At 44.2% G+C, this 57,671-nt stretch carries 45 protein-coding genes and 7 tRNA genes (1 of these 52 running past the window's edge); 46 read left to right on the top strand and 6 right to left on the bottom strand.

The features are described from left to right. The 5 genes from BW716_RS03225 to BW716_RS03205 all read left to right on the top strand — a co-directional run. On the top strand, window positions 1–624 hold the 3' portion of the coding sequence (locus BW716_RS03225; protein ID WP_083720916.1) for a stage II sporulation protein M. The gene continues 360 nt to the left of window position 1, outside the view; 624 of the gene's 984 nt are visible here — the last part of the coding sequence; its start codon lies beyond the left edge, outside the window; it ends in the stop codon at window positions 622–624. Continuing rightward, window positions 621–1,445 carry a DUF4129 domain-containing protein gene (locus tag BW716_RS03220; protein WP_083720914.1) on the top strand — a complete coding sequence of 275 codons (825 nt, stop codon included), beginning with the start codon at window positions 621–623 and terminating at the stop codon, window positions 1,443–1,445. Before BW716_RS03225 ends, BW716_RS03220 begins: the two co-directional genes overlap by 4 nt. A 71-nt stretch (window positions 1,446–1,516) precedes the next feature. Beyond that, the gene (locus tag BW716_RS03215; protein ID WP_083720912.1) at window positions 1,517–2,665 is read left to right on the top strand and encodes a DUF4350 domain-containing protein; all 1,149 of its coding nucleotides are present in this window, start codon (window positions 1,517–1,519) and stop codon (window positions 2,663–2,665) included. Next, on the top strand, window positions 2,665–3,645 hold the full coding sequence (locus BW716_RS03210) for a MoxR family ATPase (RefSeq protein ID WP_083720910.1): 981 nt from the start codon (window positions 2,665–2,667) through the stop codon (window positions 3,643–3,645). Before BW716_RS03215 ends, BW716_RS03210 begins: the two co-directional genes overlap by 1 nt. Before the next feature lies 1 nt (window position 3,646). Beyond that, on the top strand, window positions 3,647–4,984 hold the full coding sequence (locus BW716_RS03205; RefSeq protein ID WP_083720908.1) for a DUF58 domain-containing protein: 1,338 nt from the start codon (window positions 3,647–3,649) through the stop codon (window positions 4,982–4,984). Here the strand turns inward: BW716_RS03205 and BW716_RS03200 are convergent. The 3 genes from BW716_RS03200 to BW716_RS03190 form a co-directional block, all read right to left on the bottom strand. After that, window positions 4,973–5,608, bottom strand: coding sequence for a hypothetical protein (locus tag BW716_RS03200; protein WP_083720906.1), 636 nt, complete (start codon window positions 5,606–5,608; stop codon window positions 4,973–4,975). The two genes, BW716_RS03205 and BW716_RS03200, sit on opposite strands and share 12 nt — an antisense overlap. Window positions 5,609–5,877: 269 nt before the next feature. Further along, window positions 5,878–6,876, bottom strand: coding sequence for a nitronate monooxygenase family protein (locus BW716_RS03195; protein WP_083720903.1), 999 nt, complete (start codon window positions 6,874–6,876; stop codon window positions 5,878–5,880). A 17-nt stretch (window positions 6,877–6,893) separates the two neighbouring features. After that, a complete protein-coding gene (locus tag BW716_RS03190) occupies window positions 6,894–7,481 on the bottom strand; it encodes a riboflavin synthase (protein WP_083720901.1) in 588 nt (195 codons plus the stop codon). A 128-nt stretch (window positions 7,482–7,609) separates the two neighbouring features. On the opposite strand from BW716_RS03190, the gene rpsU reads away from it, so the two are divergent. The 17 genes from rpsU (at window position 7,610) to BW716_RS03105 (ending at window position 20,727) form a co-directional block, all read left to right on the top strand. Further along, on the top strand, window positions 7,610–7,807 hold the full coding sequence (rpsU, locus tag BW716_RS03185; protein ID WP_083720899.1) for a 30S ribosomal protein S21: 198 nt from the start codon (window positions 7,610–7,612) through the stop codon (window positions 7,805–7,807). A gap of 80 nt (window positions 7,808–7,887) precedes the next feature. After that, on the top strand, window positions 7,888–8,832 hold the full coding sequence (locus tag BW716_RS03180; protein ID WP_235643449.1) for a tyrosine-type recombinase/integrase: 945 nt from the start codon (window positions 7,888–7,890) through the stop codon (window positions 8,830–8,832). Between the two features lie 290 nt (window positions 8,833–9,122). Next, complete coding sequence (gene raiA / locus BW716_RS03175) at window positions 9,123–9,422, top strand: ribosome-associated translation inhibitor RaiA (protein WP_083721260.1); 300 nt, start codon at window positions 9,123–9,125, stop codon at window positions 9,420–9,422. Window positions 9,423–9,696: 274 nt separating this feature from the next. Further along, window positions 9,697–9,770, top strand: a tRNA-Thr gene (locus BW716_RS03170). A gap of 84 nt (window positions 9,771–9,854) precedes the next feature. Next, a tRNA-Tyr gene (locus BW716_RS03165) sits at window positions 9,855–9,936 on the top strand. A 123-nt stretch (window positions 9,937–10,059) separates the two neighbouring features. Continuing rightward, window positions 10,060–10,132: transfer RNA gene (locus BW716_RS03160), tRNA-Gly, on the top strand. A gap of 183 nt (window positions 10,133–10,315) precedes the next feature. Continuing rightward, window positions 10,316–10,387 (top strand) — tRNA-Thr (locus BW716_RS03155). A gap of 37 nt (window positions 10,388–10,424) precedes the next feature. After that, window positions 10,425–10,501, top strand: a tRNA-Tyr gene (locus BW716_RS03150). Window positions 10,502–10,570: 69 nt separating this feature from the next. Then, the gene (gene tuf / locus BW716_RS03145) at window positions 10,571–11,758 is read left to right on the top strand and encodes an elongation factor Tu (protein WP_083720894.1); all 1,188 of its coding nucleotides are present in this window, start codon (window positions 10,571–10,573) and stop codon (window positions 11,756–11,758) included. Window positions 11,759–11,873: 115 nt separating this feature from the next. Further along, window positions 11,874–11,944, top strand: a tRNA-Trp gene (locus tag BW716_RS03140). 96 nt (window positions 11,945–12,040) lie between these two features. Further along, window positions 12,041–12,232 (top strand): preprotein translocase subunit SecE, encoded by a 192-nt coding sequence (secE, locus tag BW716_RS03135; protein WP_083720891.1) that lies wholly within the window; start codon window positions 12,041–12,043, stop codon window positions 12,230–12,232. A gap of 2 nt (window positions 12,233–12,234) precedes the next feature. Further along, window positions 12,235–12,825, top strand: a complete 591-nt coding sequence (gene nusG / locus BW716_RS03130) for a transcription termination/antitermination protein NusG (RefSeq protein WP_083720888.1) — start codon at window positions 12,235–12,237, stop codon at window positions 12,823–12,825. A gap of 275 nt (window positions 12,826–13,100) precedes the next feature. Next, window positions 13,101–13,781 (top strand): response regulator transcription factor, encoded by a 681-nt coding sequence (locus tag BW716_RS03125; RefSeq protein ID WP_083720885.1) that lies wholly within the window; start codon window positions 13,101–13,103, stop codon window positions 13,779–13,781. A gap of 8 nt (window positions 13,782–13,789) precedes the next feature. Next, window positions 13,790–15,151 carry a HAMP domain-containing sensor histidine kinase gene (locus BW716_RS03120; RefSeq protein WP_083720882.1) on the top strand — a complete coding sequence of 454 codons (1,362 nt, stop codon included), beginning with the start codon at window positions 13,790–13,792 and terminating at the stop codon, window positions 15,149–15,151. A gap of 90 nt (window positions 15,152–15,241) precedes the next feature. Further along, window positions 15,242–16,522, top strand: a complete 1,281-nt coding sequence (locus tag BW716_RS03115) for a TolC family protein (RefSeq protein WP_179090980.1) — start codon at window positions 15,242–15,244, stop codon at window positions 16,520–16,522. Window positions 16,523–16,532: 10 nt separating this feature from the next. Continuing rightward, window positions 16,533–17,630, top strand: a complete 1,098-nt coding sequence (locus BW716_RS03110) for an efflux RND transporter periplasmic adaptor subunit (protein WP_083720878.1) — start codon at window positions 16,533–16,535, stop codon at window positions 17,628–17,630. A 1-nt stretch (window position 17,631) separates the two neighbouring features. Then, window positions 17,632–20,727 (top strand): efflux RND transporter permease subunit, encoded by a 3,096-nt coding sequence (locus tag BW716_RS03105; protein ID WP_083720876.1) that lies wholly within the window; start codon window positions 17,632–17,634, stop codon window positions 20,725–20,727. A gap of 15 nt (window positions 20,728–20,742) precedes the next feature. On the opposite strand, the gene BW716_RS03100 is transcribed toward BW716_RS03105, so the two are convergent. Further along, window positions 20,743–21,309 carry a DUF1579 domain-containing protein gene (locus BW716_RS03100; RefSeq protein WP_083720874.1) on the bottom strand — a complete coding sequence of 189 codons (567 nt, stop codon included), beginning with the start codon at window positions 21,307–21,309 and terminating at the stop codon, window positions 20,743–20,745. 374 nt (window positions 21,310–21,683) lie between these two features. On the opposite strand from BW716_RS03100, the gene rplK reads away from it, so the two are divergent. From rplK to BW716_RS03030, 14 genes are all read left to right on the top strand, one after another. Further along, window positions 21,684–22,127: a 50S ribosomal protein L11 gene (rplK, locus tag BW716_RS03095; protein WP_072360740.1), complete on the top strand. Its 444-nt coding sequence runs from the start codon at window positions 21,684–21,686 to the stop codon at window positions 22,125–22,127. Window positions 22,128–22,173: 46 nt separating this feature from the next. After that, complete coding sequence (gene rplA, locus BW716_RS03090; RefSeq protein ID WP_083720872.1) at window positions 22,174–22,863, top strand: 50S ribosomal protein L1; 690 nt, start codon at window positions 22,174–22,176, stop codon at window positions 22,861–22,863. A 40-nt stretch (window positions 22,864–22,903) separates the two neighbouring features. After that, complete coding sequence (rplJ, locus tag BW716_RS03085; protein WP_083720870.1) at window positions 22,904–23,434, top strand: 50S ribosomal protein L10; 531 nt, start codon at window positions 22,904–22,906, stop codon at window positions 23,432–23,434. Window positions 23,435–23,534: 100 nt separating this feature from the next. After that, entirely contained in the window at window positions 23,535–23,906 is a 372-nt protein-coding gene (gene rplL, locus BW716_RS03080; protein ID WP_083720868.1) for a 50S ribosomal protein L7/L12, read from the top strand. A 250-nt stretch (window positions 23,907–24,156) separates the two neighbouring features. Further along, window positions 24,157–27,966, top strand: a complete 3,810-nt coding sequence (gene rpoB, locus BW716_RS03075) for a DNA-directed RNA polymerase subunit beta (protein ID WP_083720866.1) — start codon at window positions 24,157–24,159, stop codon at window positions 27,964–27,966. Between the two features lie 128 nt (window positions 27,967–28,094). Further along, window positions 28,095–32,390: a DNA-directed RNA polymerase subunit beta' gene (gene rpoC / locus BW716_RS03070; RefSeq protein ID WP_083720864.1), complete on the top strand. Its 4,296-nt coding sequence runs from the start codon at window positions 28,095–28,097 to the stop codon at window positions 32,388–32,390. 97 nt (window positions 32,391–32,487) lie between these two features. Next, on the top strand, window positions 32,488–33,168 hold the full coding sequence (locus tag BW716_RS03065) for a DUF4397 domain-containing protein (RefSeq protein ID WP_179090979.1): 681 nt from the start codon (window positions 32,488–32,490) through the stop codon (window positions 33,166–33,168). 115 nt (window positions 33,169–33,283) lie between these two features. After that, window positions 33,284–33,895, top strand: a complete 612-nt coding sequence (locus BW716_RS03060) for an OmpH family outer membrane protein (protein WP_179090978.1) — start codon at window positions 33,284–33,286, stop codon at window positions 33,893–33,895. A 177-nt stretch (window positions 33,896–34,072) separates the two neighbouring features. Next, window positions 34,073–35,506 (top strand): APC family permease, encoded by a 1,434-nt coding sequence (locus tag BW716_RS03055; protein ID WP_083720858.1) that lies wholly within the window; start codon window positions 34,073–34,075, stop codon window positions 35,504–35,506. Between the two features lie 692 nt (window positions 35,507–36,198). Further along, on the top strand, window positions 36,199–37,131 hold the full coding sequence (locus tag BW716_RS03050; RefSeq protein WP_083720855.1) for a FecR family protein: 933 nt from the start codon (window positions 36,199–36,201) through the stop codon (window positions 37,129–37,131). 144 nt (window positions 37,132–37,275) lie between these two features. Further along, window positions 37,276–40,467 carry a TonB-dependent receptor gene (locus BW716_RS03045; protein WP_083720853.1) on the top strand — a complete coding sequence of 1,064 codons (3,192 nt, stop codon included), beginning with the start codon at window positions 37,276–37,278 and terminating at the stop codon, window positions 40,465–40,467. 68 nt (window positions 40,468–40,535) lie between these two features. After that, on the top strand, window positions 40,536–41,939 hold the full coding sequence (locus BW716_RS03040; protein ID WP_083720851.1) for a hypothetical protein: 1,404 nt from the start codon (window positions 40,536–40,538) through the stop codon (window positions 41,937–41,939). A 68-nt stretch (window positions 41,940–42,007) separates the two neighbouring features. After that, window positions 42,008–42,778 (top strand): DUF4397 domain-containing protein, encoded by a 771-nt coding sequence (locus BW716_RS03035; RefSeq protein ID WP_083720849.1) that lies wholly within the window; start codon window positions 42,008–42,010, stop codon window positions 42,776–42,778. A 49-nt stretch (window positions 42,779–42,827) separates the two neighbouring features. After that, a complete protein-coding gene (locus BW716_RS03030; protein ID WP_083720847.1) occupies window positions 42,828–43,481 on the top strand; it encodes a hypothetical protein in 654 nt (217 codons plus the stop codon). Between the two features lie 109 nt (window positions 43,482–43,590). Here BW716_RS03030 and BW716_RS03025 read toward each other — a convergent pair whose 3' ends face one another. Together BW716_RS03025 and BW716_RS03020 are read right to left on the bottom strand one after the other, a co-directional pair. Next, window positions 43,591–44,937 carry a S41 family peptidase gene (locus tag BW716_RS03025; protein ID WP_083720845.1) on the bottom strand — a complete coding sequence of 449 codons (1,347 nt, stop codon included), beginning with the start codon at window positions 44,935–44,937 and terminating at the stop codon, window positions 43,591–43,593. Between the two features lie 23 nt (window positions 44,938–44,960). Next, window positions 44,961–45,482, bottom strand: a complete 522-nt coding sequence (locus tag BW716_RS03020) for an RNA polymerase sigma-70 factor (protein ID WP_083720843.1) — start codon at window positions 45,480–45,482, stop codon at window positions 44,961–44,963. Between the two features lie 125 nt (window positions 45,483–45,607). On the opposite strand from BW716_RS03020, the gene BW716_RS03015 reads away from it, so the two are divergent. The 10 genes from BW716_RS03015 to BW716_RS02970 all read left to right on the top strand — a co-directional run. Next, window positions 45,608–46,216 carry a DUF4254 domain-containing protein gene (locus BW716_RS03015; RefSeq protein WP_083720841.1) on the top strand — a complete coding sequence of 203 codons (609 nt, stop codon included), beginning with the start codon at window positions 45,608–45,610 and terminating at the stop codon, window positions 46,214–46,216. Window positions 46,217–46,219: 3 nt separating this feature from the next. Then, on the top strand, window positions 46,220–47,224 hold the full coding sequence (locus BW716_RS03010; protein ID WP_083720838.1) for a glycosyltransferase family 9 protein: 1,005 nt from the start codon (window positions 46,220–46,222) through the stop codon (window positions 47,222–47,224). Window positions 47,225–47,308: 84 nt separating this feature from the next. Further along, a tRNA-Gln gene (locus tag BW716_RS03005) sits at window positions 47,309–47,379 on the top strand. A gap of 178 nt (window positions 47,380–47,557) precedes the next feature. After that, window positions 47,558–47,962 carry a hypothetical protein gene (locus tag BW716_RS03000; protein WP_179090977.1) on the top strand — a complete coding sequence of 135 codons (405 nt, stop codon included), beginning with the start codon at window positions 47,558–47,560 and terminating at the stop codon, window positions 47,960–47,962. Next, the gene (locus BW716_RS02995) at window positions 47,922–48,722 is read left to right on the top strand and encodes a hypothetical protein (RefSeq protein ID WP_083720833.1); all 801 of its coding nucleotides are present in this window, start codon (window positions 47,922–47,924) and stop codon (window positions 48,720–48,722) included. Before BW716_RS03000 ends, BW716_RS02995 begins: the two co-directional genes overlap by 41 nt. A gap of 9 nt (window positions 48,723–48,731) precedes the next feature. After that, window positions 48,732–49,331, top strand: coding sequence for a hypothetical protein (locus BW716_RS02990; protein WP_143708705.1), 600 nt, complete (start codon window positions 48,732–48,734; stop codon window positions 49,329–49,331). Between the two features lie 856 nt (window positions 49,332–50,187). Then, window positions 50,188–53,193 carry a TonB-dependent receptor gene (locus tag BW716_RS02985; RefSeq protein WP_220388706.1) on the top strand — a complete coding sequence of 1,002 codons (3,006 nt, stop codon included), beginning with the start codon at window positions 50,188–50,190 and terminating at the stop codon, window positions 53,191–53,193. Between the two features lie 19 nt (window positions 53,194–53,212). Further along, the gene (locus BW716_RS02980) at window positions 53,213–54,718 is read left to right on the top strand and encodes a RagB/SusD family nutrient uptake outer membrane protein (RefSeq protein WP_083720827.1); all 1,506 of its coding nucleotides are present in this window, start codon (window positions 53,213–53,215) and stop codon (window positions 54,716–54,718) included. After that, entirely contained in the window at window positions 54,718–56,304 is a 1,587-nt protein-coding gene (locus BW716_RS02975; RefSeq protein WP_083720825.1) for a glucoamylase family protein, read from the top strand. Before BW716_RS02980 ends, BW716_RS02975 begins: the two co-directional genes overlap by 1 nt. 1 nt (window position 56,305) lies before the next feature. Continuing rightward, a partial coding sequence (locus tag BW716_RS02970) for a glucoamylase family protein (RefSeq protein WP_143708704.1) occupies window positions 56,306–57,671 on the top strand: 1,366 nt, incomplete at its 3' end.

The raw sequence follows: 57,671 nt of genomic DNA, 5'->3' as shown, positions 1-57,671 counted from the left end.
GTAAGAGGAGTGCTGGGCGATGAGTATGTGAGCATGACGGAACGGAATATCAGTAACGGGGACCCATTTGGTGTGTACGGTAATGGAAATGAGCTGGTTATGTTCATGACGATTGCCTACAACAATATCAGGGTGGCGATCATGTGTTTTATGGGAGGGATATTTATGGGTATTGGCACCTTATACATCCTCATGTCCAATGGGGTGATGCTGGGAGCTTTTCAATATTTATTTTTTGCCAAAGGGCTGGGGTTGAAGTCGGTGCTGGTGATCTGGATTCACGGTACGCTTGAAATTTCTTCCATCGTTATCACAGGGGCCGCAGGTCTTGTGATGGTAAGTGGCCTGATCTTTCCGGGTACGCGCAAGCGACTGGATGCCCTGAAAAAAACAGCCAGAGATGCGGTCAAGATGATGATCAGCCTGATCCCGGTATTCCTCACCGCTGCATTCCTGGAAGGGTTTGTGACCCGGCATACCAAAATGCCCATGTTTGCAAGTGTAAGTATCCTGTCCCTGTCCCTGATATTTATAGTAGGTTATTTTGTGGTATACCCGATTTATGTATACCGCAGGGGATTCAGACTGGATGAAGCCGGCAAAGTTATAAAACCTGTGAAATGAGGGAAGGATTGAAAGCATTATTACTCGCATTATTACTATTGCCCGGTAGCCTGTTTGCACAGGATACCAGCGTAAGTATTATGGAAGAAGCTCCGGTACCACAGGTAACGGCAGATATCGATACCGTGGTGGCCCTGAATACAGCCCCATACCTGTATGACGAAGCAATACCTATGGATGCAGATACCATAGACGACTATGACGAAGCATCTGCCTTGCTGATCCGGAAATTGCCAACCGAGGTAAAAGATAAATTCAGCAAAGACAAAGAACTGGTATATCACCAGAAACCTCCCAAAAAACCATCCAACTTCAATTTCAAATGGCTGGAGGCTATTTTCATTGGGATTGCATACCTCTTCAAAGCTTTCTGGTGGCTCATCGTCATCGCCATTCTGGCCACAATGGGGTTGGCTATTTTCGTTTACCTCCGCAGAAACGGTTATGTGTTTAAGTGGAGTAAAACGGAAAATAATAAGGAGGATATACAGCTGGTAGAAGAGGATCACGATGCGAGTGGATACGAAAGTCATATTCAGCAGGCTATTGCAGAAGGGAAGCTCAGACTGGCAGTGCGCCTCATGTACCTGCAGACAATACGGGTACTGGCCGATAAAGAAATTATTGTGTACAGTAAGGAGAAAACAAATTCGGCTTACCTGCGTAGCTTGTCGCAAACCCAGTGGCATAAACCTTTTGCACGACTGACTGTGGATTACGAATATATATGGTACGGTGAAGTGCCTGTGAATGGGGAACAATTCAGCACTATTCAGGGGCAGTTCAAACAATTTATGAACGAATTAGGCTATATCCGGTGAAAAGAACAATAGGCATAATCATCGCTTCTGTATTCTTGCTATTGTTCGTGGTAGCAATAATAGCTTCCAATATGCAGTCGTTATCACGGGATGAAGACCTGCACCTGGAAAAGCAGACATTTTCTTATAAGGATAAAAATCCGGGGGGCTGCTATGTCATGTTCGAATCTCTGCCATCCTTTTATGATGGCGAACATCCCAATGTGGTTTCCAAGCCATTTGCTGCCACCGCTAAGAAGGACATTAGTCTCAGAACTGGTGAAGGTATTCTTTACTACCTGGTGGCAAACAGGCTGTTTACCACGGCAGAAGATGTGGATTCCATGATTGAGTTTGTGAACAGGGGCAATCAGCTTTTTGTTGCAGCCAATGATCTGGACAGCACCTTTATAAGCAGGTTATATACCAAAGTGTCGAACAACACTAATTTCTTTGCAAAACCAGGTGCCGAAGAGCACTATGTGAACCATGCACTGACACCTGATACTGTATATACCCGGGATTCAATTGCAGGGGGGCGCTACTTTACCCTGCTGGATACGGCCAGAACAACGATATTGGGTACTGACAGTAATTTCAGGGCCAACTTTGTAAGGATCAATGTCGGAAAAGGACAGGTCTTTTTGCTGCTGCAACCTTCTATCCTGACCAACTACTTCCTGATGTATAAACACAATCTTGGTTCACTGGAAAAACTGGCAGCTTACACCTATGGTTATTACACCGTGTATTGGGATGAATTCTATAAATATCACCAGTATCCACAGGAAGGAGAATTTAGTCAGTGGAGTGTGCTGATGCGCTATCCTGCCCTGCGCTGGGCGTTGTGGCTGCTGGTATTGCTCCTGCTGCTGTATGCCCTTTTTGAAAGTAAAAGAAGACAGCGGATTATTCCTGACAAAGTTGTGCTGACAAATAACTCACTGGAATTCGTAGAAGCGCTGGGGCAGTTATACTATCAACAGCATGACAACGTGAACCTGGCGAGAAAGATCATCATGCAATGGCTGGAATTTATCCGCACAAAATATTATCTGAATACAAATACCATCGACGACGAGTTCATACGTCGTTTATCACATAAAGCAGGTATGCCACTGGCAGATGTAGAAGCGATCATTGACAGCATTCACTTTATACAGCTGGCAGATAAAATCACAGATACATACCTGAAGGAGTTTTATAGTAAAATACAGGCGTTTTATTTAAATACTAAATAATGGAGGAAACTACATTTCATCCCCGTACAGATTTTTATGCATTGCACCAGGGTGTAGCTGCTATACGGGAACAGATAGGAAAAGTAATTGTCGGTCAGCATGAAATGGTGGAACTGCTCATCACCGGTTTGCTGACACAGGGACATGTGCTGATTGAAGGTGTACCCGGAGTAGCAAAGACGCTGACCGCAAAACTGCTGGCCAGAACTATCGATGCAGATTTTTCCAGGTTACAGTTCACACCTGATATTATGCCTGCCGATGTGATAGGTACCTCCATATTCAATCCTGAAACGAGGAACTTTGAATATAAACGTGGACCGGTTTTCAGCAACCTGGTACTGATTGATGAAATCAACCGTGCCCCTGCCAAGACACAGGCGGCCCTGTTCGAGGTGATGGAAGAGAAACAGATCACCAACGATGGCATCACGCATCCATTGCCTGCGCCATTCATGGTGGTCGCTACCCAGAACCCCATTGAACAGGAAGGAACTTATCGACTGCCTGAAGCACAGCTGGACCGTTTTCTCTTTAAGATCGAAGTGAAATATCCTTCACTGAACGAGGAGATCACCATGCTGCAGGCTATGCACCAGTTCAATGGTCTGACAGACCTGACGAAGATGGTGGATAAAGTGGTGACTGCCAGCCAGATCATCGAATTCCAGGCACTGGTAAGGCAAGTACATATTGAAGATAAACTGCTGCACTACATTGCAGCACTGATCCAGGAAACCCGTGTGAATGCTTCCCTGTACCTGGGTGCATCTCCCCGTGCTTCTATCGCGGTGATGAATTGTGCAAAAGCAACTGCGGCCGTTAACAACCGTGATTTCGTAACGCCGGATGATATTGTGAACATGCTGCCACATGTATTGCGTCACCGTATTATGCTGACACCTGAGCGTGAAATGGAAGGCATCACAACCGATGAAGTGATCGCCCAGATCATCAAAGCTGTAGAAGTACCGAGGTAATATGAAGAAAACATATCTGGCATTATTCTTTACCACCCGCCTGTATACGATCATAGGTGCACTGGCACTGTTCTTTATACTGGCTTATTTTTTCCCGGTGTTATACCCGGTGGCTTTGTTCCTTGCAGCAGGGCTGGGGTTGTTGTTGCTGGTCGATCTGTTCTTCCTGTTTACCGCAGGTCCTGACCCATTTCCTGTATCCAGGGTTATGGGGCAGCGCTTTAGTAATGGAGACGACAATACCATTCGTCTGCATGTAAAAAATAACTTTCGTTTTCCTGTGTTTGTCACTATACTGGATGAATTACCTTTTCAGTTTCAGCTGAGAGATTTCAGGCAGAAAACAATGTTGAAACCCGGAGAATCGAAAGTGGTGGAATACTTGCTGCGTCCGGTGGAGAGAGGAGAATACCAGTTTGGCGATACGAATTCATTTGTAAAAAGTCCGATCGGGCTGGTGCAAAGACGTATTATAAAAGCCGGTGCGGAAACGGTGAAAGTATATCCTTCATTTTTGCAGTTGCGCAATTTTGAGTTGTATACATTCGATGATCGTGTGGGAGAGATGGGGGTACATAAAAAGAAGATGATTGGCCAGAGTATGGAATTTGATCATATCAAAGAATATGTGCGTGGCGATGATGTGAGAAGAGTGAACTGGAAAGCCACCGCCCGCAGAGGTGGATTGATGGTGAATAATTATGTGGAAGAGAAGTCGCAGCAGATCTATTGTGTGATTGATAAAGGCAGGGCGATGAAGATGCCTTTTGAAGGGATGACATTGCTGGATTACGCCATCAATTCTTCGCTGGTGTTCAGCAATATCGCATTGCAGAAAGGGGATAAGGCCGGACTGGTCACGTTGAAGGAGCAGGATGTAGATGTATTGCCGGCGAGTAGTAAGAAAGTACAACTGAATAAAATTCTGGATACCCTGTATGCACAGGAAACGCAATGGCAGGAGAGTGATTATGAAAAGATGGTGGTAACACTGCGTAGTCATTTCAACCAACGCTCCCTGCTGGTGTTGTTTACAAATTTTGAGTCATTGTCCGCCTTGCATAGACAGATGCCTTATCTGCGCCGGTTGTCAAAATATCATTTGTTGCTGGTGGTATTTTTTGAGAATACAGAATTAAAGAAAATCACCCAGGAAACGCCTACAGCCGTAGAAGACATTTACAGGCAGGTGATTGCGCAGAAGTTTGCTTATGAGAAGAAGCAAATGGTGCGTGAGCTGGCGCAGTTCGGGATCCTTTCCCTGTTGACTACGCCGCAGCAGTTGAGTTTGCACCTGATCAACAAATATCTGGAGCTGAAATCACGCTCACTCATTTAATTTTTTTACAGGAATAGTGGTGAGGGCCTTGAGGCGCTCATCATTTTTGTATGTGGCTGTAGCATTTACAGCTTGTATCTCCGTTTCATTGTTGTTAATGAGCAGGTCCTGCCCCAATAATTTCCCATTACTTACTTCGAAAGAGACGGCGCTGGTATCCAAAGGGAATATTCTACCAGAGCTATAGATCCCTTCTACATTCAGATAATAATGGAACCCCCTTTTCAGGCTATCGGCATAATGGTGAAACCGGATGCTGTCCAGTTTGGGGAGTACGATATCGGCAGTCATAGACTGGGGGATATCGGCGCTGGTAATGGTCAGCTGGATGGTGTAATCCCGGCTGATGAGGGATTTTCTGTCCAGTAATAAGTAGCCATTTTGAAAGGTACCGCTGTTGGGGACTACTTTGATGCGGTTCCAGTTGTAATTACCGCGGAGGAAACCGGGGGTGGTTCTTATTTCGCCGTTGGCGAAAGCGATATAGAGGCCAATGGGGATTTTGTTATAGAGTTCGGGGAGGGAGGAGGAGTCGTAGACGGCTTTGATGGATTTAACTTCCTTTTGCTGACCGGTGGCCAACAGGGTGAGAAGGGTGGATAAAATGGTGAGGAATGATTTCATAGGGGAAAGGTATAAAAAATCGTTCCAAATAGGGTGTAGCTATAGTGCTATAAGGGTGCTAAAAGGGCACTAAAAGGGCACTTCATTATCCCCGGGATATTGAGGTGCCCTTTTGGTGACGAATTGGTGTCGAAGAAGCGTCGAACAAACGTCGAAGACTTGTCGAACAAGCATCGAGGAAACATCGAACAAGTGTCGAAGAAGCATCGAACAAGCGACCTGCTCAAGGTGGAGCTGAGGTGGACTTGTGTATGATATTGAATTGATTTTTAGATGGTTGCGCTGATATCCTTTCCAGCGTCCAGGGCAAGCTTTGTTTCCTTCATCAGGTTGTGAACAATTTCTTCAATAGAGCTGATTTCTTTTACGAGTTCTACGCTCTGTCCGGCAGACCATAATTGTTGATAATTCCCGGGTTTTACGGCCTGTTCCAGTTTTTTCATCCCCCTGAGTTGTACGAGCATTTTGAAGTATTTGCGGGTACGGGCGTTGTTATTGAGGAGTTTTTCGAACCAGTTTTGTGTATAACCGATTTTCCGGGCGGTGGGGGTGTTAATGATATTGCAGGGGGTACCGGAGAGGCGTTCAGTAAGTACGATGTCGTCCATGCCGTATTGGAGAATGGCGTTTTTGTATTCGGCGCTCACGGAGGCTTCGTGGCTGGCAATAAACCGGGTACCGATAGATACGCCGTCGGCACCGAGCAGGAGGGCGCTGGCTATCTGGCTGCCATGGGCAATGCCACCAGCGGCAACGAGTATTTTGCCTGGAAAGTGTTCCTGCAGGGAGGGTATCAGTACATGCATAGGGTAGGGTCCTGCATGGCCACCGGCGCCTGCGGTAACGGCGATAAAGCCATCGCAGCCTGCCTGTGCTGCTTTTTCCGCATGGGCAAGATTCGTCACATCACAGAGCACTGTGGCGCCATAGCTGTGGGCGGCGGCAATGACTTCTTTGGGACTACCGAGGGAGGTGATATAGAGGGGGACTTTGGATTCGGCACAGACCTGGAGGTGTTTGGAATAGAGCGGGTTGGTCTTTTGCACGATGAGGTTCACGCCATAGGTGCCTTGTGGCGCCTGGGTGCGGTGAGCGTTCAGTCTGTCGAGCACGTCTTTTAGTTCACCTTCGCGGCGGTAATTGAGGGAGGGGAAGGTACCGGCAATACCGTTGTCCATAGCAGATCTGACCATAGCTTCATTACTTACCAGAAACATGGGGGCCATGATCACCGGGTACCGGATGGCCAGCGTTGAGGTTAATTTCATGCGTGTGTATTTATATGCTAATTGGCTGTTTTCTGCCGTGCGACGTACTTACCCAGGATATCGAATTCCAGGTTGATGATACTGCCGGCATGAACAGCGGATATATTAGTATGTTCGTAGGTATATGGAATGACAGCGATGGTGAATTCAGTGTTGGTAACATTGAAAACAGTCAGGCTGATACCATTGAGGCAGATGGAGCCTTTTTCCACGATAAGACCAGCGAACTGGGCCGGGAAGCGGAAGCGGTATTCCCAGCTACCATTTTGCGGGGTGCAGGAGAGGCATTCGCCGGTGGCGTCTACATGGCCCTGTACGATGTGCCCGTCAATGCGGCCATTGAAGAGCATGGCTCTTTCCAGATTTACTTTCTGACCTGGGGTAAGCAGGCCGATATTGCTTTTCTGGAGGGTTTCGGCAACGGCTACGATCTGGTAGATATCTTTGTCAATGTGGGTAACTGTTAGGCAAACCCCATTGTGGGCGATGCTTTGGTCTACTTTCAATTCGGGCGTGAGGGAGGAGTGGATGGAGATGACCATATTGCTGCCTTCCTTTTTTGTAGCTATAACTTCGCCTAGTGATTCTATTATTCCTGTAAACATGGAACGAAATTATGGAAAAAAGCGGAGGTGAAAGCTGACGAAAGGCACCCATAAAATTCAAACAATAGTTTGTTTTTTTAGAATTAAATGGTTTATCTTTGCCTTCCTGAAAAAAAGAGGTATTTATTATGTTAATTATCGATTCTAAAGATTGCGAAAATATTGACAAGGCGCTCAAGAAGTACAAAAAGAAATTTGAGAAAGCGCGTATACTGTTACAACTGAGAACTCGTCAATCTTTCACAAAACCTTCTGTTAAGCGTCGTACCCAGGTGTTGAAAGCTGTTTACAAACAGCAGTTGGCTACTGGTAAATTTGACGTTTAATATCTAATTACGGATAATTCCAACGCAAAATATGTGATGATTGTAAGGTTTTCAATAACTTTACAATCATCAATTTTTTTGTGTTGAGCGACGTATTACCCCCAGTAGTAAACCGTTTCCTGGCTTATATTCAGCTTGAAAAGCGCTATTCCGCGCACACCTATGCTGCTTACCAGCAGGATCTTATCCAGTTTTTTACTTTTTTGCAATCCCAATATGGCGATGTGTCACTTTCTGACATATCGCATTCTTATGTCCGTACCTGGCTGGTTACTTTAATTGACCAGGGTATGATTGCGAAGACTATAACCCGCAAGGTTTCTTCACTTAAGTCATTTTTCAAATATGCATTGCAGCAGGGGGAAATTACCCAGACCCCTATGACGAAGGTATCGGTGCCTAAATTAGGTAGCCGCGTGCCGCATTTTATTGACGAAAAGGGGATGCAGGCTATTGAAGACAATCGAAGTATGAGGAAGGGGAGGGAGGACAAACCTATCTTTTCGGATGATTTGAAGGGAAAGACCCATAGGATGATATTTGAGTTGTTGTATCATACAGGGATACGGTTGTCGGAGTTGATAGGGTTGCAGGTCAGGCATGTTGATATATCCCGGTTGACGATTAAAGTGCTTGGAAAGGGGAATAAGGAGCGGATTATACCGATTAGCCCGTTATTGGGTCAGCAAATAGGGGAGTATAAGGATCTAAAGAAGAAGGAGCTGGCGGAATTTGATATGGAAGTGTTACTAGTAAATCCGGAATCTGGTCGTAAATTATATCCAAAGTATGTCTATAATGTGGTGCGGCATTATCTCTCTGCCCACCAGATCACCACGATCAGTCAGAAAAGTCCGCATACGCTGCGGCACACGTTTGCAACACATTTAATGAACAATGGGGCGGATCTGAACGCAGTGAAGGAGTTGTTGGGCCATGCAAGCCTGGCTTCGACGCAGGTGTATACGCATAATACTATTGAGAAGTTGAAGGAGGCGTATAAGAAGGCGCATCCGAAGGGGTAGTATAGGTTGAAGACTAGTATTTAAAAAAAGCGAATAAGCCTATCTCACCTCTTTTGCCGCAGGCAAATGCAATTCCCCGATATGGGAATATTGGTTACTTATATATTAACAAAATATTACTAAATGGTTATGATAATAACCACTTAATTCGCTAAATTAGTAATGAGTTCTTTATATGTTGTTTTCATTAGTCGTTACACTCTCATGCCATTAAAAATAATTGATTGACGGCCTATGACGTAATGTTACGAGCATGTACAAGATTGTTAAAACTAAAAAAATTTAGTGCTATGAACGTTCAAATTCAAACTGTGCATTTTGATGCGGATTCCAAATTGATTGATCATGTGAGCAAAAAAGTCGCAAAGCTCAATACTTATTATGACAGGATCATCAGTGTGGAAGTTTTTCTTAAATTGGATGGAATAGCCCATCAAATTAAGGATAAAGTAGCCGAGATAAAAGTGCACATCCCGCGCCAGGACTTATTTGTAAAGCACGAAAGCAAATCCTTCGAAGAATCTTTTGACCTCGCATTTGACTCCGTCGTTAACCAGATTAAGCGTACTAAGGAGAAAAAATTTCAGTAAAACCTTAAAAATATTTTGGAATTAATAATCTGTTTACTACCTTTGCCATCCCGATCGAAAAAAGGGATTGGGCAAAGGTAGTAAAGTTCTTTACTGTAGGGCATTTTAGCCAATACGATCAGGTACGGAAAAAAAGTACTAAGTGCTGAAAAAAAAGATTTTGAGAATAACAAAATACTATTATTTTTGCACCCTCTTAAGACAGCAACTAAGGAGCATACAACGCAACTAAGAAGCACTTAAGAAAAGTACTCAAGATATAAATACTTGGTATGCCAGCATAGCTCAGTTGGCCAGAGCTACTGATTTGTAATCAGTGGGTCGGGGGTTCGAATCCCTCTGCTGGCTCCGGAGGAAATCCGAAGCAAACAAAATAAAGTAAGTCCCGCAACGGATGAAGAGGTTTGTGGAAGTTTTTCAGGAGTAAAGAATGGGCAGGTTCCAGAGCGGCCAAATGGGGCGGACTGTAAATCCGCTGACTACGTCTTCACAGGTTCGAATCCTGTCCTGCCCACAAAGTGCAAATGTTCCGCCTTTGCCCAATAGCAATGGCGGAACAATTTTGTTAAGAGGAGAAGCTGAAGTGTGAGAGCGCCATAGCAATTAAAGAGTTCTTTCTGATATTATTTTAACAAATGCGGGAGTAGCTCAGTTGGTAGAGCGACAGCCTTCCAAGCTGTAGGTCGCGGGTTCGAACCTCGTCTCCCGCTCATAGTTAATTACGAATTTGCTTCGTGATGGCCTTGAGCGGTAAGTTTTGCAGAAGTATTACACTGTATCCGTTCAGGTAAAAAATCTCCAAAGCTTTATGAATATTGTTCTTCGTTCAAACTGGTTTTTTCAGAACCAGCAGGTTTGATGGGCAATAAAAGTTCTTTAAAATTAATTAGTATGCTGTTGTAGCTCAGGGGTAGAGCACTTCCTTGGTAAGGAAGAGGTCGTGAGTTCAATTCTCATCAACAGCTCAAACGGATTCATTCGATAGTCCGGAATCCAACATTTCGTTGTAGCTCAGTGGAAGAGCGGTTTCCGGTAAAATGTGCCGGTAATGGTCATGAGTTCAATTCTCATCAACGGTACAAGTTTGTAAAACCGTTTTAACAAAACACAATCAATACAATCTTTACAAACCATCTAAAAAAAATACAATGGCAAAAGAAACCTTTAAGCGGGATAAACCCCACGTAAACATTGGTACCATCGGCCACGTTGACCACGGTAAAACTACCTTAACTGCTGCCATTACAAATATTTTGGCAAGCAAGGGTCTGGCTGAGAAGAAAGGATATGATGAAATTGATGCCGCACCTGAAGAAAAGGAAAGAGGTATTACCATCAACACTGCACACGTAGAATACCAGACTGCAAGTCGTCACTATGCGCACGTTGACTGTCCAGGTCACGCTGACTATGTGAAGAACATGATCACTGGTGCTGCGCAGATGGACGGTGCTATCCTGGTGGTTGCTGCTACAGATGGTCCAATGCCACAAACTAAAGAACACATCCTGCTCGCTCGTCAGGTAGGTGTACCTCGTATCGTTGTTTTCATGAACAAAGTTGACCTGGTAGACGATCCTGAACTGCTGGAACTGGTAGAACTGGAAATCCGCGAGCTGCTGAGCAAATATAACTACGATGGTGACAACACTCCAATCATCAAGGGTTCTGCTACAGGCGCTCTGGCTGGTGAAGAGAAATGGGTTGCTGCTGTAGAAGAGCTGATGAACTCTGTAGATGAATTCATTCCGCTGCCTCCTCGCCCAGTTGATCTGCCTTTCCTGATGTCTGTAGAAGACGTTTTCTCTATCACAGGTCGTGGTACCGTTGCAACCGGTCGTATTGAACGTGGTCGTATCAAGGTGGGTGAACCAGTTGAAATCGTTGGTCTGATCGAAAAACCTCTTACTTCTACCTGTACAGGTGTTGAAATGTTTAAGAAATTACTCGACGAAGGTGAAGCTGGTGACAACGCTGGTCTGCTGCTGCGTGGTATTGAAAAGAAAGATATCCGTCGTGGTATGGTTATCACTAAACCAGGTACTATCACTCCGCACACCGATTTCAAATGTGAAGTATACGTACTGAGCAAAGAAGAAGGTGGCCGTCACACTCCATTCTTCCAGAAATACCGTCCTCAGTTCTACTTCCGTACTACGGATGTAACTGGTGAGGTTGAACTGCCAGCTGGTGTTGAAATGGTTATGCCAGGTGATAACATCGGTCTCGTGGTTAAGCTGATCGCTCCAATCGCTATGGAAAAAGGTCTGAAATTCGCTATCCGCGAAGGTGGACGTACCGTAGGTGCTGGTCAGGTTACTGAAATCATCAAGTAATCACTTTTTTCAGCATAAAAGCCATTAGCAATTCGCAAATTGCTAGCCGGTTAATCAGATTTTTTAGTAAATTCGATTTCGGTGTGACATAAGCAAACTGCTAATGGCTTTATACACGGGCATAGTTCAATGGTAGAATAGAGGTCTCCAAAACCTTTGATCAGGGTTCGAATCCTTGTGCCCGTGCAGTGTAAAATTGGTGAAAAGTGAAAGGTGAATTGTGAATTTCATTCGCCATTCACTTTTCACCTTTCATGTTTTCAAACGGTTAATTTTAAACCAATGAACAAGCTCAGAAACTATTTCCGGGAATCCTATCATGAACTGGTGCATAAAGTATCCTGGCCTAGCTGGCAGGAACTACAGTCCTCTACAATGGTTGTTCTAATTGCTACCGTGGTAATTACCCTTGTTGTATGGGGAATGGATGCCCTTTCTAACCTGGTGTTAACACAGTATTATAAAATGTTCTAATGATGACAGAAGCATCCAATAACCCTGCAGAAGAAACAAATGTTCCGACCCAGGATACCAAATGGTATGTACTTAGAGTGGTGAGTGGAAAAGAAAAGAAGGTTAAAGAATACCTGGATATTGAGGTGCGCCGTTCCGATTGGGGAAATGTGATCACTCAGATCTTCTTGCCTGTTGAGAAAGTGTATAAAGTACAGGCTGGTAAGAAAGTGATGCGCGAAAAGAACTTTTATCCCGGATATGTGATGATCGAAGCTATAGATGGTAAAATGAGTGACGAAGTCATCCAATCCATCCGCAACGTTTCCGGTGTAATCCACTTCCTTGGTAAAGAAAAGCCGATCGCTCTGCGTAAAGCTGAAGTAAATAAAATGTTAGGTAAGGTCGATGAACTGTCTGATAACGGACTGACCATGAGCGAACCGTTCATCGTTGGAGAAACTATCAAGATTATCGACGGACCATTCAATGACTTTAATGGTGTTATTGAAGAGGTGATCGAAGATAAGAAGAAGTTGAAGGTGACAGTAAAGATCTTTGGTCGAGCTACACCAGTGGAGTTGAACTTTATGCAGGTAGAGAAAATAAGCTAAAGATTTTAGGTTTTTTAATAGGAGCCGTTCCGAAAGGGGCGGCTTTTTTTTGTTTAAAACTGGCCTGCGACAGTAAGGATGATAAGAGGGCTTTTTCTCCTGCCGGGGCAATCCTTTTACCCAGATTTCCCTGCGGTAGCAAAGGATTCGTATTTCAGGCATCAGCCTAAAAAGGAGAAAATTTCCATGTTGCCGCAGGCCATTTAAAGGATCTTTTAATCCTTTTATAATCCGAATTCCCTTTCCCTGCTATTCATAATCGGTACCTTTGCCATGTGAAGATACTACTGATAGAAGATGAGCCCAAAGTCGCCGCTTTCATCAAAAAAGGACTGGAAGAAGACCAACACCAGGTGGAAGTAGCTTACGATGGCGAAATCGGACATAAAGCAATCATGCAGCACGATTACGATGTGATCATCATGGATGTGATGCTCCCCTACATGAACGGCCTGCAGTTGAGCAAAAGCATCCGCGAACAAGGCATCCGTACCCCCGTGCTCATGCTCACCGCCCTCAATACTACCCCCGACATAGTAGATGGCCTCAACGCTGGCGCAGACGACTACCTCGCCAAACCATTTCACTTCAGTGAACTCCTGGCCAGAACAAACGCCCTGCACCGCCGCACCGCCGACTTCAAAGCCGCTACCTCCAGACTCACCTTCATGGACCTCACCCTGGACCTGGACACCAAAACAGCCACCCGGGAAAACAAAGAAATCATCCTCACCGCCAAGGAATACGCTTTGTTAGAACTCTTCATGAATAACTGCAATAAAGTCCTCTCCCGCGCTTACATCGCCCAAACTGTATGGGGACTAGACTTCGACAGCGGTACCAACACGATTGATGTATACATCAACTACCTCCGCAATAAAATTGAAAAAGGATTCTCAGGCGACCGCTTAATACATACCGTAGTCGGCATGGGATATGTGATGAAGATGAAATAAACGGGTTTATGAAGATACGTCACCGACTGGCATTACAGTTTACCGTTCTATCAGGTTGCATCCTGCTGGTCATTTTCGTGCTCGTATACCTCCTGTTGCAAAACTATGTGAATAACACCTTTTTTAACCAGCTGGAAGACCGCGCCCTCATCACCGCACAGGTATTCCTGGAAAAAGATGAACTGGCCAAAAAGAAGTGGAAAGACATCGAAAAGAAATACATACAAACCATCCCCGGCGAAGATGGTATGATCTACGATGAAGAAAACCAGCCTGTATTTATTGAACCGGGTGCTCTCAACATACCACCTGCCATTATCCAGACAGTTCGCTACCATAAAAAATACCGTTTCCATTATAAAGGCCAACCCGCTGTAGGGCTGTATTATTCAGACAACCAGGGGAACTTTGTCATCTTCGTCACCGCCGGCAACGAAGCGGGACAGGCACAATTGATACATAACCTCTGGATCTTAGGCGGCACATTTGCACTCGGTATGCTCATGGTATTCGTAATTGGGCAGTGGTTCTCTTATCGTGCATTGCGCCCCATCAATTTCATTAACAGACAAGTGAAGAATATTCGTGCTTCCAACCTACATGCCCGTGTGAAAAAGAGCCGTAATGAAGATGAAATCGATGAACTGGCCAGTAACTTCAATGACCTGCTGGAACACCTGGAAAAAGCCTTTCACATGCAGCAATCCTTTGTCTCCAATGCATCGCATGAGTTACGTACGCCACTGACAGCGATTATCACCGAACTGGAAGTCATTCTCCAAAAGCAAAGAAATCAGGAAGACTATATAAAAACATTGCGCTCTGTACTGGATGAATCAGCCAAACTGAAAACCATCACCAATGGGCTGCTGGAACTCACACAGGCAGATACAGATACCTATGCAGGCAAAGAACATATCAGAATGGACGAACTGCTGTGGGACCTGCGGGAAGAATGGGCCAGCAAACATCCTGAACAGCTACTCAATATGCAGATGTTACAATTGCCTGAAGATGCTACCAGGCTGGAAATAACAGGTAACAGAGAGTTGCTGGTACTGGCTATCAAAAATATTATCAAGAATGCCTTTAAGTTCTCCGGCAATCAACCTGTGGATTGCACCCTGGATTGCCAGGAAGAACAATTGTTAATCACTATCACGGATAGTGGAATCGGTATATTACCCGAGGATGCAGCACGCATTTTTATGCCACTCTTCAGGGCCAATAATGCACGTATTTATCCCGGCTTTGGCATCGGCTTATCGATGGCACAAAAGATCATCCAGGCACACAATGGACAAATCAGTGTGAGCAGTGAACCCGGCCACGGCAGTACATTTAACGTTTCCTTCACGACTCACCATTAAATCTAATGGGTTTTTAATTTACCTCTAACGGCCCCCTAATAACAGCGTTGCAACTTTACATGCGTTAAAATTTATAAAACGATCATGTATTTGAAACGGGTATTATTCCTCTTCCTATATCTCGCAGTCATATTGCCTGTAGCTGAAGCGCAGACAGATACTGTACGCTATGCACTGCCGGATGCTGAAAAGGTTTTTCTTGAAAATAATCTGTCACTGCTGGCAGGGAAACTGGAAATTCCTATAGCAGAAGCAAAGATCCTGCAGGCCAGAGCATGGCCCAATCCCAACCTGTCCATCGGCGATATCCAGTTCTACACCAATGGTACGACGGCATCTGCGCCCCCGCTATTTGGTAATTTCTGGAGAGACAGAACATTCAGCGCACAGCTGGAACAACTGATTTATACCGCACGCAAGCGAAAGAAAAATATTGACCTGGAATCCCGCAACAAAGACCTCGCGGCCAGCAATTTCATGGACTTGCTGCAATCATTGAAGGCTGACTTCCGGCAAACAGAAGCTTCATTATTATATCTGCAACAGATACAGGGCGATCAGTTATTTCAGTTAGGCGTTGTGAATACTTTATTAAAGGCACAACAGGCCATGCTGAAGCAGGGGAATATTTCACAAACTGAGATGTACCGCATCAAAGCTTTACAGATCTCCCTGCAGTCGGATATCAATGAAACACACGAAGACCTGACGGCACAGCAGGAACACCTGAAAAACTTACTGGCGCTGAACTCAAATGTGTACCTGGTATTGGATGACCCAATAGCTACTTCAGATATGGTCACTGAATTGGAGCAACATCCTTTGCAGGAATTACTTACACAGGCTACACAACACAATGCAGGTATCATGGCTGCACAGCAACAAAAGCAGGTAAGTGTAGCTGCATTGACTGTAGAAAAAGCAAACAGGGTACCTGACCTGAGCCTCAATGTAAACTACGACAGAGCAGGTAATGATCAGCTCAACTTTATGGGCGCCGGCGTCTCTATGGATCTGCCATTTTTCAACAGGAATAAAGGCAATATCAAAGCGGCACAACTGGCAGTACAACAAAGTGATCTGTTAGAGAAAAATAAGATCACAGAAGTGAATAATGCGGTGGTAAAAGAATGGACAGACCTGCACAAAGCGATTGGCCTGTATGAAAGTATTGACACCGACTACCTGGATAAACTCGATACCATGGTAGAAGGCATCAGCCGCAACTTCGTGAGCCGGAATATCAGTCTGCTGGAATTCCTGGATTTCTTCAGCTCTTTTCGCGATAGCAAGCAGCAATACTATGCTGCGATCAGGAACATCAGTATGAAAAAGGCGAAGCTTAATTACTTAACCGGAACGGAGCTATAAACAACGCATTATGTACCGTATATTTTACATAGGACTGGCCATGGTATTAATATCTGCCTGTCACAATTCTACCACTACGACTAACACCACTACGCAGGAGGCAAATACCTGTATTATTTCGCCCAGCCTGAAAAAGCTGATTCAGTTAACGCCGCTGTCAGAAGCTCCTGTACACGGAGAGCTGGAACTGACGGGGAGTGTGAGTTATGATCAGGATCACCTGTATCATTATCAATCACTGGCCAGTGGTGTAGTAAGAGAAGTACGTTTTAACCTCGGTGATTATGTCACCAAAGGACAGGTATTGGCCGAAATAAAAACGACAGAATTGAGTGATCAATCTGCGGGGCTTCACAAAACAGAAGCTGCGCTTGCACTGGCAGAAAGACAATTGAGAGCTACGACCAGTCTGCACGATGATGGCATTGCATCAGACAAAGAATTGCTGGAAGCACAGAATGAAGTGGCCGCAGGTAAACTGGAAATTAACAGGATCAAAGAAACACTCACTATACAGGGTGGCAGTGTGGATAAAGGTGTATTACTGATACATGCGCCTATGAGTGGTTATATCGTGGCGAAGAAAATGACTACCGGCTATCAGGTGAATGCGGGGGATGATGATCTGTTTATCATTTCTGACCTGAAGCGGGTGTGGGTCATGGCAAATGTATATGCGGCACAGTTAGGCATGGTGAAAGCGGGTCAGGAAGTAGAGATCAGTACCACCGCTTATCCGGGAAAAGTGTTTACAGGCAGGATCTCCCGTCTCTCCAACATCTTTGATCCGGAAGAAAAAGTAATGAAAGCAGTGGTAGAAATTGACAACGCCAATCTGGAATTAAAGCCGGATATGATGGTGAGTGTGAATGTACATATGAGCACAAATGAACAGGCGCTGGCAGTGCCACTGGATGCCGTGATCTTTGACGATGATAACTACCATGTGGTGGCGTATCACAGTGACTGCGATGTGCGTGAACTGACCATTAATCCGCTGTCGCACGATAAGCAGTATTATTATGTGAATGAGGATGTACTGCACAAAGGTGATATCATCATCAGTCGCAACCAGTTATTGATCTATAATCAGCTGAAAGGAAGATAGTATGAACAAACTAGTAGAAAAGATCGTTGGCTTTGCACTAAAGAACCATACGCTGGTCCTGTTCTTTACTTTCCTGCTGATAGTAGCTGGTGTAGTCGCCATTAAGAATACATTGATAGAAGCCTATCCGGATGTGACCAATACCCGTGCCCGTATTATTACACAATGGCCGGGCCGGAGTGCGGAAGAGATAGAGAAGTTTGTGACCTTGCCTATTACGAAAGAGATGAGCACCATTCCGGGTAAGACGGATGTGCGTTCTATTTCACTCTTTGGCTTGTCTGTCGTGACGGTGAATTTCGAAGATAATGTAGAAGATTTTTATGCACAGCAATATGCGAGTAACCGCATGCGCAATGTGGATCTGCCTGCTGGTGCAGATGCAGAAATAGAACCCCCATACGGTGCCACAGGAGAGATATTCCGATATGTGATCAGGAGTAAAGACAGACCGATCCGTGACTTGTCTGCCCTGCAGGAATGGGTGATCAGCAGGGAATTGTTGTCAGTACCTGGTGTAGCAGATGTGAATAGTTTTGGAGGGGAAGAAAAGAGTTATGAGATCAGGGTGAATCCTACAGAACTATCGAACTACGGTTTGACGGCATTGGATGTATTTCAGGCGATCGGTAAAAGTAATATCAACGTGGGTGGCGATGTGATTCAGAAGGGGAGTCAGGCATATGTGGTACGTGGTGTGGGATTGCTGGAAAAGACAGCAGATATCGAGAACATCCTTATTACAAACATAAAAGGCACCCCGGTGCTGGTGAAGAATGTGGCGAATGTAGTCGTGACAGGAAAACCGAGATTGGGTAGAGTTGGGTTGAACGGCGATGACGATCTGGTAGAAGGGATTGTGATCATGCTGAGAGGGGAGAACCCCAGTAAGGTAATTGAGAAATTGCGGGAGCGGATTGCAGATCTGAACAATCGTATCCTGCCCAAAGATGTAAAGATAGAACCGTTCCTGGACAGGACGGAGCTGGTAGATAAGACCATTACAACAGTTACACATAACCTTATAGAGGGAATTTTGCTGGTATCCATTGTTGTGTTTGTGTTTCTATATAACTGGCGAACTACAGTGATAGTGGCGTCCGTAATTCCGCTGGCATTTTTGTTTGCCTTGCTGATGTTGCGGATACAGGGGCTGTCGGCCAATCTGATCTCCATAGGTGCAGTAGATTTTGGGTTATTGCTGGAGGGAACGATGGTGATAGTCGAGCATGTATTCGCCAGTATGGACAAGCGTGCCCGTGATATGGGCATGGAGGCATTCAACGCTATGCCGAAGGATGGTTTCATACAGGATAAAGCGAGAAGTGTGGCAAAGTCGATCCTGTTTGCACAAGTGATCCTGATCGTAGCGTTGATGCCTATTTTTACATTTCAGAAAGTGGAAGGAAAGATGTTTTCGCCACTGGCATTTACATTGGGGTATGCATTGTTAGGGTCACTGTTATTGAGTTTGACCTATGTACCAGTGATGTGTAAACTGTTGCTGAACAAGAATGTGGTAGACAGGCACAGTGTGGTGACGGAGTTTTTCAGGAAGATCATATTCAGGTTGTTTCAGTTTGCGACTAAGTACAGGAGGGGAACGATCATTGGTTTCTTTGTACTGCTGGGTGGTTGTATACTGGGATTTGGCAGTATGGGAACGGAGTTTATTCCAAAGCTGAATGAGGGTGCGATCTATATAAGAGCCACCTTGCCAAGTAGTGTGAACCTGGATGAATCGGTGCGATTGACGAAAGAGATGAAAGCACAGCTGCGGAGTTTTGATGAAGTACAGTTTGTGCTTACACAGACGGGCAGACCCAATGATGGTACGGATCCTACTGGTTTTTTCAATATTGAATTTCATGTGCAGTTGAAAGATGAGGGGCAATGGCAGCACCATATAACGAAGGAGCAGTTATTGGAACAGATGGAGGCAAAGTTGCGGGTGTATCCGGGGATTGTGTTTGGGTTTAGTCAGCCGATCATGGATAATGTGGAAGAGTATGTAGCGGGCGTAAAGAGTGCATTAGTCGCGAAGGTATATGGTAATGATCTGTCTTCACTGGAACGGACGGCGGATAGTATTGCTGTGGTGCTCAAAGGTATCAGGGGTATTGAGGATGTGAATGTGTTCAGGAATATTGGTGCACCGGAATTGAGGATTAAGTTGAGTGAGGCGAGGATGGCCAGGTATGGAATCAGCATGGAAGATGCGCAGGCGGTGGTAGAGATGGCGATAGGGGGGAAGTCGGCATCTACATTCTATGAGGGAGAGCGGATGTTTGAGATCAGGGTGCGGTACGATGAGCATTTCAGGCAATCGGAGCAGGAGATCAGGAATATATTGGTGCCGGCGGCGGGAGATGCAAAGGTGCCATTGTCGGAGATCGCAGATATCGGGTTCTTTACGGGACCTGCATTTATCTACAGGCAGGGGAGTAGCCGGTATATAGCGGTAGGTTTTTCAGTGAGGGGTAGAGATCTGGGAGGTACCATAGCAGAAGCGCAGGAGAAGGTAAAGGAGCGGGTGAAATTACCGGAGGCGTATAAGCTGGAATGGGCAGGGGAGTTTGAGAGTCAGCAGCGGGCTACGGGCCGGCTGGCGTATATTGTACCGATATCGTTGTTATTGATCGGGTTCCTGTTGTATATCAATTTCAATAACCTGAAGGATACTTTGTTGTCGTTGATAACGGTGCCGTTTGCCTTTATGGGTGGGTTCTTTTCGTTGTGGATAACGCATACCATATTCGGGATTTCGGCAGGTATTGGATTTATTATATTATTTGGCGTAGGAACGATAGATGGGATCATATTGATATCGGTGATGAAGAGTTACTGGGAGAATGGGATGCCGTTGAAAGAGGCGATAGAAAATGGAGTGAGGGATAGGATCAGACCTGTATTTATGATAGCGGTGATGGGATCGTTGGGATTATTGCCGGCGGCATTGAGTCATGGTATGGGATCGGAGATCCAGAAGCCGTTGGCGATTATGATAGTGGGGGGATTGGTCGTGTGTATGCTATTGAGTCTGATGGTATTACCACAGTTTTTTTACTGGGCGTATAAAAAGAAGGGTGGCGAGTAGCCACTCCTCTTTTTATCATTTCTTTCTGGTCAGGTGAATTTCCATGCTTTTGATATCTTTTCCATCTTTGGTGTAGTACATTTCCACCATGTGGTGGTCGTCGTCCTGGATGGTGAAAATCTCTTTCATGTCGATGTCTTTTCCCTGCATAGGGTCATAGCTTTTGCCGGCGAGGGTAAGTTTGTGGGTGTCATCGTTCCATGTGCCCTGGAGGAGCATGATACCGGTACCCATGTTGTCGACCCATGAATTCTGGAAGATCTTTTTAGCATTATCATATGCGAGGAGGCCATGGCCTTCGAATTCCATGCCATCGATGTTGCCTTTGTGGACAGATTCCTGGTATCGGCCACCGAGGATCATTTTATTTTCGGTGGTGCCGGTAGATTTGGATGGTGGGGCGCCGGGGGCCATCCAGAAGGTCATTTCATAATCCCAGGTACCATCGGAATGCGCGAGCATCTGGTGAACTTTTCCCGGGGTCATGTAATCCATCCAGGCTTTTTGGGCGCCGGACTGATCCTGAGCGAGGATGGTGGTGGCGGCGAGGATTGGGAAGCATAATAACAACAGACATTTCATGATTTGGTGGATTTTAAGTATTAAAAGAACAAGGAAGACGAGGAGAAGGTTGAAGGCGGGGGCAACAATAAATTTATATGAAGAGGATTAGGAATTCCGGTAAATTCCATTAGATTTGTGAGAGAGGGTGCTGGAACTCATATGTTAGCCTTCCCTATTACTTAATTGCCAGCAAAAGTTTTGCAATAGAATTGTAAAATTTTAACCCCAAATAGATGATAATAGCAAAAAGGATGCCCGAAAGCAAATTCTTTTTGTGATTTATTATATTATTATATACCTTTGCATCCCCTTCAAAAGGTATTTTTTTTCTTCCTTTGAGTTTTGGGAGTCTCGGAAGAGACGAGACGTTTTAACCAAATTAAATTTTCAACATGGCAAAAGAGATCGCTACGTACGTGAAATTGCAGGTTAAAGGCGGCGCTGCCAACCCTGCACCTCCAATTGGTCCAGCCTTGGGTTCCAAGGGTGTGAACATTATGGAGTTCTGTAAGCAGTTCAATGCCCGTACCCAGGATAAAGCGGGTAAGGTATTGCCTGTGTTACTGACTGTTTACACAGATAAGTCTTTTGATTTCGTAATTAAGACTCCTCCTGCAGCTGTACAGTTGCTGGAAGCAGCCAAATTGCAGAGTGGTTCCAAAGAGCCAAACCGTAACAAGGTTGGTAAAGTTACCTGGGCTCAGGTAGAAGCTATCGCAACTGATAAGATGGCTGACCTGAACTGTTTCACCAAAGAGAGTGCCATGAAGATGGTAGCTGGTACTGCCCGTTCTATGGGTATTACTGTGGATGGTAACGCTCCATGGAGCAACTAATTGTTTCACCTGTGTATAACGGGTTAACTTTTTAAAACATTTTGCAATGGCAACTAAGAAAAGAAAAGTAGCTGATACAAAAGTGGACAAGAACAAGATCTACTCCCTGAAGGAGGCGTCCACAATTGTAAAAGACATTAACTGCACTAAGTTCGACAGCTCTGTCGATTTACATATCCGTCTGGGCGTTGATCCCAAGAAAGCAGACCAGGCTATCCGTGGTTCCGTAACGCTTCCCCACGGTACTGGTAAAACTAAACGTGTTCTGGTACTTTGCACGCCTGACAAAGAGGCTGCTGCAAAAGAAGCTGGAGCTGATCACGTTGGTTTGGATGAGTATATCCAGAAAATCGAAGCTGGCTGGACTGATATCGATGTAATCGTAGCTACACCAGCTGTGATGCCAAAGATTGGTAAGCTGGGTAAGATCCTGGGTCCCCGTAACCTGATGCCTAACCCTAAGACTGGTACTGTTACTAATGATGTAGCGGCAGCGGTAAACGAGGTGAAAGGTGGTAAGATTACCTTCAAGGTAGACAAGGCTGGTATCATTCATGCTTCTATTGGTCGTGTATCATTTGCTCCTGAAAAGATCGAACAGAACTCTCAGGAACTGATCAACGCTATCATCAGGTTGAAACCAGCTACTGCTAAGGGTACTTACCTGAAAGGTCTGGCTATGGCGAGCACAATGAGCCCAGCCATCACGGTTGACACTAAATCTGTTCAAAACTAACTGATTCGCCGGCTGGCAGATCGACAAACTGAGAAAAGCTATGAACAAAGATCAAAAAAATGAAGTGATTGAACTGCTGAAAAGTAAGTTCGCTCAATATAACAACTTCTACATCACAAACACTGAGTCTCTGACTGTAGCGCAGGTAAACAATTTGCGCAGGGTTTGTTTTGATAAGAACGTGGAAATGAAGGTGGCTAAGAACACCCTCATCAAGAAAGCACTGGAATCACTGGATGCTGAGAAATATGCAGGTGTGTTTGAAGCACTGAATGGTGTAACTGCCCTGATGTTTTCTGATTCTCCAAAAGAACCAGCGCTGATCATTTCTACTTTCCGTAAGGAAAACAAGAAAACAGAAAAGCCTGAGCTGAAAGCTGCATTTGTAGCTGATGAAATCTACACTGGCGATGCTCAACTGGCTAACCTGGTTAAAATCAAGACTAAGAACGAACTCATTGGAGACGTTATCGGTCTGTTGCAATCTCCTGCTAAGCGTGTTATCGCTGCTTTGCTGGAAAAAGGCAAGAAGGAAGAAGCAGGTGAAACTGTTGCTCCAGCGGCTGAATAAGCTGAAAGTGAGTGTAATAAACTCACGACCAATAATTATGGCTTCCAAGTCACAATATAAATCATCAATCTAACTTTCAAATTCTTAAAAACATTATACAATGGCAGACGTTAAAGCATTAGCCGAACAATTAGTAGGTTTAACTGTTAAGGAAGTACAAGAACTGGCAGACGTTCTGAAGAGCGAATACGGTATCGAACCAGCTGCTGCTGCAGTTGTAGTAGCTGCAGGTGGTGGCGAAGCTGCTGCTGCAGAAGAAAAAACTGCCTTCAACGTTATCCTGAAATCTGCAGGTGCTAGCAAACTGAACGTAGTTAAGATCGTTAAGGATCTGACAGGTCTTGGTCTGAAAGAAGCTAAGGAACTGGTAGACGGTGCTCCTAAGGAACTGAAAGCAGGCGTTAGCAAGGCTGAAGCAGAAGACCTGAAAGCTAAGCTGACTGAAGCTGGCGCTGAAGTTGAAATTCAGTAATTCTTTGCTTAAGGATACCTCTTTATAAAGGTCAAAAGTGCTTTTTGGCACTTTTGGCCTTCTTCCCTTTGGGAAAGTGTCTTTTTCGAAGCGTCAAAAAAGGGGAAATCACCGGGTCGGTGGATTTGACAATCAGGAGAAGACAGAAATTTTTGAGGGTAATTGGCAAAGAATCCTTAATTTCCCCGATTCATGTTGTGATCTACACCTCACAATATTACATAAGTTAATATAACTGCTAACTTCGAATATGTCTCTAAAAAAAGCCCAAACAAGTGAAAGAATAAACTTTGGAAAGATCAAACAAGTAACTGAGACACCGGATCTGTTGGCTATCCAAATTCAATCTTTCAAGGATTTCTTCCAGTTAGAAACCACACCAGACAAGCGTAACAATGAAGGCCTTTTTAAAGTATTCAAGGAGAACTTCCCGATCACAGATACCCGCAATATCTTCAATCTGGAGTTTCTGGACTACTTTGTAGACCCTCCGCGTTATACCATAGAGGAATGTATTGAGCGTGGGCTTACCTATTCTGTACCGCTGAAGGCCAAACTGCGCCTGAGCTGTAACGATGAGGAGCACGTAGACTTCCAGACGATTGTGCAGGACGTGTTCCTTGGGAACATACCCTACATGACTCCGAGAGGTACTTTCGTGATCAACGGAGCCGAACGTGTAGTTGTATCTCAGCTGCATCGTTCTCCTGGTGTATTCTTCGGTCAATCTATCCACCCGAACGGTACCAAGATCTACTCTGCAAGGGTGATTCCGTTCAAGGGCGCGTGGATGGAGTTTGCAACTGACATCAACAATGTGATGTATGCATACATCGACCGTAAGAAGAAATTCCCCGTAACTACGCTGTTACGTGCTATCGGGTACGAAACAGATAAAGACATCCTGCAACTGTTCGGGATGGCTGATGAAGTAAAAGCAGACAAGAAGAGCCTTGACAAATACGCTGGCAAGAAACTGGGTGCCCGTGTACTGAGAAGCTGGGTGGAAGATTTCGTAGATGAAGATACCGGTGAGGTAGTGAGCATCGAACGTAACGAAATCGTGCTGGAACGTGATAGCATCCTCGACGAAGCGAACATTGAGACGATCGTTGATATGGGTGTGAAGAGCGTATTTGTGCAGAAAGAAGAGGTGAGCGGCGACTTCTCCATCATCTACAATACTTTAAATAAAGATACATCTAACTCCGAGCTGGAAGCCGTTCAGCACATCTACCGTCAATTGCGCGGTGCTGATGCGCCGGATGATGAAACAGCAAGGGGTATCATTGATAAATTATTCTTCTCTGACAAGCGTTATGACCTCGGTGATGTAGGCCGTTATAAGATCAACAGGAAACTGGGTCTGCCTACTCCACTGGACATGAAGGTGCTGACCAAAGAAGATATTATCGCGATCATCAAGTACCTGGTACAGCTCACTAACAGTAAGGCGGAAATCGATGATATCGATCACCTGTCTAACCGTCGTGTTCGTACAGTAGGTGAGCAGTTATATGCTCAATTCGGTGTTGGTCTGGCTCGTATGGCCCGTACCATCCGCGAAAGAATGAACGTTCGTGATAATGAAGTATTCACTCCGGTAGACCTGATCAACGCGAGGACACTGTCTTCCGTAATCAACTCCTTCTTCGGTACCAGCCAGTTGAGCCAGTTCCTGGATCAAACCAACCCGCTGTCTGAGATCACGCACAAGCGTCGTATCTCCGCACTGGGCCCCGGTGGTCTGAGTCGTGAAAGAGCAGGTTTCGAGGTACGTGACGTACACTATAGCCACTACGGCCGTCTTTGTACTATCGAAACACCGGAAGGTCCGAACATCGGTCTGATCTCTACCCTTTGCGTACACGCTAAGGTGAATGATATGGGCTTTATCGAAACTCCATACCGTAAGGTACAGGATGGTAAAGTTGATATGGATAAAGTGAAATTCCTGAGTGCTGAAGAAGAGGATAGTGTGAAGATCGCTCAGGCAAATGCTCCATTGGATGAAGCAGGTAACTTTATCAATGAAAAGGTGAAATCCCGTGAAACCGGTGACTTCCCTATTCTGGACAGAGGAGAAGTAGAATATATGGACGTGGCTCCGAACCAGATCGTGGGTCTGAGCGCTTCCCTGATTCCGTTCCTCGAGCATGATGATGCCAACCGTGCGTTGATGGGATCAAACATGCAACGTCAGGCAGTACCGCTGATCAATCCACAGGTGCCTATCGTAGGTACTGGTCTGGAAGGAAAAGCAGCCCGCGATTCCCGTCTGCAGATCACTGCTGAAGGTCGTGGTGTGATTGAATTCGTTGATGCCAATGAAATCCATGTTCGTTACGAGCGTGACGAAATGCAGAAACTGGTATCTTTCGAAGATGATCTGAAGATCTACCACCTGACTAAATTCGTTAAAACCAACCAGAGCACCTGTATCAACCTGCGTCCTGCCGTTAAGAAAGGACAGCAGCTGGAATTCGGTGACTTCCTGACTGAGGGTTATGCAACCCGCGGCGGTGAACTGGCCCTGGGTCGTAACATGAAAGTGGCGTTCATGCCATGGAAAGGTTACAACTTTGAGGATGCGATCGTAATCTCTGAGCGTGTAGGCCGTGAAGACCTCTTCACTTCTATACACATCGATGAATATGAGCTGGAAGTACGTGACACCAAGCTGGGTGAAGAAGAACTGACACCAGATATTCCAAACGTAAGTGAGGAAGCAACCAAAGATCTGGATCAGAACGGTATCATCCGTGTAGGTGCACACATTAAGGAAGGCGACATCCTGATCGGTAAGATCACTCCTCGTGGTGAATCTGATCCTTCTCCTGAAGAAAAATTGCTTCGTGCGATCTTCGGTGACAAGGCTTCCGATGCGAAAGATGCTTCCCTGAAGGCACCTCCAAGCACAGAAGGTGTGGTGATCGACAAGAAATTGTTTAGCCGCGCTAAGAAAGATAAGAACTCCAAGACCCGTGAAAAAGCGGCCCTGGAGAAATTAGAAAAAGTACACCAGAAGAACGAAGAAGACCTGCTGGAAGTGCTGATGAGTAAGCTGTTGACACTGCTGAAGGATAAAACCTCTCAGGGTATTACCAACACTTATGGTGAAGTACTGATCTCTAAAGGCTCTAAGTTCTCTTCCAAGAATCTGGCGAACATCGACTTCCAGAACGTGAACCCACTGGGCTGGACAACAGATGAAGTAACCAACGATCAGATCAACACACTGCTGCACAACTATAACATCAAGTACAATGAAGAACTGGGACGTTACAAACGTGAGAAGTTCAACATCAGCATTGGTGATGAGTTGCCAGCCGGCGTACTGAAACTGGCTAAGGTTTACCTGGCTAGCAAACGTAAGCTGAAAGTGGGTGATAAGATGGCGGGTCGTCACGGTAACAAGGGTATCGTTGCCAAGATTGTACGTGATGAAGACATGCCATTCCTGGAAGACGGTACACCAGTAGATATCGTACTGAACCCACTTGGGGTACCTTCCCGTATGAACCTTGGACAGATTTACGAAACTGTACTGGGTTGGGCAGGCCTGAAACTGGGTCTCAGGTTCGCTACGCCAATCTTTGATGGTGCTACTACAGAAGAAATCGCAGATTATATCGATACTGCAGGTCTGCCAAGCTTTGGCCATACTTACCTGTATGATGGCGAAACCGGTGAGCGTTTCCACCAGAAAGCTACCGTGGGTGTTATCTACATGCTTAAGCTGAGCCACATGGTGGATGACAAGATGCACGCCCGTTCTATCGGACCATACTCTCTCATTACTCAGCAACCGTTGGGTGGTAAGGCGCAGTTCGGTGGTCAGCGTTTTGGTGAAATGGAGGTGTGGGCACTTGAAGCATACGGTGCATCCAACATTCTGCAGGAGCTGTTAACCATTAAATCAGATGACATTGTAGGCCGTGCCAAAGCTTATGAGTCAATCGTGAAAGGCGATAACATCCCGAAAGCAGGCGTACCTGAATCATTCAACGTATTGATTCATGAGTTACGTGGTCTGGGTCTGGATCTGAAATTTGAATAGTAGTTTAAGCTATAAATAGCTACAAGCTGCAGGAAGCAGTCCCGAAAAAAGGGGCGGGCGGCCTGTGGCTTGCAGCTTGTAAAGCCGGAACTCTTTTTCCCATGTGAATTTTCTTTAAACAACATACAATGGCCATCAAGAAAGAAAATCGTCCTAAATCAAACTTTAATAGCATTACCATTAGTCTGGCGTCTCCGGATAGCATCCTGGAGCGTTCTTATGGCGAAGTGCTGAAGCCGGAAACCATCAACTACCGTACTTATAAGCCGGAGCGTGATGGTTTGTTCTGCGAAAGGATATTCGGCCCTGTAAAGGACTATGAGTGCTATTGCGGCAAATACAAACGTATCCGTTATAAGGGTATCGTGTGCGACCGCTGTGGTGTGGAAGTGACTGAAAAGAAAGTACGTCGCGAAAGAATGGGCCACATCCGTCTGGTTGTACCTGTTGTTCATATCTGGTATTTCAAATCCCTTCCAAATAAGATCGGTTACCTGCTGGGTATGAGCTCCAAGAAACTGGAGACCATCGTGTATTATGAAAGATACGTGATTATCCAGGCTGGTGCTAAACAGGAGAAAGGCCTGAATTATGGCGACCTGTTAACTGAAGAAGAATATCTCGACATCCTGGATACCCTGCCAAAGGATAACCAGCTGCTGAGTGATGATGATCCTAACAAGTTCATCGCTAAGATGGGTGCGGAAGCAGTAGAAATGATGCTGGCCAGAATTGATCTGGATAGCCTTTCTTACCAGCTGCGTAACCAGGCTGCTACTGAAACCAGCCAGCAACGTAAAGCGGAAGCCCTGAAACGCCTGAGCGTAGTAGAAGCATTCCGTGAAGCAAATGGTCGTGTTGAAAACCGTCCTGAATGGATGGTGATGCAATATATCCCTGTTGTTCCACCAGAACTGCGTCCGTTAGTTCCATTGGATGGTGGTCGTTTCGCGTCTTCTGACCTGAACGATCTGTACCGCAGGGTAATTATCCGTAACAATCGTCTGAAACGCCTGATCGAAATCAAGGCACCAGAGGTGATCCTGCGTAACGAAAAACGTATGCTGCAGGAAGCGGTTGACTCCCTCTTCGATAACAGCCGTAAATCAAATGCGGTGAAAGCGGAAGGTGGTCGTGCACTGAAATCACTCTCTGATGTACTGAAAGGTAAACAAGGTCGTTTCCGTCAGAACCTGCTCGGTAAACGTGTTGACTATTCCGGTCGTTCCGTAATCGTGGTTGGCCCTGAACTGAAACTGCACGAATGTGGTCTGCCAAAAGATATGGCGGCAGAGCTGTTCAAACCATTCATCATCCGTAAGCTGATCGAAAGAGGTATCGTTAAAACGGTAAAATCTGCGAAGAAGCTGGTAGACAGGAAGGAAGCAGTAGTTTGGGATATCCTTGAAAATGTACTGAAAGGACACCCGGTAATGCTGAACCGTGCTCCTACGCTGCACCGTCTCTCCATTCAGGCATTCCAGCCTAAACTGGTAGAAGGTAAAGCGATCCAGTTGCACCCGCTCGTGTGTTCTGCGTTCAACGCGGATTTCGATGGTGACCAGATGGCGGTACACGTACCGTTGAGCAATGCTGCGATCCTGGAAGCACAACTGTTGATGCTGTCTTCACACAACATCCTCAACCCACAGAATGGTACGCCAATCACCCTGCCTTCACAGGACATGGTTCTTGGTCTGTACTATATCAGTAAAGGAAAGAAATCTACCCCTACTGAAAAAGTAGAAGGTGAAGGAATGGCTTTCTATTCTGCTGAAGAGGTGATCATCGCTTACAACGAACAGAAAGTGAACCTGCACGCAAATATCCGCGTAAAGGCAAACATTCGTAACGAGAAGGGTGAGTTGGTGAACAAGCTGATCGAAACGACAGTAGGTCGTGTGATCTTTAACCAGCACGTTCCAAAAGAAGCTGGGTATGTAAATGCACTGCTGACTAAGAAATCACTGCGTGAGATCATCGGTGACATCATTAAATTTACTGACATCCCGAAAACTGCGAAGTTCCTGGATGATATCAAGCAATTAGGTTTCCGTACGGCGTTCCGTGGTGGTCTGTCCTTCAACATCAATGACCTGATCATCCCTGAGGTGAAACAGGTAATGATCGACAGCGCATCTAACGAAGTGGACGAAGTATGGGATAACTATAATATGGGTCTGATCACGAATAACGAACGTTATAACCAGATTATCGATATCTGGTCCCGTGCAGATACCAAAGTAACTGAAACGCTGATCCGTGAGCTGGCGAATGACAAACAGGGCTTCAACTCTGTATACATGATGCTCGACTCCGGTGCGCGTGGTTCCAAACAGCAGATCAAGCAGCTGGCAGGTTTGAGAGGATTGATGGCCAAGCCACGTAAAAGTGGTTCTACTGGTTCAGAGATCATCGAAAACCCGATCCTGTCCAACTTTAAGGATGGTCTGAACGTATTGGAATACTTCATCTCTACGCACGGTGCGCGTAAAGGTCTTGCGGATACGGCGTTGAAAACAGCGGATGCTGGTTATCTGACCCGTCGTCTCGTAGACGTTGCACAGGACGTAGTTATCAACGAAGAAGATTGTGGTACCCTGCGTGGTATTGCTACTTCAGCGCTGAAAGACAATGAAGAAATCGTAGAACCATTATACGATCGTATCCTGGGTCGTACATCCCTGCAGGACGTATTTGATCCTCATACTGAAGAGGTGATCGTTGAAGCAGGTGGTATAATCGATGAGGATATCGCTCACCGTATCGAAAACAGTGCGATTGATACTGTTGAGATCCGTTCTGTACTGACTTGCGAAAGCCGCAGAGGTGTGTGTGTGAAGTGTTATGGTAAGAACTTGGCAACCGGTTATACGACTCAGCGTGGTGATGCCGTAGGTATCATTGCAGCACAGTCCATCGGTGAGCCTGGTACTCAGCTGACACTGCGTACCTTCCACGTGGGTGGTGTGGCTGGTTCTACATCAGTAGATACTGGTCTGGCTGCTAAATTCGAAGGAACCGTACAGTTTGATGGTCTGCGTACCACTACATACGAAAACAACGATGGTGATAAAGTACAGGTGGTAATTGGCCGTACAGGTGAATTACGTATCGTAGACGTGAAGAACGATCGTCTGCTGATCACCAACAACATTCCTTACGGTTCTACACTGCTGGTGAAAGATGGCCAGAAGGTAGCGAAAGGTGATATAATCTGTACATGGGATCCATACAACGCCGTTATCGTATCTGAAATCGCTGGTAACATCCGTTTCGATAGCATCATTGAAGGTATCACCTTCCGTGAAGAAGCTGACGAGCAGACAGGTCACCGTGAGAAAGTGGTTATCGAAACCAAGGATAAGAATAAGATCCCATCCCTGTTCGTAGATGGTAACAAGGAAGTGAAATCTTATAACTTACCAGTAGGTTCACATATCGTAATCGAAGAAGGGGAAGCTGTAAGAGCGGGTCAGGTAATCGTGAAGATCCCACGTATCCTCGGTAAACTGAGAGATATCACGGGTGGTCTGCCACGTGTAACTGAACTGTTTGAAGCACGTAACCCAAGCAACCCTGCTATCGTATCTGAGATCGATGGTGTGGTAGCCTTCGGTAACATCAAACGTGGTAACCGTGAGATCATCATTGAAAGCCGTGAAGGTCAGATCAAGAAATACCTGGTGCCATTGACACGTCATATCCTGGTACAGGATGGTGACTTCGTGAAAGCAGGTACTGCGCTGTCTGATGGTTCTATCACGCCTGCAGATATCCTCTCTATCAAGGGTCCATTTGCCGTACAGGAATACCTGGTAAATGAGATTCAGGAGGTTTACCGCTTACAGGGTGTGAAGATCAACGATAAGCACATTGAGGTGATCGTACGCCAGATGATGCGTAAGGTGAATATCGAAGATCCGGGCGATACCCGTTTCCTCGAAGGAGATACCACCGATAAGTTTGAATTCTTTGAAGAAAACGACCATATATTCGATAAGAAGGTAGTAACAGAAGCTGGTGAATCAACTTTGTTGAGAGCTGGTCAGATTGTTACCCTGCGTCAGGTAAGAGAAGAAAACTCTCTGCTGCGCCGTTCGGACAGGAAACTGGTTGAGTTCCGCGATGCGAAACCAGCTACTTCCAGCCCGCTGCTGCAAGGTATTACCAAGGCGTCTCTGGGTACACATAGCTGGATCTCTGCTGCGTCCTTCCAGGAAACCACGAAGGTATTGTCTTCTGCTGCCATCAACGGTAAGATAGATGACATGCTGGGTCTGAAGGAGAATGTGATCACAGGTCACCTGATCCCTGCAGGTACAGGTTTACGCGAGTTCGAAAACATGATCGTAGGTTCCAAAGAAGAATACGATATCCTGGCATCTTCCAAAGAAGTGTTCCAGTTCGACGAAGAAGAATAAGCGAAATGCTCAAACTATAAAAAAATGTCCCGTGCGTAGTGCCGGGACATTTTTTTTACGTGTAACTTTCGGACAATTTCTATAAATAGGTTTGATTGTGAAAAAATTCATTGTATTACTGGTCATCATAGCAGGGATCTATGCTTGCAACAAGGATAGTGATAGCTCTATACCTGACACTACATCTTATTTGAATGTATTTGTGGCCAACCCGGATGCCAGCTATGATATTGTATTGGATACGACCTCCATGGGTACTGGCTTGTCTCTGGGAGAATATACCGGTTATAAATCATTTACTGCAAAGCGTTATACTTTGTGCATTTTTGCCACCGGCGACAGGGAAGATACATTGATACAGGGGCAGATCAGTTTGCGTAATAACCATTATTACACTATATACTTCGAGAAGAACCACAATAATATATTGCAGTTCCTGGCCACTGAAGATAAAATGGGTGCAACAAGCAGCAAGACAGTAGGTTACCTGCGTGTAGTAAACCTGAGTGATAGTTATGACACCACTGGAACTACGGCAACAGTCATGGATTTTGGTATCGATGGTACGGAGTTTTTTTCCAACATTGGTTACCTGGGATACTCTGTTTTCAAGGAGATCACACCGGGTGCCCATTCACGTGATATAAGGGATGCTGATTCAACAAGCCTGAATACAGCTGATTTCAACATTGAGGCTGGGAAGAGTTATAGCTGGATTGTATATGGAAATGCTTTGGTGGCTGACAGTTTTAAGGTAGTGACTTTTCAGCATAATTAAAATGTGAAAGAGTTGTTAAGAAACTGTGGGCATTAGTATTATAACGTAAAAACCTTATTTTAGCCGTTTAATTTTTAAAATGTATTTAAGGAGATTAAAAAATCCACCTAACAACATGCGCACTAAACAAATTGTGAAAAGCGGATTATTGGCAGCATTCGCAGCCGCGACATTTATGGCTTGTCAACAACCTGTCAAGAAGGATACCGAATCATCAGCACCTGCCGCAGGTACAAGCGCTTCGACCGCTTCGAACGGTCTCGTTATTGCTTACGTGGATATTGATACTGTAGAAGCTTATTATAACTACTTCAAGCAAAAGAAAACTGAGCTGGAAACCAAACAGCAGGCTATCGAAAACGAACTGCAGGCAAATGTACGTGCATTGCAGAACGAAGCAGCTGATTTCCAACGTAAAGCTACCGGTATGACCCAGTCAGAAGGTGAAGCTGCTCAGCGTACCCTGTATCAGAAACAGCAACAACTGGAAGGCAAAGCACAGAATATGCGTGCGCAGTATGCTGAACAGGAAAGCAAATTCAACGAAGAACTGCAGAAGAGACTGAACGACTTCCTGGAGAATTTCAACAGCGACAAGCGTTATGCATATATTTTGTCTTACCGTACAGGGGCGAGCAACATCCTGTTCAAAGACAAAAAGTATGACATTACTCCGGAAGTTATCAAAGGCCTGAATGAGGCAGATGCAGCTAAGGAGAAAAAATAAATAGTTGCTATAGCAAAAACATATAAAAAAGTTTTTAACTTGGAATCCCGTTTCGTGGAGCTTTAGATGAACTGAAGCATTTACGGAACGGGATTTTGGGTAGTTACAGGCCAGTTGTTTTTTGAGTAATTCCACCGTATTTCTGGATGTAGTGCTACAATCAACTAAAATCTAATTATGAGTAACCAGGACACAAATAACCATCAGACGGCTTTCCGTCCCAGTCTTAGTTTGCTGGATGCAACTATGATAGTAGCCGGATCGATGATCGGGTCAGGTGTATTTCTCGTATCAGCGGAGATTACCAGGTCCATTGGAAGTGCCGGATGGCTTACCCTGATGTGGGTATTAGGAGGTATTGTGACTATTATAGCAGCCGTTAGTTACGGCGAACTATCTGGTATGTATCCACGTGCCGGCGGCCAGTATGTGTACCTCAGAGAGGCTTATAATCCCTTTATTGCATTTTTATTTGGCTGGACACAGTTCGGTGTTATACAGGCCGGTACTATAGCGGCAGTAGCCGTAGCATTTGCAAAGTATTCAGCGTTTATCATTCCATTCTTCAGTGAGGATAACATCCTGCTGGATCTGAAGCTCTTTACCGTCTCTGCGGCCCAGGTACTGGCTATTATCTCAATAGTAGTACTAACCTGGATTAATACCAGGGGGATCAGGAATGGCAAGATTATTCAGACAGTATTTACATTGGCAAAACTGATATCTCTGTTTGGGCTGATCGTATTCGGGTTTTTGCTGGGGGCAAAAGCGGAAGTCTGGTCGGCTAACTGGGCGCATGCCTGGGATGCGATGAGCGTGACAAAAGCAGCCGACGGCACAATCGTTACCACAGCGTTGTCTGGCCTGGCACTGTTTGGTGCAGTGGCAATTTCGATGAAAGGATCACTGTTCAGCAGTGACGCCTGGAACAATATTACTTTCATTGCGGCAGAGATCAAGAATCCACAGCGGAATATAGGCAGGGCATTGTTTCTGGGTACATTCCTGGTAACAATTGTATATGTGAGTACGAACCTGATGTATATAGCTGTGTTACCTTTACAGGAAATTGCATTTGTACCAAAGGACCGCGTCGCGGTTGCAGCAGCTACGCATATCTTTGGAAACGGAGGTGCGATAGTGATTGCTATCATGATCATGGTTTCGACCTTCGGTTGTAATAATGGATTAACCCTGGCCGGCGCCCGTATCTACTACACCATGGCGCAGGACAAATTGTTCTTCAAAAAGGCAGGAGAACTGAACAAGTTTAATGTTCCCGCCAACGGATTATGGATTCAATGCCTGTGGGCTTCTTTGTTATGTTTGACTGGGAAATACGGAGATTTGTTGACCATGGTAATATTCGGGGTATTGATATTTTATGTGATCACTATCCTGGGTATTTTTATCCTTCGCCGTAAGCAACCGGATATGCCACGACCTTATAAAGCATTTGGTTATCCTGTATTACCTTTGTTGTATATAATAGTTGCGGCATCATTAGCGTTGTTATTACTGAAATTTGAGTTCAACTATGCTATATCAGGATTGGGTATTATCCTGTTAGGTATTCCGGTGTACTATGTGGCAATGGCGCGGTCTAAATAGCTAAAGAAGACAAGAAAAAGCTAATGTGACACAAAAGTTGTATGTAAAATGGTTGGAAATTTATGTGACTGTTGTGGAAATTTCAGTGAATTGATGTAATTTGCATAGAGACTTCCGAAAGGACCCGACGAATTGGTTTGTGTGTAACCCTTGACGAACACGTATGAATAGAAAACCCTTTGTCAATACTGTGTGTACCTGGTGGGGTATTTTATCATAGTCATCACAACTACAAACGCGAGCCCGCGGCAATATAGATTGATAAGGATGGAATGAGTGCCAGCGACTTTAAGATTGTGTGTAAACAAGTATTGTTGCATTGGATAATGATGTATAGAACCTTGTCATTGTTGCCCGGCTGGGTGTAGCGAAATTTCCGGAAGACTAAATTTAAATTCAAAAAAACATTTTCTGATTTTTTAAATCATTCAAGATATTTTTCTCATTAGGTGGGGGCTTTTAGATATGTTAAGATCTGGAGCCCCATGGTAAACCATTAAAAGCCTACACGATTTGCATTCTCGAACATTCACATGACAATCTTAACAACAAGCGTAAGGTATCTACCCTACGCTTTTTTTTGCTCCTATGTTAAGCAATTATTAACTCCATTTTTTGATTAGTACTCCCTCTTTTCTGCAACGTACTCTCTATGCTGACCACAAAACAGTATTCGTTTATCCGCCATAAAAATGAACATTGACAATTCACTACTAGAAAAATACTTTAAGGGAACCTGCACGGACGAAGAGGTGAAGCTGGTAGAAGCTTATCTCAGTCAGCCTGCAACACCAGAAGCAGATGCGTGGTTTGAACAGGTGTATGAAGAGAGTGCTGCTACCCCGGTTGTAAGTATGAAGCGGGCAACCTACCGTAGGTGGTATGGCGTGGCAGCTGCAATAGCGGTATTGATCAGTTTCGGTACATGGATGTGGCAGTGGCAGCAAAAGGGCATGGGTAAACATATGATGGCCATGAAATGGGATACATTGGCAAATGCCGGTAATGATATAAAGCTCATGACTATGACAGACGGTTCTGAAGTATTGCTGGCACCACATTCATCCGTTATTTATAATCAACAATATAACGATACAAGTCGTGAGCTATGGCTGGAAGGTGAGGGCTATTTTAATGTGAAGCATGACCCCAGTCGTCCGTTCAGTGTCCAGACCGGTCATTTGAAGACCACTGCCCTTGGTACTGCTTTTAATATTGCTACGAACAACAAAGCTGATGGCACGATAGAAGTAAGTTTGCTGGAAGGAAAGGTATCTGTAGCAACATCCACGTTTTCATGTATCCTTCATCCGGGGCAGATGATTGCCTTCAATAATGACAAAACGCAATTATTACCAGTTACTTTTAACAGACAGGAAGTAACAGATTGGAGACAGGGAAAAATAGTATTTGATCAGACGCTTTTGGAAGATGCATTTGCCCGGATACAGGCACGTAAAGGTTGTAAGATTATTGTAGATCCTGCATTTAATGGAAAGAAAAAAGTCTCAGGCATATTCCCGGCCTCCACGCCGGTTGAAAGTATACTGGAAGCAATGCAATATGTGCATGGTTTTAAGATTGAGAAAAGAGGAACAAACACGTATGCGATCGTAACACCTTAAAATAATATTTAAAAGACACAACTTAATAACTGTACTGGCGCCTGAATGCGCCATGAAGGGGACAACCCGCACCTATCATTTTTAACATAAACGCAATTCTAAAGTATGCAAAAATCTACAAACAGATTTTGTAATGGGGAAGTTATGTATTCCTGGAAGGCTTTCCTGTTGTGTTTTTTACTCACAGGGAGTACTGTGGCGCTGTCTGCGCAATCCTACCAATCTCTGAATGACAAGGTATCTGTAAACCTTGCAAACACGAATGCAGCAGCTGTTGTAAAATCGCTTGAGCAACAAACAAAGTACACTTTCGCTTACGATCCTGAGTACCTGCAACATTGTGCATTGGAAGAAGTGAAATTCAATTCGCAGTCCTTATCTGCAGTATTACATTACCTGGATGACTATGCACCAATTGACATCACTTACGCGAACAATACGGTGGCACTGAAACAAGGCAGACAGCTTCGCAATGCCGCCCTTGAAAAAGGCCGTGTAACAGGTAAGATCGTAGATAGTAAAAACGAACCTTTACCAGGTGTAACTATCCTGGCTAACAAAGGTCAGGGCGCTGTGACCAGTGTAGATGGTACCTATGATCTGAGTCTGAATCCGGGTGTGTATACCCTTACATTCAGCTATGTATCTTTTGATACCCGGCAGATCACTGAGGTGAACGTGGCTGCAAAAGGTGTGACACCGCTGAATGTAGTGATGAAAAGTACTGGTTCCCGTTTGAAAGAAGTTACTGTAACTGGTAATTACAAAAGAGCATCTGTAGAAGGGTTGTATGCTATCCAGAAAAATAATGCAGGTATTACGGATGGTATCAGTGCTGAACAGATTAGCCGTACGCCTGACAAGAATATCGGGGAAGTGTTGAAACGTGTGAGTGGCTTGTCGACTATGGAAAATAAATACGTAGTAGTTCGTGGTCTGAGTGAAAGATACAACCAGGCAGTACTGAACAATCAGGTAATGCCAAGTACGGAGTTGAATAGAAAGAATTTCAGCTTCGACATTATTCCTGCTAACATCGTAGAGAATGTTACTGTGGTAAAGACACTTACTCCTGATCGTAGTGCTGAATTTGGAGGCGGTCTTGTAGAGGTGAATACATTAGATATTCCGACACAGAATTTCTTAAACATAGCAGTGGGTGGAAGTACCAATAGCCTGACTACCGGAAAGAATTTTCAATCCCTGCAGTTAGATGGTAGTGAGTATTGGGGAAAAGCAGCACCACATCGCGATCTGCTGGGTAAGCTGGATTGGAACAGTACTGCGGAAATTAAAGCTGCTTATAGTGCAAAAGGAAATGAAGCTACCGCATTCAATAATAACTGGGGTGTGTATGAAATGAAAGCTCCGGTTTCTCAGAACTATCAGCTCTCTGCCGGCAGAGTATTCAATGCGGGCTCAAAGAATCAGTTTGGCCTGGTGGTATCTGCAAGTTATCGCAATACTTTTCAGACACAGGATATCAGAATGAGCCATGATAATTTCGATGGTAAAGTAAATGCGGATGATCCGGATCGTGCGGGTTTCAGCGGCAAGCGTTATGGCTTAACCACTAACCTGGGCGGACTGGCAGGTATTGGATTCAGATCACCACGCACACGTCTGGGGTTTCAGACATTATTCCTGCGCACGTATGATCAACAATTGATTATAGGGAAGGGACAACACTCTGATCCAAGTGGATTGCTGCTGGGGTACTACGACCTGACTACACAGACAGACATGTGGCAGCATCAGTTGAAAGGTGAGCATTCTATTGGCAATAAAGGGATTAAGTTCAAATGGATGGGTAGTTATTTAGTGATGGACAAACAGAAGCCTGATAACCATCAGCTGTTGGCTAATGTGGTTGAGGATGATAAACTGGAATCCAATGAATTCAACATCAGTTCTCCATTTAGTAGTGGTATCAGTTCAGGTGCTTTACGCTGGTGGAGCAGAGCGTATGAGAAGAATTACAACTGGGATGCTGCTTTGTCAGTACCGTTCAATTTCAGTCCCGGCAATTTTGTTTCACAGAATATTTTCAAAGTGGGATATGCCGGTTGGAGCAAAGACAGGCTGTTTTATGTGTTGAACACCGGTTCTCAAAATTATAATACAACGGATTATCCGCCACTGGCAAAGACATTTGTTCCCGAAAGAGGTGGTAGCATTTACATCAGTGATTACTCTGATGATTTTCACAAAAAAGCGGCATTGCATGGAATGTACCTGATGCTGGATGATAAGATCGGAGATAGATGGCGACTGGTATGGGGACTGAGAGCAGAGTATTACAACCTGAATAAAGCGAATGACGCACTGGATTCTTTGTTCCATTATATCAACAGCACACGTGGTACTGACGAGAAATTTGACTATAGTGAATTAACGAACAGAGAGCCAAACTGGAATTTCTTCCCATCTGTGAATCTGACTTATAGTATGACACCTACTATGAACCTGCGTTTGGCGTATTCGAAGAGTATCATTCGTCCTGACCTGCGTGAGATGTCATTCTTTAGAGAATACGATTTTGAATTAGGTGGTATTTACCAGAGTGAGCTGGTGAGGTCCACGATTGCGCACCACTATGATTTCCGTTACGAATGGTATCCGGGTGCGGGAGAAGTGATTTCAATGTCCCTGTTCTATAAGAAGTTTGGATACTCCATGGAGATATACAATGATGAGCAGAGTGGTGGTATCTATAACCTGAAGAATAATAAAGATGCAAAGAACTATGGTCTGGAAGTAGAGGTGCGTAAGTCCCTTGCTTTTACAAAAGTGCCTGTATTACGCAACATCGTGCTGTATGGCAACTTTACTACACTGAGAGCTTATGTAACTCCGATGGATGTGAATTACAATGCGATTGATCCCAATAATCCATTGAAGGTAACGCCGATTGAAACGGTGGGTAAGGAAGAAAGAAGACCACAGACTGGTGCCAGCAACTACATGATGAATGCGGGTATCTTCTATGATGTGAAGCCTGCTTCTGTAAGCCTGGTGTACAATTATATTTCAAACAGAATGTTCCGTCCGGATGAAGCATATATCTATTCGCTGTATGAGCGTCCATTGGAATCGCTGGATGCACAACTGGCAGTAAGATTTTTGAAACAAAAAGGTGAGGTGAAACTGAATATTGCAAACCTATTGAACAGTTCATCTCTTGTATATCGAAATAGTTATAGTGATGGAGATATCACTAATGGAAAAAAGACACCTTCCACGAAAGAATTGTTGTATCAGAACGGGAAAGACCTCATCAATTATGAAGCTAAGCCAGGCCGTACTTATAGCATTACAATCAGTTACAAGTTCTAGTAAACGCGTTTCATATATATATCCTGATCAGGTATGCAATTTTTAACCTTTAAGAAAACATCAACAAGATGAAAAGAAAACCCTTAATTTTCGTCGCTTTATTCTCAGCTGCAATCATAAGTGCAGCTCTGGTAAGCTCTTGTAAAAAAGATGCAAGTGGCATCGGCGACCGTGCATTGTCCGCAACCCAGGTTGTACCTACCAGCACTACACTGTCTGGTGTATTAGGAACAGGCCATAGTGTTGTTGACTCAATCCACCTGACAGCTGACAAAAGATGGCATCTGAGTGGTCTGGTATATGTTGACTCAGCAGATGTGCTGATCATCGATGCCGGTACAAGAATCTATGGTGACAAGAGCACCAGCACTTCAGTTCCTGGTGGTGGTATGGTTATCACCCGTGGTGCTAAAATTTCTGCTATTGGTACTTCTACCAACCCTATTGTTTTTACATCTGCTGACACAACTAATCCTGCATCAGGTGACTGGTCTGGTATGGTTATTTTAGGTAACGCACCTACTAACCACAGTGGTCGTGTTCAGGTTGAAGGTATTCCTACAAATCCTCCTGCTAACGCAACTTTCGGTGGTACTTCAGGTACTGTATCTACTGATAACTCAGGTACTTTACGTTATGTTCGTATTGAGTATGGTGGTTATGAATTATCAACTGATAATGAAATTAACGGTCTGACATTGGCCGGTGTTGGTTCCGGTACTACTATCGACCACATTGAAATTTACAAATCTAAAGATGACGCTATCGAATTCTTCGGTGGTACTGTAAACGTATCTTATCTGATTTCTGTAGATGCATTGGATGATATGTTTGACTTTGATAACGGTTATTCTGGTTCTATCACTTATGCGTTAGGTTTATCTGATACTTCACGTGCTGATAAGAGTGCTTCAAACGGTATCGAAAGCGATAATAACTCTACTGGAGATTCTACTGCAACTCCGGTTACTAAACCAGTTATTAACTACATGACTGTTATTGGTGTTCCTGCTACACGTTCTTCTATTACCAATGGTGCACCTTCTGGTACTGGTACATATGGTCGTGCAGCTCACCTGAGAAGAAGCTCTCGTTTCACAATCCAGAACTCTGTTTTCATGGGATTCAACAAGGGTATTTCTCTGGATGGAGCATTGGGTAACACTCCTTGTGCTTATGCAAGAGGACTGTCTACTCTGTACAATGTATTGGTTCAGGGTTATGTAACTCCATTTGGTATTGAAGGTACAAGCCCTTGTTCTTCAATTGTAACTATCGGTGGTGATAATACTGCTTATCCAGCTGCTAATGGCGTAAATGCTGATATTAAGCTGGTTAATCCATTCGTAAGACCTACTACTGCAAGCGCTGCTAACTTCTTCCCTGCAAATGGTGGAGATGCAGCTTCTTTCGGAGCAGGTGCATTTACATTTGGTGGAGTTGACTGGACTTCAGGTTGGTCTAAGTACTAATTACTTTCAGTTCTTATGATACAAGTGTGGAGATTATTTCTCCACACTTGCTTTTAAAAAATAAACACATGTTCAAATTTTCCAAATTTACATTATTATCATTAGCTGTTGTTTTTACTATGATGACAGCTTGTAAGAAAGGGGATCCTGTTAATGAATATTATTTTGCTTCTTTTTCAGCTGAATTACTGGCATTACCAGGTACAATCACGCTAGATGTTTACGTAGGGGATACAAAGATTGATACTTTAGCTGCGGGAGAATCCGTAGGCGTATTTTCAAAATTGTTATTGTCAGCTGGGAAACCCAGTACTATTTATTTTAAAAAAGCAGGTACTGATACTGTATTGCTTGATACAACAGTGTCTGTAAGTGCAGGAGAAAACGTGGCTTTGAGATTAGCATATAGTCCTACCCTTGGCATCCAGAGTTTTATGCAGGGAAGTGATGCCAATGTTGGAGCGGATTCCACTTTGTTCTTTTTATTTAATGCGATGCCGGAAGAACTTGTGCCTAACTCTGTAACTGTAGATGCATACCTTTTCAAATCTAATAATGAAACTGGTCAATTTGAAGAAACAGGTATCACCTGGCCTAATCTGGAAAAGAACAAACTTCATACAAATCAGACTACAATATTGGTGACCGACGAAACAGGTACACCTATTACATACGCTATTAAACTAAAAAATGTAGCAACAGGAGAATTTATAAAAGATGCTTTTAATCTGGAGACGATCAGTTTGTCTTTGCAGGGAGGAAGCCGACAAATTATTACACTGACAGCATATACAACAAGAAATAAGTTGAAGTTTACCACTTCATATGCAACCTATTAAATCATTTTCCAGGTAAGCTGTTTCTACAGCTTACATTATTTAGCTATCAATGAAAACCCTTTTTTTACATATCGCCATTTTGTTCCTGTTGATTGCCTGCAATAAGGATGATGATCCTTTGCAGAATACGAAGGAAGAGATCATCCCCCTGCAGGATACGCTAAGGGGTGTGTATAGTGCGAACACGTTATTGACAAATGATAGAAAGTGGTATGTAGAAGGCTGGGTATATGTTATCAACAAATCTTCTTTACGTATTGAACCCGGTACCACTATCAATATATTACCTGATCCTTCTTTCAGAAGTGGTGGTGGCATCATCATTGTTCGTGACTCCAGATTGATCGCTCAGGGCACCACAGGTTTACCAATTCAATTTCAGTTTACAGATACCGTACGCACACACTGGAACGGTGTGATCCTGATGGGGAATGCTCCTCAGCGGAAAGTAATGCCCGGTTGGGAAAGTAAGATATTGCCGGAAGGGAAGGAATTATCCTATGGTGGAAAAGAGCCGGAAGATAGTTCTGGTATTATTGAACATGTCAATATGGACTTTCCGCAGCAATTTCAACAAGCATTACCTGCAGGAATACTACTCTTAGGAGTTGGAAATAAAACCCGCGTAGATCATGTTATGTTACACATGCGTGGACATGATGTGAGAATTACCAAATACACTGAAGGTTATAATGATCTTTGATAAATGTTTGATGTTGGTATACTGTGTCTACAGTATACATATATGTCTCTCAATAAAACATTGAAGTTAGCATTAAAACAATCCCCATTAGCAAAAAAGTCGGCTGTATCTACAGTGGACTTCTTACAATCTTTACTATTTCTTTTTGTGCAGCCAGTGAAGGGGAATTATAGTAATGTTTAACGCTGTTATTAGTCGTACTTATTCTTCCATTACCATTTATGATTGCGATGGCTCTTGCTATCAGCGGATCGTTGGTGTCTCCGATAGCTGTCAGTGGTAAAGAAGACATTTCATCGATGGAATAATCTGGAGTGATACCACTGGTATATCCACCTGTACCTGCTGCATTGAACAGGTTATAGGTAATAGGCATGAGCGTCCAGGAAATTCTTTGTGGAGAGCGGGTATCGCTGATGATAACGGCGCCTTTATCTTTTCCGTAAGTGGTTTCCCCGATTTGTATGACTTGTGTATATGGTTTCAGGGAATTGATGGTTAACTCAGCGGCAGATGCAGTAGCTGCACCAGAAAGGATGAATACCCGGGAAAGGGAAAGGCGTTTATCTGATAATGTGGAAAAGGAAATAGCGCTGCCACTTTCAGGTACAGAGAGGGCTGATTTGTAGGAAATGTTTCTGCTACCCAGTTGACTGTTGCCGGTATATTTTGCAAAGATGCTTTGTTCGGTAATGTCAGTGGCGATCATGGCATTCAGCAGGGCTGCCGCCGCTGCGCTGCCGCCGGGGTTATACCTGAGATCAAGTATTAGTTCTGATGCACCTGCAGTTTTGAAGGATTGAAAGACCTGTTGTAAAGCAGTATTGTAAGTATCATTGAAGTAGTTATAAAACAGGTAAGCGACGACTTTATTGTTTACCAGGAATGTATCCTGTTGATAGATCGGGTTTTCACCCAGGCTTTGGGCAGGTAGTGTAATTTCTTCGCCGGTTGATTCCATGGTGAGGGTAGAGGAGGAGCCTTCGAGCATAGCGGTGGTCAGTTCAGTAGCATTGCTGCTGGTGATTGTTGTACCGTTGATGGCAGTAAAATAATCTCCTCTTTTGATGCCGTTTAATGCTGCTACAGAACTGGGTATGACCAGTTCAATGACGCCCACAGGGCCATTGGAGCCTGATATAATGGCAAATTCTATCCCATATTGATACAGCATGTATTTGGGATAGGTTGAATTGTCATTTGGATTATACAGGAAAGAAAACCGGTCATCAGTGTATTTCAGGCTGGCGAAATAGTCAGTGCTGCTAAGTGTGGTATCTACACTGGATGGCAGATAACTGTTCCAGAGATAGAAATAGCGCATACTATCCAGTATCCATTTATTTGTTTCAGCCTGGGTGACGGGGCCGGTGGGTGTGACGTCAGGTGTGTCCTCCTTTCGGCAGGCAACAACGCAGAATAGTACTGTCAGTACAATAAGGGAAGGGCGAAGCATAGTGTTATATTAAGTGGGTAATATCACATGTCGTAGTGGGTCATCATTTCGCGCCTGATGTATTGCAGGGCGAGGTTGAGATGGTTCCTGACGGTGGCAGGAGACAGGCTAAGCTGATCGGCTATTTCCTTGTAACTTTTGCCTTTATCCCTGCTAAGCAGGTAGATATTGCGGCGCTGTTCGGGCATTCTTTCAATAACTTTCTGTATCTGTTCGCGGAATTCTTTGTGCATTAAGGTCTGGTCTTCCCGGTGTTCGCTTACGGGGGGATGACCGGAGGAGATATGGGCAAGAGATTTCCGTTCCCGGTAAAGCTTCCGGGTTTCATCGATGACAATATGCTTGACATAGACGAACAGCAGAGGAAATACATCCTGATTGACCTGTATTTTATGTATGTTTTCCCATAACTTAATAAAACATTGTTGTGTCACCTCCTGTGCTCGTAACCGGTCGTCAGTAAGCTTGTATGCGAACCTGTACACTTTTTCCCTGTTCGCTTCAAACAGCTGACCGAAGAGAATCCTGGATGGGTTATCAGACATATAGTGTTGATATAAGGTTGCTAAAATGCGAATTAAATGTAAGCAGCAATTGTTACTTGAATGTTAAAGTTCGGATGATTAAAATCTCTATTTACCTATTTAACCATTTTGTATACATTTGCTACATGTTTACAGAACTTTGCAATCAAATATTTGATCAGAGCATAGCTGATTATCATGTGCATAACAGCGTGTACCAATCTATCCTGAATCCTTATGAAAAAACTAAGATAGAGCACCTTTTATATCTGAAAAACTGGATTGACACCGTACAATGGCACCTGGAGGATATTATCCGTGATCCATTGATTGATCCGGTCAAGGCATTGGAAATCAAGCGTTGGATTGATAAATCTAACCAGGAGCGTACAGATGTCGTAGAATATATTGATAGTTATTTCCTTGAAAAATATAAAGATGTAACGCCTGGAGTGGGTGCATCTATCAATACAGAGAGTCCGGCCTGGGCTGTAGACCGTTTGTCTATCCTGGCGCTTAAGATTTACCACATGCGGGAAGAAGCTACCCGTACAGATGCGACTCCTGCGCATCGTGAAGCATGTCAGCGTAAGCTGGATGTGTTGCTCGAGCAAAGGAGGGACCTGGGTACGGCGATCAACCTGCTGCTGGAAGATATTGATGCCGGTAAAAAGTATATGAAGGTGTACAAGCAGATGAAGATGTACAACGATCCTTCTCTGAATCCTGTTCTCTACAAGAGCGCTTCCAATTAATTTATGAGGACATTACTGGCTATCCGTTTTTCGGCCATGGGTGATGTGGCCATGACGATTCCTGTCATGCAACGGATGCTAAAGGCTCATCCGGATTTGGAAATTGTGTTTGTGTCGAACAAGCACTGGGGTGCTTTGTGTGAAGGCATTCCAAGGTTACACTTTTTTCCGGCTGATCTGAAAGGCGCCCATAAGGGAGTGAAAGGGTTGTACCGGCTATTTAAAGCCGTGCGTGCGCAATATCGTATTGATGCGGTGGCGGATCTGCACCAGGTGCTGAGATCACAGATCGTGAGGACGTTTTTTAGGTTGACTGGTCGTAAAGTGGCGGTAATTGATAAAGGACGAGCCGGGAAAAAGGCATTGGCGCGGCAGGAGAATAAGGTGTTACAGCCTTTGAGGAGTACGATAGAGCGGTATGCGGATGTGTTTCGTAAACTTGGGTATGCTGTGGATATGAGTACGACACCTCCGGTGTTCGGGAAACGAGCCTTGCCAGTAGGCATGGGGGCGAAGGGAGATTGGAAATGGATGGGACTGGCGCCTTTTGCGACTTATAAAGAGAAAACGTATCCTTTTGATAAAATAGCGGCGTTGTTAGGGCAGTTGGTGGAGCGTAAGGATACGAAGGTATTGCTGATGGGTGGTGGTGCTGGTGAGGTAGCAAAGCTACAGGAGCTGGCGGAGCGGTATCCACAGGCGATAGTGGTAGCAGGAAGGTTTAAATTGCCGGAAGAGTTGGCTATTATTAGTCAGATGGATACCATGATCAGTATGGATTCGGCTAATATGCATCTGGCTTCATTATTTGGTGTGCCGGTGGTATCGGTGTGGGGTGCGACGCATCCTTTTGCAGGATTTATGGGGTATGGGCAGAAGATTGAGAAAGCAGCGCAGGTGGATTTGTACTGTAGGCCGTGTAGTATTTTTGGTAATAAACCGTGTTTCAGGGGAGATCATGCGTGTATGGAACAACTGCCGGTATCAGGAATTCTGGAAAAGATTTAAAGGTTTTTTTGGTGGGTTAGAAAATTTTACTAATTTCGCCATCCCAAATCGCAGCAACATGTTGTTGAAGGATACGGGAGGTATTGTCCTATAGTATAATGGTAGTACATCTGATTTTGGTTCAGACTGTCTAGGTTCGAATCCTGGTAGGACAACAAGAAAGTTTTTTAAGCCAGTTCTGATTTTATCAGGATTGGCTTTTTTCTTTTATGCTGTTGGGTTTTGAGAGAAAGTAAGATTAAAAGAAGAAAATTAAAATCAATGATTGGTTTACCCCAGCGTGTACCCCGACATTAAATTGGGGTATATTTGATGTCGTATAACCCCTTAGCTATGGACATCAAATTATATCTCAAAAGGCCTGATGCAAAGGCCGAAACCAGCATATTCGCCCGGATTACCTATGAGGCTGGTCCATTTAAGTACTATCTTCCAGAGAAAATTAAGCCTCAATACTGGAATAATAATTTGCAACGGGCTGCGAGGGTGAAAGATTTCCCGGAATATTCTGAATTTAATGCCCGGTTGGATAACCTTGAGAAGGTGATCAAAGATTCATATAGGAAATATCTGAATGACCATAATAATGAGATTCCCTCCATTATAGCATTTAAAGATGTATTGGATTATGCATTGGGGAAGAAAATGGTTACTAAATGGACCTTTTTGGACTTTTTCAAAGACTTTATAGCCCGTTGTGACAGAGGTTGGGACATCCCCCTATGTATATGCCCTTAATCAACCTACACAGGCGGTAGATCCAGATGGTAATCTTGTGATTTTTGTAAATGGGAACCATTATGGAGACGATGGTCGTGGTTACTGGCAAACTACAGCATATAGACAAGTAGGAGAAAGATTATTTCAGGGAGCTACCGGGCCAGTTTTTATTCCAGTATACGGAAAGAGACCAGTTTCATTTGATGGAATGGTGATGGATCAATTAAATGATCATAAACCGCAATATTATGATGGCTCTATGGGAGGCTATCATCCCCTTGCGGAGGGTAAAAGATTTTCTTCCCTCGCAAGAGGCCGGGAATCATTCGGATACGGATTTGGAAAACGAGATGCCAAAAGCATCATAGAAAGTCTCGCCAGGGACAAAAATGGGAACATAATAGAAACAATAAAAATTATCACTCACAGTATGGGAGGGGCCTTTGGGAAAGGACTAGTAAAGGCATTAAAAGAGTATATTAAAGAAAATCATCTTGAACGGCAAGTGAAAATAACTCTGGTAGCGGATTTTGATCCTTATCAAGCCGGTGATCTTACTGCAGATGCAGATATAAAGACAATGCAATTCATCCATAAGAATAATTGGAATATTTCAGGAATGGGATGGCTTGCAAATGAGAGAGAGAAAGGAGATGTTGAAACTCCTCAAAGTAAGAGTCCCAGTTCAGACCATACAATATTCTCTTTTTTCGCGGATATTAGTCAGCTGGCAGAAGGTACCTATAAATGGAATGGTTCTAATTGGGTTAAACAATAAATCTTGAAAATGAAGAAATTATTCTTGTTAAACTTGCTTTTAATGGCTTTTATAATTGCTTGTCAATATGGTGCCGGAGTTCAGGAAAAAAAATATACTCCGAAAGATTTTTTAAATCATACAACAATTAGTAAAAAAGCCTATTTGAAAGATAGTAATGCAATTCTTGAAATACTGAAAACATATTTAAATAATCATGAACAGTCTTTTTATAATAAAGAATATTTTGATTCAACTGAAATTACGATTGATACAATATTATATAGCATGGATCTTAAAAAAATGGCAGTTTTTGCAATTACTAAAACTCCTATGTATAGGCGTAATGAAGTAGCCCGCGTTAAAAATGCCAAATATTGGTATGATGCATATTGCTATATTGGAATAAGAACAGACACTGCTTCCTATGCTGTGAAATTAAAATGGGTGAAAGCATCCAGTATGATAAACTGGTATAAAAAAAGTGAGATTTCTCATGCTATTAAGGATGGATATTTTACAGAGTTTGCTACTATCAAAGACACAAGTGGTGAGTACAGATATAAATATAACTTGGATGACAAACGCTTTTGGGATAGCCCAATATGGGATGAATACTTTGCAAAGTAATCGCTAAAACCTCCGCGAGAAGAGGTGTATTACTATCGTATGGATTAACTATGGCGGCGAATTCATCAAAAGCATAGAAAGATGCGCATTATCCAGAGAATGGATTGAGGTATAATAGGATGGAATTACAGACTGGAAAGTTTAAAGATGGAGGTGCTTAGAGTAGTTTGATTACGAAGCTAGGATGTATGATGCGCAGATAGCATGACTTTGTCAGATTTTGAATAAATAATAATTCCCTTGGCTTTTTGCTTTTTATATTCTGGTGGTTGTTTTGCAAGGATAACCACCAGTTTTTTTTGACAATGTCATATTACCCCTCCCTAAAATTATATGTCAAATACTCAACCTCTCCACTAATTAATACCCCTTTCTACATTACATACCACAACATTTATCTATGTATTTCCCCTATATATCGATAAATAAACATTCATTATCATCAAAATACATTTTCCTTTGCCTTCCCTCCACTAATACTTTTGCTAAATACAATAATCTTCCTATCTTACGGCCGTATTGTTATGTAAATGTTAAAATTCGGAAATCACATAGAGTGAGTTAAACTATTTAACTGATACTTTTTATTTAACAACAGTGAAAATCCATGACGTAATGAAAAAAAAACTGGGACACGTGCTCCATTGATTTTGACCTAAGCTGCGGGCGTGATCTACAGATAGGCGGTTAGATATTTTGACTGTTAAATTCCACTACAATGAGCAAGAATAATCATGAACAATCACCTTAATTTCTGGTAAATAAATAGGGAGAATGTTGGCGCATTCCCCCCTGTTTACAATCGAAATAAACCCAGTCTTGGCGGGCTGGATTCATCATCTCAATACATAAAATTATGAATTCTACAGTTATGGCTGTTCACAAAAAGTGGACGGCTGGATGGTTGTTTGTAGTACTTTTCCTAACTCTTTCATTACCAGCAACTATGTTTGCTGCTTCCTATGCTGATATCGTTATTAAAGGAAAGGTAATCGACGAAACCGGCGAACCTATGCAGGCCGTTTCAGTCGCTATCAAAGGGACATCAAGAGGAACAACTACAGCACAGGATGGTACATTCTCCATCTCAGCAAATGAAAATGCAACACTTGTATTCTCCTTCATCGGTTATGCCAACCAGGAAGTACCTGTAAACGGACAGGCTACGCTGAATGTTACTTTAAAGAAAAATGCCAGCCAGCTCGACCAGGTAGTTATAGTAGGTTATGGTACCCAGCGTAAAAGCCAGGTAGTTGGTTCCGTGAGTTCTGTAAAAGGTGCTGAAGTGACCAAGCAACCGGTATTGACCGCTGCACAGGGCTTACAGGCTAAAACTCCGGGTGTGCAGGTAACTGCTTCCGGTACGCCAGGTGCACAGCCTCAGCTGCGTATCCGTGGTGTGAGTTCCGTATCTGGTGATGCTAACCCTATCTACGTAGTAGATGGTGTGATCACTACAGATATTACGAACATCAACAACTCCGATATCGAATCTATTTCAGTATTGAAAGATGCTTCTTCACAAGCAATCTACGGTAGCCGTGCAGGTAATGGTGTGGTACTGGTAACTACTAAGAAAGGTAAATTAGGTGGAATGAAAGTAAGCCTGGATGCTTATTCAGGTTTCAGAACACCAACTTCCAAAGTGAAAATGGCAAGTGGTAAAGCATATGCACAATATTCCAACGAAGCGAATATCCGTGGTGGCTCCAGCGCTATTTTCGACGTGGATACTATCAATACCAGCACTGACTGGTTTGATCAGATCACCCGTAACGGTATTGTTCAGAACTATAATATCAACCTGAGCGGTGGTACTGAGAAAACTACTTACTTCTTTAGCGCCGGTTATTTCAATGATAACGGTATCCAGAAAGGTACTGGCTTTAAACGTGGTGTAATCAGGATTAACAACGAATACAGACCAGCTACCTGGTTGAAATTCGGTCATAACCTGAACCTGAGCATTGCTCATACTGATAATAAAAACAACGAATTCACCAATGCTTATCGTATGGCGCCATCTACACCAGTTAAATATGCTGATGGTTCCTGGGGTTTTGAACAGAACCTGAGCGTGGCTAACCCTGTGGCTGATATCGCTTACACCAATAACTACCTGAACGGATTGAGAATGCAGGGTAATGCATACCTGGATATCTCTCCAATCAGAGGTCTGAACCTGCACAGCAGCTTCAACTTTGATAACCGTAATCTGAATGCAACTGAATATACACCTGCTTACCTGGTATGGAGTGGTCAGAAAAATGATACCTCTATCCTGAAAATAGGTCGTGCAAAGAATTTCTACTATATCATAGATAATAACCTGACCTACAACACCACTTTCGAAGGTGGTCATGAGATCTCAGCAACTGTAGGTTACTCTGCAGAACGTACCAAAGGTGATACGCTGAATGGCTCTGTAAAAGGAGTACCTAACAAGAAAAACCTGTGGTACCTGGGACAGGGTGACCTGACAAACGTAACCATCTACAACTCCGGTATACTGATTCAAAGAGCTTCTGCTTATGGCCGTCTGACTTACACTTACAAACGTAAGTATAACCTGAGTGGTAGCATCAGAAGAGATGGTTCCAGCAACTTCCCTACAAATCAGAAATGGGGTACTTTCTACTCAGCAGGTGCTTCCTGGATCGTGACAGAAGAAAACTTCATGAAGGAGCAGAACTTCTTTGATGACCTGAAACTGCGTGTTGGTTATGGTCGTGTAGGTAATGATAATGTGAGCGGTCTGAGCACCCTGAATAGTGTGACCGTAGATGGTTATTACTACAACTTCGGTGGAAATGCTTATTCCCCACAACAGGCTATCACTATCAACCAGATCAGAGATGCAAGTGCTAGCTGGGAACCAACCACTGGTGTGGATGCGGGTCTTGAATTCACCGTGCTGAAAAAACAACTGAGTGGTAGTGTGAGCTACTATAACAAGCTGACTAATGCTTATATCAATGTAACCGTTCCTGCTACCCTGGGTGATGCTGACCAGACAGTTTATTCCAGAGCTGCTGACGTTAGAAACAAAGGTGTGGAAGTGACCCTGAACTGGAACAAGTCTGTCAATAAAGACTTCTCCTACTTCATCGGTGGTAACATTACTTTCAACAAAAACAATGTTGAAAAAGTAAATGGTAACCTGCAGCTGAAAGGTGGTAGCCTTGGCAACGGTAATATCGTAACTTATACTGTAGAAGGTAAAGAAATCGGTAGCTTCTGGGTATATGAAACAGATGGTATCTACCAGTCTCAGACTGATATTGACAACACTGCACACATCACCGGCGCTACTGTGGGTGACTTCAAATACAAAGACAATAATAACGACGGTACTATCGATGATAACGACCGCGTTTTCAAAGGTTCTTATCAGCCAAAAGTGTTCTATGGTATCAATGCTGGTTTCAACTACAAGGCATTTGATTTCTCTGTAGATATGTACGGCAATGCTGGTAACAAAGTATTCAATGGTAAGAAAGCCGTTCGCCTGGGTAACGATAACGTAGAAGCGAGTGTGGCTGCAAACCGTTGGACATCTACTAACACAAACACAAATGTGCCAAGAGCTTCCAACGCTATTCCAACTCCATCTGATTATTTCGTGGAATCAGGTTCATTCTTCCGTATTAACAATATCACCCTTGGTTATAGTGTGCCTGTAAACAGCTGGGCTGGTATCAGCAAACTGCGCGTATTTGCTACTGCACAGAACCCTATCATCTTCAAGAAGTATAGCGGTTATACGCCTGAATTGCCTGGTTCAGCCATCGCTTCCGGTATAGAACTGGACATCTATCCGGTAAGTTCTACTTACATGGCAGGTTTTAATCTTACTTTCTAATCGTCTAAATGTGTGATATATGAAAAAGTTTAGTTTATTCATCATTACAGTAGGGGCTGTGGCGATCTCACTGACTGCCTGTAAAAAGGACTGGTTAAATGTGGACGCGGAAGACCAGTTATCTACCAGTGATTCTATTTATAACGATAACAGCAACGCTACCAAATTTACAAACGCATGTTATACTAACCTGCTTACCTGGGCCGAAACCAGCTTTGCATGGTTAGGTACCAGCAGCATTACTTCTGACGATGCTGATAAAGGTAGTTCCTCAGGTGATAACGGTTCTGACAAGGACCAGATGGACGCCATTACTTACACTGCTACTTCAGGTAGTGTGAGCGATGGATGGAAAGGTAACTATCAGGGTGTATCCAACTGTAACGTGGCACTGCAACAAATTCCACTGTTCACTACACTGGATGCAAGCACTGCTACACAGCTAAAAGGTGAAGCCCGCTTTCTGAGAGCTTACTATTATTTCAACCTGGTGAGAATGTTTGGTAACATTCCATTGGTTGATACAGTATTAAATGCAGATGATGCAGCTTCTCTGGCAAAAGGTAATACACAGGTATCTTCCAGTGAAATCTATACATTCATTGAAGCTGACCTGAACTACGCTATCAGCGTACTGCCTACTGTTGACAACCAGGCATCAAAAGACATCGGCCGTGCAAACAAAGGTGCTGCTACCGCATTGCTGGCTAAAGTAAGTCTGTATGAAAAGAAATACCAGCAGGCATATGACCTGACTACCCAGATCATCAATGGTGCTGTAGGTACTTATTCACTGGTAAGCGACTATAGCCAAATCTGGCGCGAAGTGGGTGAAAACAGCTCTGAGTCACTGTTCGAAGTACAGGCTAAATCCGGTAGTCCTACCGCTGGTGTACAACAATATTCTGTGACACAGTCTATCCGCGGTGGTACCTTTGCTGGTGTAACTACAGTTGTAACCGGCTGGGGTTTCAATACACCTAGTGAAGACCTGGATGATTCATATGAAACAGGTGACCTGCGTAAGAAAGCAACCATCATCCACGTGGGTGATACCCTGTTCGATGGTGTAATTCTGACAAGCGCAGTAAACGAGCGTTATAACTATAAAGCATATGTAAGCGCTACACAGGAAACATATAGTGGGGACGCGGATCTGGCTAACAAGAACGTGCGTATCCTGCGTATGGGTGAGGTCTACCTGATCCATGCAGAAGCTGCAAATGAACTGGGTAATACTGCTACTGCCATCACTGATGTTGATAAGATCCGTACCCGTGCTGGTCTGGCAGGTACTACTGCTGCTAATCAGAGCGATTTGCGTACAGCTATCTGGAATGAAAGAAGATGGGAACTGGCTATGGAACATGACCGTTTCTTCGATCTGATCAGACAAGGTCGCGCAGGTACCGTACTGCGTGCACTGGGTAAGAGCTTCGTAGATGGTAAGAACGAAGTATTCCCGATTCCTCAATCTGAAATCAGCGCCAGCGGTGGTGCATTGAAACAGAACAGCGGATACTAATGAAAAAATTATTAGTGGTCAGCTACAGCTTACTCCTGCTCTGGACGGCTGTCAGTTGTAAAAAAGAGCAAAACGTTACGGAGTCCCCCACGGACTCCGTAACTACTTCTATACCAGACCTCACCATCATAAATGAGGTGCAGAAAGCCAGCTTTGGGTACTTTTGGGATGGAGCGCATGCCAGCTCCGGAATGGCTTTAGAGCGCAGCAGTAGCGGAGATGTAGTGACTACCGGTGGTACCGGTTTCGGTATCGCGGGTATCGTAACAGCTACTTCCAGGGGATGGATCTCCCGTACTGATGCAGTCAACCGATTACGTACTATCTGCACTTTTCTGGGAGCTGCTGATCGTTTCCATGGCGCCTGGCCACATTGGCTGAATGGTGCTACGGGCAGGGTGCAGCCTTTCAGTACTTATGATAACGGTGGCGATCTGGTAGAAACGGCATTTTTAGTAAACGGGCTCCTCATTGCCCGCGCTTACTTCACAGGTTCAGATACGGCAGAGACCAATCTCCGGAACACCATCACCACTCTCTGGGAAGAGGTGGAGTGGAACTGGTACGCCAGCAGGGGAGATAACAAACTCTACTGGCACTGGAGTCCGGATTATGACTGGACCATCAACATGCCTATCACAGGTTGGGATGAGGCACTCATCACCTATGTGCTCGCAGTAGCTTCACCTACACACCCGATTGACGTAAGCGTTTATAATAACACCTGGATTACTTCCGGCTTTGGGGTACAAAATTCTTATCAGGGTTACACCGTCTCAATTTCAAGTAATGACTACATCGGCCCATTGTTTTTTTCTCATTATTCCTTCATTGGGTTAGATCCCCGTCAGCTGGAAGATAACTATACCAATTACTGGCAGCAGGTGGTAAAGCATGTGATGATTAACCGATCTTATTGCATCTATAACGCCCCTTCTACCTACGGTTATAGTGCTACCTTATGGGGATTGACTGCGAGTGACGGACCTGATGGTTACAATGCTTTTCAGCCCACCAGCGACAATGGCACGATAGCGCCTACAGCGGCCTTATCTTCCATTGCGTACACTCCTTACTATTCACTGCAGGTGATGCGGAATCTGTATGAAAACAAGAAAGCCCTGTATGGCAAGTATGGTTTTTACGATGCATTGAATGTAAGCAGGAGCTGGATGGACAATGAATACCTGGCCATCGATCAGGGACCCATCGTAGCCATGATAGAAAACTATCGCAGCGGTCTGTTGTGGAATCTGTTTATGAATATCTCTGAGGTAAAGACTTCACTGACACAACTAGGATTTCATACACCCGTGCGCAGTACAGGGTTCTACCTGTCTGTTCCCGAAGTAGAAAACAAAGTGGTAGATTTGGTGAAGCATCCGGATACAAATACTTACCAGTTGGATGTATACATGACCACTGCAGGTACCTTTACACTTGAAAAAACAGATGGTACCGTAGTGAGCACTACTTCGCTCAATGCGGGTAGTACCCCCGTCACATTCAATACCCCGGTAGGAAAATATACAGCACGATTAAAAGGTAGTTCAGATAATATTACACAGGTAGTTCAACTTCACTAACATGAGAACATTACTATTTGCAGGGTTGATTGCGCTGGTGGCAAATACAGGTTGTCATCAGGCAAACAAATCCGCTTCAAAAGACACATTGGTAGATACAACATTGACTACCGATTCTATTTTCAACTTAGTAGAGAAGCAAACTTTCGAGTACTTCTGGGATGGGGCAGAGCCGCATAGCGGACTGGCAAGAGAACGGTATCATGTGGATGGCGACTATCCGGAGCATGATCAGAATGTGGTGACCACAGGTGGTTCCGGATTCGGTATCATGTCGATCCTGGTAGGTATTGAAAGAGGGTACATTACCCGTCAGCAAGGGTTTGAGCGTTTATCGCATATTGCTGATTTCCTGGAAAAGGCAGATCGTTTTCATGGTGCATGGCCTCACTGGATATATGGTGAGACTGGTAAGGTAAAGCCTTTCGGACAGAAAGATAATGGAGGAGACCTGGTGGAAACAGCCTTTATGATGCAGGGGTTGCTCTGTGTAAGACAGTATTTTGCCAATGGTAATGAGCAGGAAAAAGCACTGTCTGCAAAGATCAATAAACTGTGGGAAGAGGTAGAGTGGAGCTGGTATCGTAATGGTAAAAATATACTCTACTGGCATTGGTCACCCACCTATGAATGGCAGATGAATTTTGCTGTGACAGGGTATAATGAATGCCTGATCATGTATGTACTGGCAGCGTCTTCCCCGACTTATAGCATTCCTGCTGAAGTGTATCATGAAGGATGGGCAAAAGGTGGTAAGATCAGGGACAGTGTAAATGCATATGGATATACACTGAAGCTGCATCATAACTATGCACGTGAATTAGGTGGTCCGTTGTTCTGGGCGCATTATTCTTATTTAGGCCTGGATCCACATGGATTGAAAGATAAATATGCTGATTACTGGGAGCATAATGTAAATCAGGTGTTGATCGACAGAGCATGGTGTATAGAAAATCCCAAACACTTCAAGGGGTATGGTGCTGATAGCTGGGGATTGACTGCGAGCTATTCTGTGAGTGGCTATGCGGCACATGCACCCGGTAAGGAGAGTGACTTAGGAGTGATTTCTCCTACAGCAGCATTGTCTTCTATGCCGTATACACCGGAGTATTCCAAACAGGCAATGGTACATTGGTATAAGAATTACGAGGGTAAACTGTTTGGTAAGTATGGTTTTTATGATGCATTCAGCGAGACTGATAACTGGTATCCGCAGAAGTATCTTGCTATCGATCAGGGTCCGGAAGTGGTGATGATGGAGAATTATAGGAGTGCGTTGTTGTGGAAGTTGTTTATGAGTTGCCCTGAAGTGCAGGGTGGGTTGAAGAAACTTGGCTTCGAGAGTCCAGTCGGCTGCTTTTGTCACG

Source organism: [Flexibacter] sp. ATCC 35208, assembly GCF_001975825.1.
In the GTDB taxonomy this organism is placed as follows: domain Bacteria; phylum Bacteroidota; class Bacteroidia; order Chitinophagales; family Chitinophagaceae; genus Chitinophaga.
The sequence above is the reverse complement of the archived record's forward strand: the minus strand, read 5'-3'. Positions and strand labels throughout refer to the sequence as shown.

Bases quoted from the DNA above. Each gene is read 5' to 3' on its own strand.
- BW716_RS03035 (WP_083720849.1), top strand. From the start codon at position 42,008: ATGTTCAAATTTTCCAAATTTACATTATTATCATTAGCTGTTGTTTTT.
- BW716_RS03100 (WP_083720874.1), bottom strand. From the start codon at position 21,309: ATGAAATGTCTGTTGTTATTATGCTTCCCAATCCTCGCCGCCACCACC.
- BW716_RS03060 (WP_179090978.1), top strand. From the start codon at position 33,284: ATGCGCACTAAACAAATTGTGAAAAGCGGATTATTGGCAGCATTCGCA.
- BW716_RS03190 (WP_083720901.1), bottom strand. From the start codon at position 7,481: ATGTTTACAGGAATAATAGAATCACTAGGCGAAGTTATAGCTACAAAA.
- BW716_RS03050 (WP_083720855.1), top strand. From the start codon at position 36,199: ATGAACATTGACAATTCACTACTAGAAAAATACTTTAAGGGAACCTGC.
- secE (WP_083720891.1), top strand. From the start codon at position 12,041: ATGAACAAGCTCAGAAACTATTTCCGGGAATCCTATCATGAACTGGTG.
- BW716_RS03110 (WP_083720878.1), top strand. From the start codon at position 16,533: ATGTACCGTATATTTTACATAGGACTGGCCATGGTATTAATATCTGCC.
- rplJ (WP_083720870.1), top strand. From the start codon at position 22,904: ATGAACAAAGATCAAAAAAATGAAGTGATTGAACTGCTGAAAAGTAAG.
- BW716_RS03215 (WP_083720912.1), top strand. From the start codon at position 1,517: ATGCAGTCGTTATCACGGGATGAAGACCTGCACCTGGAAAAGCAGACA.
- rplA (WP_083720872.1), top strand. From the start codon at position 22,174: ATGGCAACTAAGAAAAGAAAAGTAGCTGATACAAAAGTGGACAAGAAC.
- rpoB (WP_083720866.1), top strand. From the start codon at position 24,157: ATGTCTCTAAAAAAAGCCCAAACAAGTGAAAGAATAAACTTTGGAAAG.
- BW716_RS03040 (WP_083720851.1), top strand. From the start codon at position 40,536: ATGAAAAGAAAACCCTTAATTTTCGTCGCTTTATTCTCAGCTGCAATC.
- BW716_RS03200 (WP_083720906.1), bottom strand. From the start codon at position 5,608: ATGAAATCATTCCTCACCATTTTATCCACCCTTCTCACCCTGTTGGCC.
- nusG (WP_083720888.1), top strand. From the start codon at position 12,235: ATGACAGAAGCATCCAATAACCCTGCAGAAGAAACAAATGTTCCGACC.
- BW716_RS03055 (WP_083720858.1), top strand. From the start codon at position 34,073: ATGAGTAACCAGGACACAAATAACCATCAGACGGCTTTCCGTCCCAGT.
- BW716_RS03000 (WP_179090977.1), top strand. From the start codon at position 47,558: ATGGACATCAAATTATATCTCAAAAGGCCTGATGCAAAGGCCGAAACC.
- BW716_RS03010 (WP_083720838.1), top strand. From the start codon at position 46,220: ATGAGGACATTACTGGCTATCCGTTTTTCGGCCATGGGTGATGTGGCC.
- BW716_RS02990 (WP_143708705.1), top strand. From the start codon at position 48,732: ATGAAGAAATTATTCTTGTTAAACTTGCTTTTAATGGCTTTTATAATT.
- BW716_RS03105 (WP_083720876.1), top strand. From the start codon at position 17,632: ATGAACAAACTAGTAGAAAAGATCGTTGGCTTTGCACTAAAGAACCAT.
- BW716_RS02980 (WP_083720827.1), top strand. From the start codon at position 53,213: ATGAAAAAGTTTAGTTTATTCATCATTACAGTAGGGGCTGTGGCGATC.
- BW716_RS03020 (WP_083720843.1), bottom strand. From the start codon at position 45,482: ATGTCTGATAACCCATCCAGGATTCTCTTCGGTCAGCTGTTTGAAGCG.
- BW716_RS02985 (WP_220388706.1), top strand. From the start codon at position 50,188: ATGAATTCTACAGTTATGGCTGTTCACAAAAAGTGGACGGCTGGATGG.
- raiA (WP_083721260.1), top strand. From the start codon at position 9,123: ATGAACGTTCAAATTCAAACTGTGCATTTTGATGCGGATTCCAAATTG.
- BW716_RS03195 (WP_083720903.1), bottom strand. From the start codon at position 6,876: ATGAAATTAACCTCAACGCTGGCCATCCGGTACCCGGTGATCATGGCC.
- BW716_RS03015 (WP_083720841.1), top strand. From the start codon at position 45,608: ATGTTTACAGAACTTTGCAATCAAATATTTGATCAGAGCATAGCTGAT.
- BW716_RS03220 (WP_083720914.1), top strand. From the start codon at position 621: ATGAGGGAAGGATTGAAAGCATTATTACTCGCATTATTACTATTGCCC.
- tuf (WP_083720894.1), top strand. From the start codon at position 10,571: ATGGCAAAAGAAACCTTTAAGCGGGATAAACCCCACGTAAACATTGGT.
- rplK (WP_072360740.1), top strand. From the start codon at position 21,684: ATGGCAAAAGAGATCGCTACGTACGTGAAATTGCAGGTTAAAGGCGGC.
- BW716_RS02975 (WP_083720825.1), top strand. From the start codon at position 54,718: ATGAAAAAATTATTAGTGGTCAGCTACAGCTTACTCCTGCTCTGGACG.
- BW716_RS03210 (WP_083720910.1), top strand. From the start codon at position 2,665: ATGGAGGAAACTACATTTCATCCCCGTACAGATTTTTATGCATTGCAC.
- rplL (WP_083720868.1), top strand. From the start codon at position 23,535: ATGGCAGACGTTAAAGCATTAGCCGAACAATTAGTAGGTTTAACTGTT.
- BW716_RS03025 (WP_083720845.1), bottom strand. From the start codon at position 44,937: ATGCTTCGCCCTTCCCTTATTGTACTGACAGTACTATTCTGCGTTGTT.
- BW716_RS03045 (WP_083720853.1), top strand. From the start codon at position 37,276: ATGTATTCCTGGAAGGCTTTCCTGTTGTGTTTTTTACTCACAGGGAGT.
- BW716_RS03205 (WP_083720908.1), top strand. From the start codon at position 3,647: ATGAAGAAAACATATCTGGCATTATTCTTTACCACCCGCCTGTATACG.
- BW716_RS03120 (WP_083720882.1), top strand. From the start codon at position 13,790: ATGAAGATACGTCACCGACTGGCATTACAGTTTACCGTTCTATCAGGT.
- rpsU (WP_083720899.1), top strand. From the start codon at position 7,610: ATGTTAATTATCGATTCTAAAGATTGCGAAAATATTGACAAGGCGCTC.
- rpoC (WP_083720864.1), top strand. From the start codon at position 28,095: ATGGCCATCAAGAAAGAAAATCGTCCTAAATCAAACTTTAATAGCATT.
- BW716_RS03030 (WP_083720847.1), top strand. From the start codon at position 42,828: ATGAAAACCCTTTTTTTACATATCGCCATTTTGTTCCTGTTGATTGCC.